At 48.4% G+C, this 57,671-nt stretch carries 55 protein-coding genes and 1 pseudogene (1 of these 56 running past the window's edge); 23 read left to right on the top strand and 33 right to left on the bottom strand.

The features are described 5' to 3' along the window. Both C6Y40_RS02725 and C6Y40_RS02720 read left to right on the top strand, forming a co-directional pair. Positions 1-166 carry the end of a glycosyltransferase family protein gene (locus tag C6Y40_RS02725; RefSeq protein WP_105933224.1) on the top strand. The gene continues 1,058 nt to the left of window position 1, outside the view, so 166 of the gene's 1,224 nt are visible here — the last part of the coding sequence; its start codon lies beyond the left edge, outside the window; it ends in the stop codon at positions 164-166. 3 nt (positions 167-169) lie between these two features. Next, entirely contained in the window at positions 170-1,948 is a 1,779-nt protein-coding gene (locus tag C6Y40_RS02720) for a sugar phosphorylase (protein ID WP_105933223.1), read from the top strand. 58 nt (positions 1,949-2,006) lie between these two features. Here C6Y40_RS02720 and C6Y40_RS02715 read toward each other — a convergent pair whose 3' ends face one another. The 12 genes from C6Y40_RS02715 to C6Y40_RS02665 form a co-directional block, all read right to left on the bottom strand. Next, complete coding sequence (locus C6Y40_RS02715) at positions 2,007-3,956, bottom strand: serine hydrolase (protein ID WP_105933222.1); 1,950 nt, start codon at positions 3,954-3,956, stop codon at positions 2,007-2,009. A 242-nt stretch (positions 3,957-4,198) separates the two neighbouring features. Continuing rightward, positions 4,199-4,603 carry a hypothetical protein gene (locus C6Y40_RS02710; RefSeq protein WP_105933221.1) on the bottom strand — a complete coding sequence of 135 codons (405 nt, stop codon included), beginning with the start codon at positions 4,601-4,603 and terminating at the stop codon, positions 4,199-4,201. Positions 4,604-4,651: 48 nt separating this feature from the next. Continuing rightward, positions 4,652-5,041, bottom strand: a complete 390-nt coding sequence (locus C6Y40_RS02705) for a hypothetical protein (RefSeq protein WP_105933220.1) — start codon at positions 5,039-5,041, stop codon at positions 4,652-4,654. Between the two features lie 151 nt (positions 5,042-5,192). Next, positions 5,193-5,483, bottom strand: a complete 291-nt coding sequence (locus C6Y40_RS02700; protein ID WP_105933219.1) for a hypothetical protein — start codon at positions 5,481-5,483, stop codon at positions 5,193-5,195. A 114-nt stretch (positions 5,484-5,597) separates the two neighbouring features. Further along, positions 5,598-5,906: a hypothetical protein gene (locus C6Y40_RS02695; RefSeq protein ID WP_105933218.1), complete on the bottom strand. Its 309-nt coding sequence runs from the start codon at positions 5,904-5,906 to the stop codon at positions 5,598-5,600. Between the two features lie 15 nt (positions 5,907-5,921). Then, the gene (locus C6Y40_RS02690; protein WP_105933217.1) at positions 5,922-6,179 is read right to left on the bottom strand and encodes a YcxB family protein; all 258 of its coding nucleotides are present in this window, start codon (positions 6,177-6,179) and stop codon (positions 5,922-5,924) included. A 146-nt stretch (positions 6,180-6,325) separates the two neighbouring features. Further along, positions 6,326-6,694 carry a DUF3703 domain-containing protein gene (locus C6Y40_RS02685; protein WP_105933216.1) on the bottom strand — a complete coding sequence of 123 codons (369 nt, stop codon included), beginning with the start codon at positions 6,692-6,694 and terminating at the stop codon, positions 6,326-6,328. A gap of 103 nt (positions 6,695-6,797) precedes the next feature. After that, a complete protein-coding gene (locus C6Y40_RS02680; protein WP_105933215.1) occupies positions 6,798-7,091 on the bottom strand; it encodes a HigA family addiction module antitoxin in 294 nt (97 codons plus the stop codon). Next, positions 7,091-7,369: a type II toxin-antitoxin system RelE/ParE family toxin gene (locus tag C6Y40_RS02675; RefSeq protein ID WP_012517116.1), complete on the bottom strand. Its 279-nt coding sequence runs from the start codon at positions 7,367-7,369 to the stop codon at positions 7,091-7,093. The genes C6Y40_RS02680 and C6Y40_RS02675 overlap by 1 nt, the downstream gene beginning before the upstream one ends. Before the next feature lie 150 nt (positions 7,370-7,519). After that, complete coding sequence (locus tag C6Y40_RS24545) at positions 7,520-7,954, bottom strand: hypothetical protein (RefSeq protein WP_146129477.1); 435 nt, start codon at positions 7,952-7,954, stop codon at positions 7,520-7,522. Positions 7,955-9,033: 1,079 nt separating this feature from the next. Further along, positions 9,034-9,741, bottom strand: a complete 708-nt coding sequence (locus C6Y40_RS02670) for a GGDEF domain-containing protein (protein WP_105933214.1) — start codon at positions 9,739-9,741, stop codon at positions 9,034-9,036. Continuing rightward, on the bottom strand, positions 9,738-10,277 hold the full coding sequence (locus tag C6Y40_RS02665) for a hypothetical protein (RefSeq protein WP_105933213.1): 540 nt from the start codon (positions 10,275-10,277) through the stop codon (positions 9,738-9,740). Before C6Y40_RS02665 ends, C6Y40_RS02670 begins: the two co-directional genes overlap by 4 nt. Positions 10,278-10,450: 173 nt before the next feature. Here C6Y40_RS02665 and C6Y40_RS02660 point away from each other — a divergent pair, with 173 nt between their 5' ends. The 7 genes from C6Y40_RS02660 to C6Y40_RS02630 all read left to right on the top strand — a co-directional run bounded on the left by C6Y40_RS02660 (position 10,451) and on the right by C6Y40_RS02630 (position 21,535). After that, positions 10,451-10,750: a hypothetical protein gene (locus tag C6Y40_RS02660; protein WP_105933212.1), complete on the top strand. Its 300-nt coding sequence runs from the start codon at positions 10,451-10,453 to the stop codon at positions 10,748-10,750. Between the two features lie 128 nt (positions 10,751-10,878). Then, positions 10,879-14,487: an FG-GAP repeat domain-containing protein gene (locus tag C6Y40_RS02655; RefSeq protein WP_105933211.1), complete on the top strand. Its 3,609-nt coding sequence runs from the start codon at positions 10,879-10,881 to the stop codon at positions 14,485-14,487. A gap of 186 nt (positions 14,488-14,673) precedes the next feature. Then, a complete protein-coding gene (locus C6Y40_RS02650) occupies positions 14,674-17,526 on the top strand; it encodes a response regulator (protein WP_105933210.1) in 2,853 nt (950 codons plus the stop codon). Positions 17,527-17,605: 79 nt separating this feature from the next. After that, entirely contained in the window at positions 17,606-18,844 is a 1,239-nt protein-coding gene (gene moeA / locus C6Y40_RS02645) for a molybdopterin molybdotransferase MoeA (RefSeq protein ID WP_105933209.1), read from the top strand. After that, positions 18,844-20,214: an MATE family efflux transporter gene (locus C6Y40_RS02640; protein WP_105933208.1), complete on the top strand. Its 1,371-nt coding sequence runs from the start codon at positions 18,844-18,846 to the stop codon at positions 20,212-20,214. The genes moeA and C6Y40_RS02640 overlap by 1 nt, the downstream gene beginning before the upstream one ends. 88 nt (positions 20,215-20,302) lie before the next feature. Beyond that, complete coding sequence (locus C6Y40_RS02635; RefSeq protein ID WP_105933207.1) at positions 20,303-20,905, top strand: methyltransferase family protein; 603 nt, start codon at positions 20,303-20,305, stop codon at positions 20,903-20,905. 3 nt (positions 20,906-20,908) lie between these two features. Next, positions 20,909-21,535: a MarC family protein gene (locus C6Y40_RS02630; RefSeq protein WP_105933206.1), complete on the top strand. Its 627-nt coding sequence runs from the start codon at positions 20,909-20,911 to the stop codon at positions 21,533-21,535. Here the strand turns inward: C6Y40_RS02630 and C6Y40_RS02625 are convergent. The 5 genes from C6Y40_RS02625 to C6Y40_RS02605 all read right to left on the bottom strand — a co-directional run bounded on the left by C6Y40_RS02625 (position 21,532) and on the right by C6Y40_RS02605 (position 26,200). Then, a complete protein-coding gene (locus C6Y40_RS02625) occupies positions 21,532-22,302 on the bottom strand; it encodes a rhomboid family intramembrane serine protease (RefSeq protein ID WP_105933205.1) in 771 nt (256 codons plus the stop codon). The genes C6Y40_RS02630 and C6Y40_RS02625 overlap by 4 nt on opposite strands. A gap of 30 nt (positions 22,303-22,332) precedes the next feature. Continuing rightward, positions 22,333-22,914 carry a nucleotidyltransferase family protein gene (locus C6Y40_RS02620; protein ID WP_105933204.1) on the bottom strand — a complete coding sequence of 194 codons (582 nt, stop codon included), beginning with the start codon at positions 22,912-22,914 and terminating at the stop codon, positions 22,333-22,335. After that, on the bottom strand, positions 22,911-24,119 hold the full coding sequence (locus tag C6Y40_RS02615) for an RDD family protein (protein ID WP_240621829.1): 1,209 nt from the start codon (positions 24,117-24,119) through the stop codon (positions 22,911-22,913). Before C6Y40_RS02615 ends, C6Y40_RS02620 begins: the two co-directional genes overlap by 4 nt. A gap of 66 nt (positions 24,120-24,185) precedes the next feature. Further along, complete coding sequence (locus C6Y40_RS02610) at positions 24,186-25,364, bottom strand: vWA domain-containing protein (protein WP_105933203.1); 1,179 nt, start codon at positions 25,362-25,364, stop codon at positions 24,186-24,188. Then, positions 25,364-26,200: an AAA family ATPase gene (locus tag C6Y40_RS02605; protein WP_105933202.1), complete on the bottom strand. Its 837-nt coding sequence runs from the start codon at positions 26,198-26,200 to the stop codon at positions 25,364-25,366. The genes C6Y40_RS02610 and C6Y40_RS02605 overlap by 1 nt, the downstream gene beginning before the upstream one ends. Positions 26,201-26,381: 181 nt before the next feature. Here C6Y40_RS02605 and cysK point away from each other — a divergent pair, with 181 nt between their 5' ends. Together cysK and C6Y40_RS02595 are read left to right on the top strand one after the other, a co-directional pair. After that, the gene (cysK, locus tag C6Y40_RS02600; protein ID WP_105933201.1) at positions 26,382-27,347 is read left to right on the top strand and encodes a cysteine synthase A; all 966 of its coding nucleotides are present in this window, start codon (positions 26,382-26,384) and stop codon (positions 27,345-27,347) included. 117 nt (positions 27,348-27,464) lie between these two features. Next, the gene (locus C6Y40_RS02595) at positions 27,465-27,920 is read left to right on the top strand and encodes a hypothetical protein (protein ID WP_105933200.1); all 456 of its coding nucleotides are present in this window, start codon (positions 27,465-27,467) and stop codon (positions 27,918-27,920) included. Positions 27,921-27,966: 46 nt separating this feature from the next. Here the strand turns inward: C6Y40_RS02595 and C6Y40_RS02590 are convergent, their stop codons facing one another. Further along, entirely contained in the window at positions 27,967-28,353 is a 387-nt protein-coding gene (locus tag C6Y40_RS02590; protein WP_105933199.1) for a c-type cytochrome, read from the bottom strand. A 249-nt stretch (positions 28,354-28,602) separates the two neighbouring features. Between C6Y40_RS02590 and C6Y40_RS02585 the strand changes: the two genes are divergently transcribed. Beyond that, positions 28,603-29,880, top strand: a complete 1,278-nt coding sequence (locus C6Y40_RS02585) for an O-acetylhomoserine aminocarboxypropyltransferase/cysteine synthase family protein (protein WP_105933198.1) — start codon at positions 28,603-28,605, stop codon at positions 29,878-29,880. A gap of 102 nt (positions 29,881-29,982) precedes the next feature. Here the strand turns inward: C6Y40_RS02585 and ggt are convergent, their stop codons facing one another. Both ggt and C6Y40_RS02575 read right to left on the bottom strand, forming a co-directional pair. Further along, positions 29,983-31,749 (bottom strand): gamma-glutamyltransferase, encoded by a 1,767-nt coding sequence (gene ggt / locus C6Y40_RS02580; RefSeq protein WP_420836921.1) that lies wholly within the window; start codon positions 31,747-31,749, stop codon positions 29,983-29,985. A 14-nt stretch (positions 31,750-31,763) separates the two neighbouring features. Beyond that, positions 31,764-32,528: an enoyl-CoA hydratase gene (locus tag C6Y40_RS02575; protein WP_105933197.1), complete on the bottom strand. Its 765-nt coding sequence runs from the start codon at positions 32,526-32,528 to the stop codon at positions 31,764-31,766. An 86-nt stretch (positions 32,529-32,614) separates the two neighbouring features. Here C6Y40_RS02575 and rrtA point away from each other — a divergent pair, with 86 nt between their 5' ends. Next, entirely contained in the window at positions 32,615-33,226 is a 612-nt protein-coding gene (rrtA, locus tag C6Y40_RS02570) for a rhombosortase (RefSeq protein WP_105933261.1), read from the top strand. An 8-nt stretch (positions 33,227-33,234) separates the two neighbouring features. Here rrtA and C6Y40_RS02565 read toward each other — a convergent pair whose 3' ends face one another. Beyond that, entirely contained in the window at positions 33,235-35,715 is a 2,481-nt protein-coding gene (locus tag C6Y40_RS02565; protein WP_105933196.1) for a S9 family peptidase, read from the bottom strand. A gap of 176 nt (positions 35,716-35,891) precedes the next feature. Between C6Y40_RS02565 and C6Y40_RS02560 the strand changes: the two genes are divergently transcribed. Further along, complete coding sequence (locus C6Y40_RS02560; RefSeq protein ID WP_105933195.1) at positions 35,892-36,434, top strand: glutathione peroxidase; 543 nt, start codon at positions 35,892-35,894, stop codon at positions 36,432-36,434. Between the two features lie 330 nt (positions 36,435-36,764). Here the strand turns inward: C6Y40_RS02560 and C6Y40_RS02555 are convergent, their stop codons facing one another. Together C6Y40_RS02555 and C6Y40_RS02550 are read right to left on the bottom strand one after the other, a co-directional pair. Next, positions 36,765-38,003: a cystathionine gamma-synthase family protein gene (locus C6Y40_RS02555; RefSeq protein WP_105933194.1), complete on the bottom strand. Its 1,239-nt coding sequence runs from the start codon at positions 38,001-38,003 to the stop codon at positions 36,765-36,767. Continuing rightward, complete coding sequence (locus C6Y40_RS02550) at positions 38,000-38,608, bottom strand: 1-acyl-sn-glycerol-3-phosphate acyltransferase (RefSeq protein WP_240621828.1); 609 nt, start codon at positions 38,606-38,608, stop codon at positions 38,000-38,002. Before C6Y40_RS02550 ends, C6Y40_RS02555 begins: the two co-directional genes overlap by 4 nt. Between C6Y40_RS02550 and C6Y40_RS02545 the strand changes: the two genes are divergently transcribed. The 3 genes from C6Y40_RS02545 to C6Y40_RS02535 all read left to right on the top strand — a co-directional run bounded on the left by C6Y40_RS02545 (position 38,595) and on the right by C6Y40_RS02535 (position 42,054). Then, positions 38,595-39,449 (top strand): NRDE family protein, encoded by an 855-nt coding sequence (locus C6Y40_RS02545; RefSeq protein WP_338065248.1) that lies wholly within the window; start codon positions 38,595-38,597, stop codon positions 39,447-39,449. The two genes, C6Y40_RS02550 and C6Y40_RS02545, sit on opposite strands and share 14 nt — an antisense overlap. A gap of 206 nt (positions 39,450-39,655) precedes the next feature. Continuing rightward, on the top strand, positions 39,656-40,852 hold the full coding sequence (locus C6Y40_RS02540; RefSeq protein WP_105933193.1) for an amino acid aminotransferase: 1,197 nt from the start codon (positions 39,656-39,658) through the stop codon (positions 40,850-40,852). Between the two features lie 251 nt (positions 40,853-41,103). After that, on the top strand, positions 41,104-42,054 hold the full coding sequence (locus C6Y40_RS02535; protein WP_105933192.1) for a transposase: 951 nt from the start codon (positions 41,104-41,106) through the stop codon (positions 42,052-42,054). Between the two features lie 464 nt (positions 42,055-42,518). Here the strand turns inward: C6Y40_RS02535 and C6Y40_RS02530 are convergent, their stop codons facing one another. The 5 genes from C6Y40_RS02530 to C6Y40_RS02510 all read right to left on the bottom strand — a co-directional run bounded on the left by C6Y40_RS02530 (position 42,519) and on the right by C6Y40_RS02510 (position 48,331). Next, positions 42,519-42,752, bottom strand: coding sequence for a hypothetical protein (locus tag C6Y40_RS02530; protein WP_105933191.1), 234 nt, complete (start codon positions 42,750-42,752; stop codon positions 42,519-42,521). Between the two features lie 37 nt (positions 42,753-42,789). Next, complete coding sequence (locus C6Y40_RS02525; protein ID WP_205664738.1) at positions 42,790-43,293, bottom strand: alpha/beta hydrolase; 504 nt, start codon at positions 43,291-43,293, stop codon at positions 42,790-42,792. A 106-nt stretch (positions 43,294-43,399) separates the two neighbouring features. After that, a complete protein-coding gene (locus C6Y40_RS02520; RefSeq protein WP_105933258.1) occupies positions 43,400-43,765 on the bottom strand; it encodes a hypothetical protein in 366 nt (121 codons plus the stop codon). A 201-nt stretch (positions 43,766-43,966) separates the two neighbouring features. After that, positions 43,967-47,122 carry an efflux RND transporter permease subunit gene (locus C6Y40_RS02515; RefSeq protein WP_105933189.1) on the bottom strand — a complete coding sequence of 1,052 codons (3,156 nt, stop codon included), beginning with the start codon at positions 47,120-47,122 and terminating at the stop codon, positions 43,967-43,969. Positions 47,123-47,125: 3 nt separating this feature from the next. Continuing rightward, on the bottom strand, positions 47,126-48,331 hold the full coding sequence (locus C6Y40_RS02510) for an efflux RND transporter periplasmic adaptor subunit (protein ID WP_105933188.1): 1,206 nt from the start codon (positions 48,329-48,331) through the stop codon (positions 47,126-47,128). Positions 48,332-48,608: 277 nt separating this feature from the next. On the opposite strand from C6Y40_RS02510, the gene C6Y40_RS02505 reads away from it, so the two are divergent. Further along, a complete protein-coding gene (locus tag C6Y40_RS02505; RefSeq protein WP_105933187.1) occupies positions 48,609-48,917 on the top strand; it encodes an isoamylase early set domain-containing protein in 309 nt (102 codons plus the stop codon). A gap of 55 nt (positions 48,918-48,972) precedes the next feature. Here the strand turns inward: C6Y40_RS02505 and C6Y40_RS02500 are convergent, their stop codons facing one another. Together C6Y40_RS02500 and C6Y40_RS02495 are read right to left on the bottom strand one after the other, a co-directional pair. Further along, on the bottom strand, positions 48,973-49,905 hold the full coding sequence (locus C6Y40_RS02500; RefSeq protein WP_105933186.1) for an electron transfer flavoprotein subunit alpha/FixB family protein: 933 nt from the start codon (positions 49,903-49,905) through the stop codon (positions 48,973-48,975). Beyond that, on the bottom strand, positions 49,902-50,657 hold the full coding sequence (locus C6Y40_RS02495) for an electron transfer flavoprotein subunit beta/FixA family protein (RefSeq protein ID WP_105933257.1): 756 nt from the start codon (positions 50,655-50,657) through the stop codon (positions 49,902-49,904). Before C6Y40_RS02495 ends, C6Y40_RS02500 begins: the two co-directional genes overlap by 4 nt. A 263-nt stretch (positions 50,658-50,920) precedes the next feature. On the opposite strand from C6Y40_RS02495, the gene C6Y40_RS02490 reads away from it, so the two are divergent. The 5 genes from C6Y40_RS02490 to fldA all read left to right on the top strand — a co-directional run bounded on the left by C6Y40_RS02490 (position 50,921) and on the right by fldA (position 54,869). Then, positions 50,921-52,567 carry an electron transfer flavoprotein-ubiquinone oxidoreductase gene (locus C6Y40_RS02490; protein ID WP_105933185.1) on the top strand — a complete coding sequence of 549 codons (1,647 nt, stop codon included), beginning with the start codon at positions 50,921-50,923 and terminating at the stop codon, positions 52,565-52,567. A gap of 85 nt (positions 52,568-52,652) precedes the next feature. After that, positions 52,653-53,048: an H-NS histone family protein gene (locus tag C6Y40_RS02485; RefSeq protein ID WP_105933184.1), complete on the top strand. Its 396-nt coding sequence runs from the start codon at positions 52,653-52,655 to the stop codon at positions 53,046-53,048. 38 nt (positions 53,049-53,086) lie between these two features. Next, the gene (locus C6Y40_RS02480) at positions 53,087-53,872 is read left to right on the top strand and encodes an alpha/beta fold hydrolase (RefSeq protein WP_105933183.1); all 786 of its coding nucleotides are present in this window, start codon (positions 53,087-53,089) and stop codon (positions 53,870-53,872) included. Positions 53,873-54,086: 214 nt separating this feature from the next. Beyond that, positions 54,087-54,311 carry a DUF2788 domain-containing protein gene (locus C6Y40_RS02475; protein WP_070175106.1) on the top strand — a complete coding sequence of 75 codons (225 nt, stop codon included), beginning with the start codon at positions 54,087-54,089 and terminating at the stop codon, positions 54,309-54,311. A 33-nt stretch (positions 54,312-54,344) separates the two neighbouring features. Further along, positions 54,345-54,869, top strand: a complete 525-nt coding sequence (fldA, locus tag C6Y40_RS02470; RefSeq protein WP_105933182.1) for a flavodoxin FldA — start codon at positions 54,345-54,347, stop codon at positions 54,867-54,869. Positions 54,870-54,942: 73 nt separating this feature from the next. On the opposite strand, the gene C6Y40_RS02465 is transcribed toward fldA, so the two are convergent. The 3 genes and pseudogenes from C6Y40_RS02465 to C6Y40_RS02455 all read right to left on the bottom strand — a co-directional run. Continuing rightward, a complete protein-coding gene (locus C6Y40_RS02465; protein ID WP_105933181.1) occupies positions 54,943-55,434 on the bottom strand; it encodes an energy transducer TonB in 492 nt (163 codons plus the stop codon). A gap of 33 nt (positions 55,435-55,467) precedes the next feature. Further along, entirely contained in the window at positions 55,468-57,417 is a 1,950-nt protein-coding gene (locus C6Y40_RS02460) for a methyl-accepting chemotaxis protein (protein ID WP_240621827.1), read from the bottom strand. Between the two features lie 43 nt (positions 57,418-57,460). Beyond that, positions 57,461-57,671, bottom strand: a pseudogene (locus tag C6Y40_RS02455) (IS1595 family transposase); the annotation flags it as partial.

Below are 57,671 nucleotides of genomic sequence, written 5' to 3'. Positions count from 1 at the left end.
GGAGATGTTTGCCAGTAATATTATGAAAGCCGGTCAGCATTTCCTGGAAAATCCAATGGAAACGCCATTTATTCCAAGCTGGAACCGAGTAACCAGTGCGGTACCCGACATTCTTGATCGCCTGCTCGAAGCGGTTGAAGCTGACACAGAAGAATTTAAAGGATAATCAATGACAAAACGCTGGGATTACTTACACGAAAAAATTAGTCATCATCTTCAGTTTATTTATGCAGATGTGGTCACCAACACGCCAATTGGCGTGCTGGCCACAGAGCTGATGAATACGATCGGTCTGAACCAGGAAGATGACATAGTGATCCCCGAGCCGCACCAAAACTACTGGGATGAGCAGGATATCGTGATGATCACCTACGGCGACAGCGTGATCAATGAACACGAGTCACCCTTGTTTACGCTGTTCAGGTTTTTACATACCTACTGCAAAAACACGGTTAACAAGGTCCATATCCTGCCCTTCTTCCCGTTTAGCTCTGATGACGGCTTTTCGGTAATAAACTACTCAAGTGTCAACGAGTCACTAGGCACCTGGTCAGATGTACACCGCATCGCGGCAGAATACGGCTTGATGTTTGACTTGGTGATTAACCACTGCTCCTCGCGCAGTATGTGGTTTGACAACTTTATTAAAGGCGAAGGCCCGGGCAGCGACTTCTTTTTAACAGCCGATCCCACGGCAGATTTAACCGATGTGACCCGCCCGCGCACCAGCCCGTTACTGCGTGAAACAGAAACGGCAAACGGCACCCAGCACGTATGGTGTACATTCAGCCACGACCAGGTGGATTTTGACTTTAAAAATCCCAAGGTACTGATCACCTTTATTCAAATCATCAAACATTACATTGATAATGGCGCCAAGTTATTCCGCCTGGATGCAGTGGCCTTCTTATGGAAGATCATCGGCACCAAGTGCATTAACCTGCCACAAACCCATGAAGTAATACGCCTGATGAGAACGCTGATTGAACATGTGGATCCCAGTATTATTATTATTACTGAGACCAACATTCCCAATCGCGAGAACCTGACCTATTTTGGTAACGCTAACGAAGCCCATGCGATTTATAACTTCTCGCTACCGCCGCTGTTGGTGAATACCATGGTCACCGGTGACTGTACTTATCTTAAAAGTTGGATGATGAGTATGCCGCCGGCACAAAACGGCACCACCTACTTTAACTTTATTGCCTCCCACGACGGCATTGGGTTACGCCCTGCAGAAGGCCTGCTGAGTGACGAGGAAATAGGGACACTGGTACAGTCGATGCAAAACTTTGGCGGCCGCATTTCGTGGCGTTCCAGTGAGCATGGCCAACAAAAGCCTTACGAAATCAACATTACGTTGTTTGATGCCATGCAAGGTACGGTAAAGGGCCCGGATAAATTCCAGGTCGACCGTTTCTTGTGTGCACATGCCATGATGCTTGGTATGGAAGGTATACCAGGGCTTTATATTCACAGCTTATTGGGTACGTCCAACGACTACGATAAAGTGGCCAATACCGGCCAGAATCGTTCAATTAATCGCAAACGCTGGGATTACTCAGAATTGGAATCACAGCTGGACTCACCTTATTCGCAACATCACAAGGTGCTGACGCGGTTATCGCAGTTGATCCGCATTCGTAAGGCTCAGGAAGCTTTTCACCCTAACGCTACGCAGTTTACCTTACAGTTGGGTCCGTCACTGTTTGGTTACTGGCGTCAAAGCCTGAATCGCAGACAAAGCATTTTCTGTATTTCTAACGTGACTGATGAAGAACAATCTATTTTGTTATCCGATCTGAATCTGATTGGCACCGACAACTGGATTGATTTGATCACTCGCGACCAGATAGAAGATGTACTGGGCTTTGTGCAATTAAAGCCATACCAAACGGTTTGGCTCAGCAACATGGATTACGAAGAATACCGTAAAAGCCAATAGATAACGTAAAGGCTCCTCAGGGAGCCTTTATAATGTCTGGGATCGGCACTCCAATATCCTATTCCGGCTGATGCGACTCCAGTGCATCGAAAGTGCGGCCAATAATTTTATATAAATCCTGCTGGTTGAACGTATACGCCTGCTCGGTTTGCACCCGGTGAACAAACACCAGATCAGAGGCTGGATAAACACCTAACATATGAATGCCTACCCCGGTATGAAAAAATGCTTTATCGGGTCTGTTGTCGTTTGCATTAATCACGTTCCATAACATGCCGTACCCGAAGTCCATAAACCGGTTGGTCACGGAATAGGACATGGTGCTGGCTTCTATCCATTCTCTGGACAAGATTTTATGCCCGTTCCACATACCGTAGTTTTCATAAAGCTGGCCAAATAACGCCATATCGTAAGCTGACATCCGAAAATGATAAGCCGGAAACTCAGACTTATCCGCTTCCAGTTGATAAAAGCCGTCTGCCTGTAGCGCTGAGAACTCTGTATCCGCAGTAGCTTGGACATAGTCGCCTTTAAACTGCTGCATGCCTAATGGCTTAGCGATTTCGCGGTAAAAGACAGTATACAGACTCTCACCGGCGAGCTTCTCAAAGATTGCTCCCGCTACGTTAAAGTCCCAGTTGTTATAGGCATATTTTTCACCGGGCTTAAACTGGCCGCGCTCTGGCAACATATCGAGCATAGCCTGATTGGTCGCCGCCGATGGCAGGTAGATACCAGAACGGGACTGCAACAATTGCCTTACCGTTGCCGACTTTTCAACATCAGACAGCGCTGTAAGGTCGGATATTCCAAGCTCACCCAGGGTTATATCCAAATCGATAATGCCTTTATCAACATATATGCCGTACAGCGCATTTAACATGGGCTTGCGGATAGAGTGAATGGTGTGCCTGTGATGAATATCTCCGTACTGAAATACCACTTCACCACCTCGCATCAACACTAATGACGATGTATTGGTCGTTTTCAGAAAGGCTTTAAGTCGGGCTAATTTTTGCGGGTTAAATCCGGCTGAGCTGCTGTAACAGATCGGCGACTTAAGCGTTGCGACGATTGTTTTGAGCGCTTCAGTCTGAGCTAACTGATTCGCTGTCGGCGTGCCGCCCAGTAATATGGTTTGTCCCTTTTGAATGTCGGTTTGAGTAAGATTATCCGGTAAGCCCGGACTTATCACATGACCTGCCCCCTCATAAAGCTGTTTGTTTACTCTGTGCTTAACTCCCTGGCTGGCGATAGAATTGCGTAATGTTTCTGCCATGATAGCTGATGGCCAGAGCTTATCGTCGGTGCCCGCCAGCAGCAGAACCTGGCCGCGAATGTTAGCCGCATCAATACGAGCCTTATTTGCGTCGGGGTGGTTTAAATCCTGTATAAAGTAATTACGCCCGGCAAACTCAGTTACCGTATAATCCGGGTTAGAATGTCTCGGTACAAAAGGAACTGGCTCACCCTGGTAGGTCCATGCCGCGCTATCTGAATCGCCCAGGGCACCCCAGGTATGAGAGCTGGGTGAAAGCGCCACAACCGGTCCGTAATCCTGATTATAGGAAGCTGCCAGCAACGCCAGTTCAGCCCCCCGCGAAGAACCAATCAGTGCTACTTGTTTACAATGATTACGAGTCAGTGCCGGGGACGCATCAATGTAGGCTACAGCAGCATCCACTACTTCTACTGGCACCTGTTTTAATGTGGCAGGGAGCCCCTCGACACCAAAATACCCAACAGCTAACGCAGCAATTCCGTTTTCTGCCAGAGCTACGGCGGTGGCAGATGCCCCCGCTAAACCGCCCTCAGAGCCGCCCAGAACAATGGCGGTAGTTAGTGGTGTTTGGGATACTTCATCAATGTGATTAGGCACAACCAACAATGCTTGCAAGCTGTCAGTGTTGATCCTTTTAACTTTAACATTATCAGGATAACCCGGTTCATTGCAGCCAAAGAGCAGTAAGGCCAGTGATATAACGGCAGTAGTTCTTATTAACGTCATGAAAAAACTCGTTTTATTTTATTAAACGGGTTATAACCGGATGACGCAAGGGCAAGTTGTAAACGAGTGTTTCAGCTGTGATTGAGCACAGTTAAAACAAGCTGCTCACCGAACAAAAATCAAATTATGTGGCTCTTGGAAACTAACCAGTGCAGATAGCAACTGGTAAATATGAATTACGACAGACACAACGCCAAACGTTTAATGTCAGCCATACACTCTCTGCCCACTTTTATAGATAATCACGGTTTTGAAAGCCACCGGGATTTGATTACAGCGTAGACAGGCATCACTACCAACAGAAGATCGACAGACAGCAAAAATAAAAACATCATTGGCGAGGACTCATAAGTGTATTCTCTGCCTCTTCGGCCACTTATAGAACCGGTCTGTATTGCACTGAATGCAAACCATGAAAAGAGAATAGCAACCAGCACCGCTACAATCTGTGATATCGGCCCTAAGGGCTTTTGTTCCTCCTCAGGCTGCTCTAACGCTTCATCAACAGGTTTTACAGGCTCGGAATAGCCCTTAAGTTTTAATTCGGCCTTTATCGATTCTACCCGCTCCGGATATGCCTGTTTATCAATAGAGTCAAGCGATTCACAGAGTTCATCTACACTATAATTTTTATAATCCGGTTCCATATGCTCTGTTTTTTATTGCTTCTGGCGGCTTAGGGTTTTTCACGAGATTTAACACCTGGCATTAGTGATCACCATATTGGTGATCATGCTTACCCGGCTTTGGCTGTCGCCATCCCGCAAGTCTATGTCGATTTTTCGCCCTTTTTGTAACTGCTTTCGCAGGTCATCATGAACACAAACCAGATTGAGAATAGTGGCTTTCCACCCGGCTTTGAGTGTTGCTTTATTCGGGCGCTGATAATTTGTGAGTGCGAGATCAGCACCCTCAGAATAAGTAAAAATCAGCTTGATCACCGGTTGCGAAGTGCTGATGCCATTAAAGGTAATATGTTGTAATTCCGGCTCAAAATACTGCTTTAAGGCATCGTGGTACGCCTCATCCTGCCATTGTGGGTAGTTACCAAAAAACAGCGTAAATAAAAAAGAAAAGACAAACACACCAACAACTATGTAGCCGTACTGGTTAACAAAAACAGCAACTCCCCCCCCCTGCTTTCTGTTTAAACTGGCGAGTTTTCACAACAACCTACTCTGCAAAATAAACCGACTTTTTTCCTCCTAGGCAGCGCCCGTTGGCAGCAAAGCATCATCAAGTGCTTTGCTCAGTATCACTCTGCTTTTGCAATGCTTTTTGATATTGCCGCTCCGTAACAAACCACAAAAAAGCACCAAAAAAACAGCCGCCAATGGCCCACACCACTGCCCCAATAAACACCTGGGCCCACTCGATTATGCCTTGCTCGTTAATCACGTCGTTTACCACAAAGGTCATAATGATAAACATTGGGATACCCCAGCATAGCAGCCCCTGAACAAAGGTGAATTTTAATGCACCCTGCTGTCTTTTTTGTTGCCAGTTTTTAAAATCCTTTTCTTTCATATTCTTACGTCCTTTTTAGACTTCAACCTGTGAGTATACTGCTTAAATCGGATGGTAGCTTCCAGCCCAATAAGCTCGCTGCAAGGCGATAAACCCGTGAAGTTAGCGATAATATCAGGCGTCCCGACGGCTACGCCCATAAAAGTAACCTGACAATGCAATCAATACCATTTGCATCGCAAAGGCCGGGATCACAATAAACAGATCCAGCCTTATATTTACTCTCTCAGGCAAAGAGAATTCCATTACCAGCCAGGCACAAAGCATCAGCATAAACAAGCCACCAGAAAAAACGAAAAGTGGTTTACGATGGCGGATAAAAGTGGGTTTTGTAAGCCTAACCACAAAGAGTGTGATCAATGTGATAACTGGCACCAGACAGACAACAAAAAACGCAATAAGGTAAATGGTTCTACATGGCATTAGATACTGCCTTTTTCAGATTCCCGAAAATCTCTTCGCCTGACTCCCTTTTGGGATCACAAAGGCTGTCGCTGGGGTGTTATAGATGAACAGATAACTTTCGTTATATTCAACTTTATCAATCGCATCCCAATTAAAGTGGCAGTTACTATTTTGTGTAGATTCGCTTACGCCTTTTTCAGAGACAGTCACTTTGTGTTCGCAGAATGCTTCTTTTTGAAGTGTGCCTGCGCATTTTTTTGCATATCTTCTATAAGAAATAAGTGCCCACATATATGAGACAAACGCACCTAATATGCCGCCTACGTAAAACCCCACAGAATCAGAGAGGTAGCCATAAATTGAGAAGTGGACACTATAATGCGAAGCAGCCCACGTGTTTGCGTCCCAGCGAACGAAGTGAGAGACTTAATTTTTTGTTATACGCTACCTTTGGCCTTGATAATAGCAGCCTGATGCTTCTGTGAAATAGGCAGTTTTTTAAAAGGACTAATATTAGAGCCACCAGTATTACCCTCAGGAACCAAACCGATAGCAGTTTTAGTCGCTGCACCGAAAACACGAATAATTTGACCAATGCATTCTTTAATATCTCTTTGACGAATTGCCCAAAGAAACATGAGGACATGAACTTTGACATGCCACCAAGTAGATTCTTGCCCTAATACGTGTGCATTCTCCAAACGACGAAAGGATTCTGAGAGTTTACCCTCTGCTTCCAGTTCACTTGCCAAAGCGATTTCCGACTGCACATCGGAGGCAATATTTTTAGAGAACTTGCTAATCATATTTTCATCCTTTCAACGGCGTATAACGTTTAGCTTTGGGCACAAACACGTGGGCTATACTGCGAAGCAGAGCCCGCGTGTTTATGTCCCCAACATTTGTTTGTTAGGCGGCATGCAGATCTATTGGCTGCACGTTATCCAAGTTAATCTTTTGCTTGGCCTGCCAAAGCTCGTAATTGTCTTGCATGCTAAGCCAACTTTCAGGGCTTCGGCCTAATACTTTAGATAGCCTCAATGCCATTTCTGGCGTTACTGCACTTTTGCCCTTCACTACACGATTTAATGTTGAAGCGGCAACACCAAGATGGGTAGCAAGAGTCCTGCAACTTATGCCGTGTGGTTCCATGTAAATGGACTCAATAAATTCACCAGGATGTGGTGGGTTGTGCATATTCATTAGTGATAATCCTCATAATTTAAGATGTAAGCATTACCATCCGTGAACTCGAAAGTTACTCTCCAATTACCGTTGACTGATATCGACCAAATATTAGACCTCTCTCCTTTGAGTTGGTGAAGAGAGAAGCCGGGTAAATTAATGTCATCGATATCTTGTGCAGTGTGGATAGCAGCTAACTGCATGCGAAGTTTTTTCGCATGCTTAGTCTGTATGCCTGAAGTTTTCCCTTTTTCGAAAAACAGCTTCAGACCCTTATGTTTAAATGACTTAATCATGGAAAGAGTGTAGCGTATTGCGCAACACGGTGCAACTTGACGCCTAACTTTTAAATATGGGGCGCAAACAGGCAGGCTATAATGGCGAAGCCGCCTGCCTGTCTGTGTCCCAGCCCGCCTGCGGGCGACATAATTTTTTTGTTAGGTTGCTTACTCATTTACAACCACCAATTCCTTTGCCTTGAAAGATCTTAATTTACCAGAAAATATTGTACGCCCTTGATAATAAAATTCACACTGAGGTAATTCTGGAGTATTAAACCCCCAACGTTCATCTCCCTTTCGTATATATGTTCCATGAGTTTGGAATCCATTATGAGAAATAATTAGAGTACCTAAACTATCAGAGGATGTTGCAGATTTATTTAAATCAGAAGCGACATATGAAGCTATAGTTCCTTCATCTCCTATGCATTTAAATGAGACGCCCTGGACGGGAGACTTGTTGCTATCTACAAATACGAATGAATATTGTCTCGCAGGGGAGCTGCCATGCCACATGACTTCAGTAGCCCTATCAGCAGGGGCGGAAGTGCAGGCCACTATTAAGAACATTAATACAACAGTTAGAAATCGGTTTAACATCGGCAACCTAACGTTAAGCTTTGGGCACAAACGCGTGGGCTATACTGCGAAGCAGCCCACGTGTTTGTGTCCACAACAGCGCCTTGTTAGCCCTAACGCTAAACGTTCGCAGCTTTGCTGCCCTGCTCCAAGATGTTTGCATTTAATAATTGCCCTTCTCTGATATGCATTTACCTTAAACAACCACCTGAAAAACAACAACTGATTTTTACATTAACCATTTACCGGAACTGAAAAAACTACGTTGCCAAGTAAGCTGAGAATTGCACGTTACGATTGCTAATAAAAGCTCTCCTTGCTTACAGCGAAAGATTGCCCGCGCCGCGCAAACCACGGGAAGAAATTACCACAGTTGGTTGATAGCCCAGGACACAAAAACAACCAATGGCGTTGGAACGCTAAAACAAGAAAAGATACCGGCAGTTAACACTGCCCCGATCTTTTATTTTTGAACGGATTAACGAATGGGGGCTAACACCCCACTTAGGGGCAAAAACATGGGGCTATAATCGGGAAGCGGCCCCATGTTTTTGTCCCAAGGAGCGCTAGCGACTGACTACAGTGGTTAGTTATGCGTGCGAGACACCTGCCCCACGCGGCTTTGCCGCCCTCACCTGTAACCACAAACCATTGATTTAATTGTTAAGCACAACATTAAAACAACCCTGTGCGAAAAGCCAGATGATAAAACCACCGCTTGATAAATGAACTGGCTGGCAAAACTGATATTGCCGTTTGGTGGTTTTGCCAGGCTAAAACGAAGAAACGTTAATAAAGCAGCTTTGAAAACTGAAAGCGGTAGGCACCGATACAACCTATTGAAACTGCCTTGCCCTAACCTACTACCGCCCCACTAAACACATGAGTAATGACAACGGCGCATAACAATTTAATAGATTAAAAAATGATGTAATTAAATACGCCATTTTGGTATTTATTCTGCTCTATCCATTACACCAAGCTCTCATATAATCAACATATTGCGTAATTACGCTGGTTGATTTTGCTTTCTTTATAAGCAGAAATACACCACTTTGGTTAATCAGTAAAACCTGACAAATTGTATTATCAAACCAGGGTTAATTGATCACCGACTGATTTTTTCCTAAACGCTTCGCTTTATAAAGGTTGCTGTCGGCTATTTTAAATGCGCTGCTTAAAACCCCTTTTCGGGATGTCACATCCGATACATTCGGTGAATCAAGTACACTGGCCACGCCAACACTTATGGTGACATTTAAGGGTTCATCTACTCCAGGTACCTGATACGAGTTTGCGCTGATACTGATTACCAGGCGGCGGGATAACTCTTCTGCCGATTGCTTATTTTTTAATGCGGCATAAATCACAAATTCTTCGCCGCCAAAGCGGGCAATCATGTCTTCTTCCCGCAATGCGTCTTTTAGTCGGGCTGCCACATATTGCAGGACCACATCGCCGGAGTGATGGCCATACTCGTCGTTTATACGCTTAAAGTCATCAATATCCACTATCAGGATGTAACCCTGTAATTGGCGTTTATCGGCTATTCGACGCTCAAATCCCCGCCGATTAAGTACCTGGGTTAAAAAGTCTATCTGGGCTTCCTGTGCCTGGGATTCGAGTAAAGCGCGATGACGCTTGCCCTTGATGATCGACAGCACGTACAAACCACCCAGAAAAACCAGGTTAATAAACATTACCATGGCCAGCATCGTAGCGTGGGTGGCGATGGGTCGCCATACAGAGTCGGCATAACTGGTACATGAGCACAGGCCTCCGCTTAAAAGTACCATCCACCGGCTCATAATGCCTTCCTGCGTAAACAAAGGTAAGAGTCAAAAATTAACGCTAACAGAGAAAAATAGAGCACTGACAGTGCCCCTACCGCCGCTACGGGCCCGGTAAGTTTAACCGGAATACTAAACAGCAGTATGCACTTGGCCAATAAAAAGTGGGCCCAGCCTGCGCAAATTAACAACATAAAAACCTGCCGGCGGCTCAGCGCTTCGATGTTTTTATGGTAAGTGTAAAGGCCGGTAGTAAAAATAAGCAGTGATATGGCACTGTAACCGCCCAGAAACATTGCGGTATTGCCAGCTTCAGCTGATAGGCTGATTTGCCAGAAGTCCGGCAACGCTAACATGCTAATCACGTCAAGTTGAGTGAGTATTTGTATCAGTTCATCAAAGTGGATTGAGGTCACATTGTTTTCGTCTGCCAGGGAGAGAAAACGCACAAAAACAATAATTATAAAAACCGACAAACCAGCACAAAGCCAGAGTATTAACTGGTAGAGATGTGGATAAGGAGATAAAGACAACAACTTTAGTTTGTTTAACAAACCCGCCTTCCTGGCTTCAAGTTACTTTCACTACAACTAAAGTACTATTTTTCATCAAAATGTCAATGAAGTATCAACCTATTTGTACATCCTCAACATGCCATAATGTCTAAATCTGTAGGCATTGGTACTATTTTGCTATAAGTTAATGACTGGTAATTCGGGAGACTATCATGAGCACATATACTTTAAGCCCTTCAACCCAGCTATCATTCAAATATGTCGCCGCGGCTACGCTGGGTTTATTGCTCATCCCGTTTATTGCCAGTCTGGTAACGCCCGAGGTTAACTGGTCGGTCATGGATTTCGTCATTATGGGCAGTCTGATCTTTATTACCGGCAGTACCTTACTGATTACTTTCAGATACATAAAACGCCCGGCACGATTTATTACAGCCGGTCTCGTGTTATGCGCATTTCTTTATCTGTGGGTTGAGTTGGCAGTTGGGGTTTTCTTCAACCTTGGTAGTTAGTTAACTGTTTCTCACGGCGGGTAAATATTTATTACACCGTAATTGCAACCGGTAGCAAAATCTTATAATTTCTTCTCTGCAGTGTTGCCGTACCCCCTTCGGCAATGATTTTTACTCAGGGACGTAAAATGTTCAATTATACCAAGCACCTTGCCGTTGCCGGCGCGTCAATGATTTTGGCTGCCTGCGGTGGTGGCGGAGGTTCTGATTCCGGTGGTTCGGGTACCAGCCAGCCACCAGCACCAACACCCACTCAAATTATTGCTAACGCAAAAGATTATTCAGCCACGCAGCTCAATAATGCCGGACGCTCACTGGCTAATAGTTATTACACCGGCCAAACCACCGATGCCGCGCTCACGCCTGAATTTATCCAGCGAGTCGTGCTGGATATGTTTGGTGAGATAGATCAAACGCCAGTCAATATTCCATCGATTGCCGATGAAGATTTTACGTCTGAAGTCGGCAGTGATGGCAATGTAAATGCTACTTTTATGTGTAATAACGGCGGAACGGTTACTTATGATGGTAAAGTCGATAATGACTTTTTGGGCAACTTAACACTTCGCTACAATAACTGTGAAAACGAATACAACTGGGTAATCTCCGGCTCTGTTGCCGTAACGGTTTCCGCTCTGAGCGATCAGGAAATTGCTTATACTGTTAACTTTGGCGGGTTAAACTGGAATTTTGCGGGTCAGTCAGTAGCAATTTATGGCACTCAAACTCACCGCGAAACAGAGACAAACACCAGTTATCTGGTTGAAACTACCCAGTATCTCACTTTTGATATGGGTGAAGTGTCAATGCGGATGGATTCCCAGTCTGATATTTCTTATTCCTTTAACACCGGTGAGATAAGTTTTGATCTATCAGGTGACCTGTTCTTCAGCGATGCCGGCAAGGTTAATCTGGTATTTGCATCCAACGATGGACTGCCACCAAATAGCTATGATGGGCTATTGACCCTCGTTGCCGACTCAACCGTTACTGTCCAGGCTCAGGACAGTGACTTGTTGATCAATAAAGACGCCGATAACGACGGCACCATGGATACGGGTACTTATTTAGCGTCCTGGTATGCGTTAATGTTCGATGACTTATCCGGCACAGAGCTTGTCAGCCTGGATATTCTGTCACGCCCGCCTCAGGTTTATGGGGTAGATTGGTATTTCTATGAAGTGCTTGCAACAACGCCCGTAGAGGTGTCACCGGGCTATTATTACGATCCGGACACACCGGAGGACGAGCTGGAAATTACCTACAACTGGTACATAAATGGCGTGCTGGTGGAAGATCAACACAGCACTGTCCTGCCGGCTGGTTTAGTAGTACACAACGACATACTGGAAGTTGCCATGGTGGTGTCTGATGGTGCTAACCGCATTCAGGGCTCCCTTACCTCTTTTGAGGTGGGCGACTCACCGGCCCAGGTTGAGCTACAAAATGTTCCCGAAACAGTGAGAGCCGGCTCACAGGTACAGTTCTCGGCGCTTATTGTCGACCCGGATGTGCGGGACTCCTCTTCTAATGCTTCGCTCGTTGCCGGCCCGGCAAACGCCAGTATTGACGAAGACGGATTAATCACCTGGGACGTGCCGGATAACTTCCTGTTTCCGCAACACCGTTATGAATTCACCTTTGGCTGGCCCGACAGTAGCAATACCGACACCCACAGTGTCAGTATTGAAGCCACATCAGATAACACCAATATGCTTGTTCGCAGTGGCATTGAAGTGCCTTACAGCAACGACTCCCTATGGGTGGCCGACTTCGATGGCGACGGCAACAATGAGCTGCTGACAACCGATTCGTCACGGGGTATTTCAATCATTAAGGTCAATGCCAACAGCTACGAACAGAGCTGGATGTATGGTGGCGAAATTGGCGTAGCCGGCGCTATCAAAAATGTTATGGCCGGCGACATTAATGATGATGGTAAAGCTGATATTGTGGTAGCTACCGCCCATGGCGTAAGCACTATCACCGATCTGAACGGTTCGGCCAGTCCGGTTTATAGTAACAACAACCGCTATGTTATAGCGGCGCGTCTGGCAGATATCGATGGCGATAGTATTCCGGAGTTGTTTATCCTTTCTGGTGACGACGATTACAGCGATGCGGGTCGCCAACTCGATATACTGTCTTTTGCATCCCCTGCTACACCGCTGTTTACCTTCGATCTTGATGGTGCCGATGATTTTGCGGTAGCCAACGTGGATAACGATGGCGCTATGGAGCTTATTGTCAATACCGGCCTGGTTTACGACCTCAATAGTGGTGAAAACCAGTGGTACAACGGCTCGGGCTTTGGTAGCGAGCACGTGGCTGCCGGCGACATCAATGGCGACGGCGTTGCCGAAATCTTTGGCGCAAGCAGATGGGGAGCAGTAACTGTCTACGATGCCAGAGACCGTTCGCAGTTAGCCGCCATCGACGATTTGAATATCTGCGATCTGATTAGCTACGACATCGACCAGGACAACCGGGACGAACTCCTTACCGCTGATTGTCAGTGGGGTAACATCTCCGCTTACTCATTGAATGGCGGTTCACTGGTCAACGACTGGAGTATCGATATGCTTGCCCATAGCGCGGTATCGCTCACTGCCGGTGATGCCGATAATGACGGCGCACTGGAATTGTTCTGGTCTTCCGGAACCACCTCCACGGGCGAAGACGTTTTGGCCTCTGCAGATGTCGCTAACGGCATTCCCACTACTAATGAGCTGCGCACAGCCGTCGAGCTCGATTACTTCACTGCTGCCGGTTGGGCCGATCTGTTGCCAGGCGATGAGCGGGCTGTCTTTTTCGTTCCCAGTTCGCAAAGTGGTTACGAAGGCGGCCGCATCCTAACCATGGACACCAACGGCGTTACGGCAGTGGGTGGCGAGTTATCCAGCAACTGGGATAACAGCACCAGCGCCGTTACCGCTGACTTCAATAACGATGGTGCCGGCGATATTTTTGTCCCTACTACAGAGACCTACGATGGTGCCATTTCGGTTATTCAACTACACGATGGTACGGTGCAATGGTCCAATGCCGGTGATTACGACAGCGACATTGGTGTGATCAGGGCTATCGATATGAACAACGATGGCTACGACGATCTGGTTTACGAAGACAGTAATCAGATAAAAGCGGTGGATATTCAAAATCAGCTGTTACTGGCCAGTTATACATTCAACAACTATATCTCTGATTTCACGGCTTATCACGATGGCACGCAAAACGTCGCAATTGTCAGTTATGGTGAGCGACTGTCGCTGTTAACCCGCACCAGTTCGTCGTTTGCTGAGCAGAGCTTTATTGACCAGCGCTGTGATCGATTAGAACTGATTAACTACGACACCGACAGCGCGCCTGAACTACTGTGCGTTTCTGATCTCAGACAGCTGTCTTATCAGGACGAAACCTCAATCATCGTATTCGAACTTAACGATAATACCCTCTCCGAAGTTCAGCGTACCACCGCTGGTGCCGTACTTGATGTTGTTGTGGATGTCTCCACCGAAAACGAGCAAGGCTGGTTCCTGGCCGTTCAGGAAGAAGGCGAAACTTACAACGCCAGTGATGTAAACCGGGTCGCTAAGTTTGACCACAACGGTTTTAAAATCTGGTCTGGCACTCAGCTTGTTGGTCAGCCAACCCCGCAGAGCATGCGCACCCGAATGGGCGATAATGGTCTTGAAATGCTGTTAGGTACCAGCGCTGCCATGTACTGGTTACGTTAACTTAGCGTTAGTTAAACAGGTGCCTGCCCAGGGCAGGCACCTGTTTCCTGTCGAAATCCCGCAAATGATTGGTTTCCCCAAAATAAATCTCTTCGCGCATAGCTAACCTACACATATCTGTTAGACTCTAAACCAAGCACTTTCCCGTTACCTTTGCTAATCAGCCACTATTAGCCAACGAGGCCTATGCAGACATCCACCAAAACCATCCGGCAACGCTGGCTTACTGTTGAAGTTATTTCAATTACCGCCGTTGGCTATTTTCTGCTGGGGTATATCGGTCAGTTAATGGCAGTGCCTCCAGGCTTTGCCACCATTATCTGGCCTCCCGCAGGCCTCGCCCTGGCCGCTGTCTTAGCCTTTGGCCAACGCGCATTAACGGGTATTTTTATTGGTGCGTTTAGTATCAGTGTTTACATTCGAATAAGTGGCGGCACCGAAATCAATGATTGGTTGATCCCAGTTCTCATGGCGCTTTATGCAACGCTACAGGCTCATGTTGGGTATTTTCTGGTGCGCCGTTTTGTGGGGTTACCCATGACCTACCGCAAGCCCGCGGTGATTTTCCGATTTCTGTTTATTACCGCAGTCCTGAGCACGCTGGTAGGCTGTACCTTAAGCGTCATGTTGCTGCTGCAACAAGGCATTATCAGCGAGGAAAACCTGTTATCTACCTGGTTAAGCTGGTGGACGGGCGATGCCATAGGAATTATTTTCACCCTGCCCTGGCTGTTATCCTTGTTTCCCCGCCTTGCGGTTACGCATTTTCCCCGCAGTCGCTTTACTTTCGCCTCTCTGGCCGGGTTTACACTGTCTGCTGCCGTATTATGTACACTGGCCATTAACGAAGAGCGCAACAAGCAAACCGCCGAGTTTAATAACGATGCCAGTACCCTGGCCAATAATCTGGAAGCCAGTGTCAGCAATGCCACTAACATTCTGTACTCAGTTGCTGGGCTGGTAAAGGCCGAACCCAATCTAACGCCTACGCAATTTCGCCGGTTTACTGCCAGAATTCTTGATGAAAACCCGGTTTTACAAGGGCTGTCATGGAACATTCGGGTAACCGGCGATAACGTGCACCAACTCCAATCCCAGCTTCAACGTAGCTATGCGGCAGAGCACGCCAGCCTCGAATTTACCATCACCGAGCGTGATGCTAACGGTGAGCTCATCCCCTTTACACCGCGCCCTTTGCACGTTGTGGTGGCCTTTATTGAGCCCTTTGCCGACAACATAAAAGCCCTTGGTTACGATGTGTATTCGCAAGCATCCCGCCAGGAAGCTTTAAAGGTTGCCTGGCAAACCGAACAAATATACCCCACTCCCCCTATCATGCTGGTACAAAACGACAGCCAGCAAGCCGGTGTATTGCTGTTTCTGCCGGTTAAATCTGATCAGAAACATACCTTTCAAAACGGTTATGCCACCGGCGTTATTCGCGTTCTGGATTTGGCCTCACTGGCTTTTAGCAACACAAAAAACAATAACGTTATTTTGCTGATGGATCCCATGGAAGGTGTTGAAACCGGCATCCTGTACAGCAAGAACCTGAGCACCGCTCAGCAACAGCTGTTATCTGCTGTGAGCCCGAATGAACAGCAGATCAACGACGAATTTCCTCTGCTCAACCGCTACGAAATATCACTGGGGGCCAGAAGCTGGGTGCTGTATATCGCCAACGAAAGTATCTTTATCAATCAGCCCTGGGGAGTACACTTGTTACTCGCCAGTGCCACCTTGTTTGCCGGTCTGCTTGGTTGGTTTATGATTATCGTCGCGGGCTATACCGATGAAATAGAATTTGAGGTAGACAAACGCACCAAGGAGCTCTCGCTCACTAACCAGCGCCTGGTTCTCTCAGAACAAAGACAAAACGAAGCCATGCAACAAGCAGAAGAATCTAACCGCGCCAAGAGTGAGTTTCTGGCCAATATGAGTCATGAGATCAGAACGCCCATGAACGCTATTCTGGGCCTTAGCCGCCTTGGCCTTAAGGATCACACGCCGGATCAGGCGAAAGACCGGTTTAACAAAATTCACCAGGCAGGTGAACTGCTGCTCAGTATCATTAACGATATTCTCGATTTTTCTAAAATTGAAGCCAATAAAATGCATCTCGAGTCGGTTACTTTTTCGTTGCGTGAAATTATCGGTCAGCTTGATGATTTATTCCGTGGTCAGGCTGAAAGCAAAGGGCTGAGTTTTTCCTGCCGCTTTGGCAAGATCTCCCAGCCATACTTTGTGGGCGACTCTCTGCGTATTAAACAGGTACTGGCCAATCTGCTAAGTAATGCCATTAAGTTTACCCACGAGGGAAGCGTTATCCTGATGGTCGAGCAACAACAAGATAGTAACGGTAAAAACCTGCTTTGCTGGCATGTTCAGGACTCCGGGATCGGGATGAGCCCGGCATTACAGGCGGTATTATTTGAGGCCTTTACTCAGGCCGACTCCTCTACTAGCCGGGTTTATGGTGGCTCAGGGCTGGGAATGACCATCAGCCATCGCCTGACCACCGCCATGGGCGGTGAGTTAAATGTCCGCAGCGAGTTAGGCAAAGGCTCTGAATTTACTTTTACCGTGCCTGTTACCGTAGCAACTACCGAACAACGGGCTCATTATCAGAACCTTGCCAGCAGCACTCCACAAGTGGAACTCCCCGGGCCTGCCAACATTCTGGTGGTGGAAGACAACCCGATTAATCAGGAAGTTATAACAGAACAGCTTAATGGCCTGGGCATGAAAATCACCCTGGCCAATAATGGTCAGGAGGCCGTCGAACAGGTACGCAAGACAACCTTTGATATGGTATTAATGGATGTCCAGATGCCGGTAATGGACGGCTACACAGCCACCCGTGAAATCCGCCAGTTGGGGATTGCGGTACCAATCATCGCTCTCACTGCTGCAGCCATGTTTGAAGACAAGCAAAAAGCTCTGGCCTCAGGCATGAACGACCACTTGAGCAAGCCCTTTAAAGAAGTCGAAATTCTGGCCATGATAAGCAAATGGTATAACCACTCTGCCAATGAGTGAAAGCTCGGGATAGCGGGCATGTAAAAGTCGCGCGGGATAGTGCTATACTCCGCAGCAAATTTTGTTGAGTCAGTGCCTTATGTCTAATTCTCCCTGGTTATCATTACCCGATGCAATCGCTACTATGCTCAGTCAAACGCAGCCGGTTAGCGTTAGCGAAAAAACAGATGTAAAAGCGGCCGTTGGCCGGGTACTGGCCACCCCGGTGGTCGCTTCACTTAATGTGCCGCCCTGCAATAACTCGGCAATGGACGGATATGCGCTTAAAAGTAGCGATGGTCAGGCGGGCAATACGCTCAAGGTAGTCGGCGCTGTTTTTGCTGGTGACAGTCAGTCGCCAACAGTATTACCCGGCCAGTGTGTGCGTATTATGACCGGTGCCCCTATTCCGGCCGACTGTGACGCGGTGATCATTCAGGAAAATGTTAGCCGGGAAGACGACACCATTACATTGCAAACCGATACCGCCGAACTGGCCAATATTCGTGAGACCGGCAGCGATATCGCCCGGGGTGACCAGTTGTTTGATACCGGGCATCGCTTAACGGCCACCGACACCATGTTATTGAGCTCACTGGGCCTCGCTTCAGTAGACGTTTATCGTCAGCTTACTATTGGCCTGCTTGCCACCGGCGATGAATTAGTCGAAGCCGGTAACCCACTTGCCACCGGCCAGATTTACGAGTCAAACCGCACCGGTGTAGCCGCTTTATTGCAAAACTGGCAGGTACAAATTAACAATTTTGGGATTGTGGCAGATGAACCGGAAACCCTGAAGCAGGTTTTGCAGGAGGCACAGCAAAGCTGTGATGTGATCATCTCTAGCGGCGGTGTATCAGTGGGCGATGCTGATTTTGTTAAACCCGTGCTCGATGAACTCGGCGAGATTGGCTTTTGGAAAGTCGCCATCAAACCGGGTAAACCCTTTGCATTTGGCCGCTTAGGCAACGCGGTATTCTGCGGCCTGCCGGGTAATCCGGTTTCGGCCTGCGTTACTACCGAACAATTAGTGGTACCGGTGATCCGCCATTTGCAGGGCGAAACCGGTTTGGGTAACGGCCATCGCCTCACCCTCAAAGCACAAATTACCCGCGATATTAAACGTCGCGCCGGACGGCTGGATTTCCAGCGCGCGATGTTCAGCCAGAATGCAGATGGCACGCTTATCGTTACGCCACTGGCCAAACAAAGTTCCGGGGTGATGACCAGCTTTAGCAAGGCAAACTGCTACATGCTGATCCCGGCCGAAGCTGATGGGCTGAAGACCGGCGACTGGGTAGAGATCCAGCCTTTTTCTATTGCCGGTAAACTGGGCTAATGATGGTAATATTGCCACGTACGGCGCTGGAAAGCCGCCGCCTTATTAAACTGGCCTGGCCGTTACTGATTGCGCAAATTACGCAAATGCTGATGGGCGTTAGCGATACGATTATCGCCGGGCGCTACAGCGCCGTAGACATGGCCGCAGTAGCGCTGGGATTCAGTATTTCTATCCCTATCATGAGCTTTATCCAGGGTATTGCACTGGCGATCCCGCCGCTTATCGCCCGCTTACACGGCGCTAAAAGCACCGATGATGTGGCTAATGCCACCCAGCAAGCCGGCTATTTGCTGTTACTTGTGAGTATTGTGCCGTTGTTTGGCGCGTTTTACGCCAGAAGTATTGTGAACTTGTTTCCCATGGAAGCCAATCTTGCCGGGATCACGGCCGAGTATGTGTACTACGTGTTTCTGGCATTTCCGGCCTTTGCGCTGTATCAATGGTCACGTAATTACTGTGAAGCGCTGGGCCACACTAAACCCAGTATGATCATTACGGTTATTGGTCTGGCGGTAAATATCGCTGGAAACTTCCTGTTTGTTTACGGCGGCTTTGGTATCGAAGCCATGGGCGGTGCGGGTTGTGGTGTCGCCACGGCGCTGGTGTTTGTAGCAATGGCCATCGCTACCTTAATTTATATTACGCTGGCGCCCCGGTTGCGCCGTTATCAGTTATTTGTTCACTGGCATAAACCGCACTGGCGCACCATTTCACAAACGTTTCGGCTTGGTCTGCCGATCGCCATGACGGTATTGTTTGAGGTGACGTTGTTTGCGGTGATAGCGCTGTTGCTGGCCCCGTTTGGCGCCAACATTGTGGCTGCCCATCAAATTGCCCTAAACTTTTCGGCGTTAATGTTTATGTTTCCGCTTAGTATGGGCATGGCTATTTCCATTCGTGTCAGTTACCGGCTGGGTCAGCACCGAATTCGCCAGGCTCGTGTGGCAGTAAAAAGTGCTATTGTCATTGGTCTGAGCGTGGCCTGTTTAACCGCTACCTTTACGCTATTGGCCAAAGGACTGATCATCAGCCTTTATACCAGTAACGAGGCGGTATTTGCTATCTCATCACAGCTGTTAATATACGCAGCTTTGTTCCAGTTTTCTGATGCCATACAGGTAATTTCTGCCAACGCTTTGCGGGGCTACAAAGACACAACAGCCATGTTCTATATTACCTTTTGTGCCTACTGGCTGATTGGGCTGCCCATTGGCGTCATTTTAGGTCGCACAGACTGGCTCAGCAGCGAACCCATGGCAGCCGATGGCTTCTGGATAGGTATTATTGCCGGCTTGACCAGCGCCGCTATTATGCTCGGGTACAGACTGTACATTGTGCAAAAAAGGCTCGAATCCGCCCCGGCTTGAGTTGAAACGAGGTGTCATTGGGCTAACCTGAATTGCACGCCGGACATTATTACGTAATCATATATGCAGTTTCACATGGGAGTGGTGTATGGAAGATTTTTTCCTGCTGCGGTATTTTCTGGCGGGCTTCTTTACCTTTGTAGCGGTATTTTACACCGCACTAATTCTGTATAAAAAACGCACGCACCAGCCCGTTGTTTCTATGGGGCCCACTTACAGTTGCCATTGGTGGAATCACCTGGCATTCAGAGTCTTTCGCGCCACCATCTGGCTGGTAACGGTTGTGGTTGCCTTCCAGCCAGTGGCATTTGAGTATCTGGTGCCTTTCGAATGGCTGCTCATAGTGCCATTGCAATGGTCTGGGGCTGGCTTTTTGCTGGTTGGTTTTGCACTTGCCGTGGGCGCCAATTTCTCACTGGGTAAGCAATGGCGCAGTGGCATTGTTAACCATCACGACCACGCCCTGATTGAGCAGGGTTTGTATAGCATCAGCCGTAATCCAGGCTACATCGGCGTTGCCATTGCTCAGGTTGGCTTTTTTCTGGCTTTACCGAGTCTGTTTAGTTTGGTGTGCATGCTAGTTGGACTGGCAGCACTTAGAAAGCAAACGCAATTAGAGGAAGTGTTTTTAAATGCCCGCTACAAAGACCGCTATCTGGCTTACCAAAACCTGGTGCCGCGCTGGTTATAACCTGTGATCGACTTTATTCCGGTACTTATTTACTTTTTCGCGGTTATCGACCCCATCGGCACCCTGCCGGTGTTTATTGCAGCCACCAAACAGCATACGCCGGTACAACGCCGCCTTATCGCACTAATCGCTTTTATGGCTTCCAGTGCAATACTGTTGTTTTTCATTGTTGCCGGTGAAATCATCTTAACCGCGATGCATATACCGTTAGCAGCTTTTCAGATAGCCGGTGGCATTGTGCTGTTTATTTTTGCGCTGACGATGATTTTTGGTGAAAGTAAGCCCGAACAGGAAATTAAGATGGCGGCCACCATTCGTGAAACTGCCGTTTTTCCTATTGCCGTGCCATCGATCGCCAGTCCCGGCGCCATGCTGGCGGCAGTGCTGCTTACCAAAAATAACGTGTATACGCTGTGGGAACAGGCGCAGACGGCCGCCATGATGATGATTGTGCTGTTGATTACGCTGGTACTTATGTTGGCATCGTCGGTTATTATCCGGCTTATTGGCAGTGCCGGTGCCAGTATCATCAGCCGTGTGATGGGATTTATTCTGGCCTCATTGGCTACCACCAATATTCTGGCCGGGATCAGTGATTATTTTGGTCTAAGTGTGACCGCTGTCAGTTAGTGATAGCGGTGATGGCCGTGGCGGTCGATGTTGTGATGCGCCCCATCGTGCCCTGTCCGGTCTCTGTACTCGGGGTCAGCGTCTGACTTAGCCGGCTCCGCAGGCCCTTCGGGATAACGAGCCTGCCGCCATAAATCGCCAATAACCGGATCATCCCGCTCCGGCACTTCATCCTGCCACTGATAGTGTTTTTCGGCCAGTTTAGGATCATGGCGCCAGAATATCAGGGCTGCCACTACGCCACCTAATGCACCAAAGAAATGGGCTTCGTAAGAAATGCCGGGATCGCGAGGGAAGATCGACATGATCATGCCGCCGTACATAAAAAAGGCGATCATCATCAGCGCTACCGAACGCTTGTCTTTGCGCAGCAAGCTCACCGTAAATAAAAAGAAGAACAAGCCGTGACTAACACCACTGGCGCCCAGATGCACCGATTCGCGGCCAAACAACCACACGCCCAGCCCCGAACCTACCCAGGCAAATATCAGTACTTTTAAACGGGAATTGGGGTAGCCATAGCGCAGCATGGCGCCCAGTACGATAAGCGGCAGCGTGTTATTAAACAAATGTTCATAAGAGCCATGTACCAGTGCTGAAGTGACTACCCCGTACAACCGGCTCCAGTCATGCGGAATAACACCCAGCACATTTAACGGCAGCTCAAACAATACCCCTGCCGACTGGATTACCCAGAGCAGCGCAACGGCTATTACCACCGGCAGGATGGCAGAGCTTAATGCATAATTTGATTTGGCTTGATTCATTCTCCAGATATAGGGCTGGGTTCTGATAAATCAATCGAGCTTTTGCCAATCAGCCGGATAATCGATGTCGGTCAACGAGTTAATACGCTTGGTCTGAATGCTGTCGGGAGACACTAACGCCAGCTTTCTGAGATACTTACCGGCACCGCTATCGCCTTGTAGTTGGTTTAGTACAGTTAGTGATTGGGGTGGAAATATGACTGGCGGGCCAATGATCCCCTGGCAGTTTGTAGCCGTGATAACCGGGTTGCTGGCATAGTCTGTCGTCAGTGAGCTGATTAATTCTGCACTGATACCGGCCTGATCGCCAAGCCCAATCATTAGTCCATCGTAACCTGTTAAATCAAGCGCTGCAGCCGTGCGCACACTGGCAGCCATTCCCTCCTGCCAGTCGTCTACATAGTGGTGGGTAACGCCGGTGGGCAGTGTTTCACAAATAGCGTTATGCCAATAGCCGGTAAGCACTACGATATCTGTGAACCCTGCTTTTATATATTCACTAATGACATGGTGAAGTAGCGGTTGCTGACTGGCCGGGTGCACTGCGAGTAACTTGTTGCCGCCATAACGGCTGGCACAGCCAGCAGCTAACAGTGCCAGTCGCAGGGTCATGCCTGCTCCGGCTCGTGATGTTCACTAATTAACTGAGGAATAGGCACGGCGCCGGGCGGACGATACAACACCAGGGTTTCAGCAATTTTATCCTGAATGGTCTGGCGGTTAGGATCCCAGAATATCTGTAAAAATCCCAGTAAACCGGTGGCGATGCCGGCGGTATAACCACCATAGCGGCCAAAACTTTCAAATAAATTCAGCGGGCTGCCATCAAGCTTGACAACTTTGATGCGCATGATGCGCTTGCCAATGGTATGGCCACGCCACCACGCTGTTAGCACACTGTAATACAGCGCAGCCCAACCAAAACCGAGGCCGAGATCTTTGATAATACCATCTACCCAGCTGATCAAACTGTTGGTTTTCGCAGTGTCGTTATCTTTTCCCAGGCCAAGTTTTAACACCGGTTCGTCTGCCGGTTCAGATACCTTCTCTGGCGTTGGCGAAGTTTCAGCCTGGTCGGGGTCTATTACTCCCATTGAACCTGCGTTCAGCCCTGCCCTGATGGCCTCCTGCACTTCGTCGTTTACCGCTTCGCTGCCTGCATTGGAAGCCTTACTCTGAGTAAACTCGGCCACAAACAGCTCGCGTAATTCGGTTTGCTGCGCTTCGGTCAGAGCCTTATCGGCTATAAACCCATCAAACACGGCGATAGCCTCCTGCTCGGTATCGCCGGTGGTACCGTATGCCTCACCAAAGCCTGCGGCAACTTCGCTGTAACAGCTAAACTCCCCCTTACAACTTTGCCAGGCATATTTTTGTGCCATATTCAGCACCGAAGATGCCAACGTTGAATCACGTGAAATTTCTTTAATTGGCGGTGCTGCGTTGTAGGATTCCACTACCACAAAAGTAACAAAGAACAGTAAACAAGCTGCACTGAAGCGCAACATTTTCCTGGCAAAGCTACGATTTTTCTCACCCTCAGCCAGGTGTTTACCGGCCCGGAAAAACGTAATTGCCACAAAAAAGGCCAGTACCAGCGCGTGAGCTGTACTTAGCAGCACGACAAGGGAGACATCTACACACTGGGCAATCAAACGCCGCATAGGCGATGCCAGGGGCTGCCCGAGCAGTTCATCGGCAACCCCAAACGCATATGGCGTTACAATTTCGCGGGTTTCCTTAGCGCTCAACGACTCCGGCGCTTCGGTTTGCTGCTTGGTGGTATCAGGTAATGGCTCTGATGCTTCGACTGTCATGTCACTGTTTCCCTTATTGTTATTCTATTTATACTCTTATTGCCGCGTTGAGCAAAATTCAAATTGTTACTTTTTTTGCAACGCTGAAATGCCGTCGGATAAGCCCTGTAAAGTTAACGGGAACATCTTGTCTGCCATTAATTGTTTGATCAGCGCCACCGACTGATAATATTCCCAGTATTGCTGCGGCTGCGGGTTGAGCCAGATGCAGTGACTAAAATGACTGGTAATCCGGTTTAACCAGGTCGCGCCCGGCTCTTCATTCCAGTGTTCAACGCTACCGCCGGGATAAGCAATCTCGTAAGGTCCCATGGTGGCATCACCCACAAAAATCACCTTGCAGTCGGGGCCGTATTTATGAATGACATCCCACACTTCCATGCGCTCATTATCGCGCCGGGCATTATCTTTCCACACCGATTCATACACACAGTTGTGAAAATAATAGTAATCAAGGTATTTAAACTCGGCGTGAACGGCCGAGAACAATTCCTCAACGCCTTTGATATAACTGTCCATGGAACCGCCAATATCAAAGAACATTAATACCTTAACGGCGTTGTGCCGCTCCGGGCGCATATGGATATCGAGCAGGCCACCCTGTTTTGCCGTGTTGGAAATGGTGGAGGAGATGTCTAATTCCTCGCTGGCTGCACCGCGGGCGAACTGGCGTAACTTGCGAAGGGCCATTTTAAGGTTACGCGTACCCAGCTCTGCATTACCATCGAGATTCTTAAATTCCCTTTTGTCCCAGACCTTTACGGCTGAAAAACGGCGATTTCCGTCCTGCCCTATACGCACGCCTTCCGGGTTATCACCATAGGCACCAAACGGGCTGGTACCACCGGTGCCAACCCATTTATTCCCACCGGCGTGGCGTTTTTTCTGTTCGTCGAGCCGTTCACGAAGCTTTTTCATCAGCTCATCGAGGCCGCCTTCCTGGCGTAACTTTTCGCGTTCTTCGGCCGATAAACGTTTTTCAAATTCCTTGCGCAGCCAGTCTTCATCGATGCTTGCACCAAACAAATCGATGGCTTCCACCCCTTCAAAATAACTGGCAAACGCCCGGTCATATTTATCAAACTGGGACTCGTCCTTTACCAACGTAATGCGGGCTAAATGATAAAACGCCGCCACATCAGCAAAAATTACCTTCTGCTCCAGTGCCCGGATTAAATCCAGCAGCTCGCGCAGGCTGGTTTTTACCCCATAGCGTCTGAGCGTAAAAAAGAAATCGACCAGCATTAGCGACGTGCCATAAAGACCAGTTTTTCGAACAAGTGGATATCCTGCTCGTTTTTAAGCAAAGCGCCATATAACGGCGGAATACTGGTTTTACCCTCTTTGTCTTGCAGCGCCTCGGGCGGAATATCTTCGGCCACCAGCAATTTCAGCCAGTCAATCAGTTCAGAGGTAGAGGGCTTTTTCTTAAGGCCCGGAATATCCCGCAGTTTAAAGAACGACGTTAACGCTTCCTCTAACAAGCGTGATTTAATCTTGGGAAAATGCACTTCCACAATCTGGCGCATTTCGTCTGGCGTTGGAAATTTAATGTAATGGAAGAAACAACGCCGCAGAAACGCGTCAGGCAGTTCTTTTTCATTATTGGAGGTAATCACCACAATGGGCCGGATAGCCGCTTTAATGCGCTGCTGGGTCTCATATACGTAGAATTCCATCTTATCCAGCTCAAGCAGCAGATCGTTAGGAAATTCAATATCAGCTTTGTCTATTTCGTCAATCAGCAACACCGGGCGTTTTTCGGCCTCAAAGGCCTCCCATAATTTACCTTTTACAATGTAATTGCCGATGTCGTGCACCCGATCATCGCCTAACTGCGAGTCACGCAGGCGCGACACCGCGTCATATTCGTACAGGCCCTGCTGTGCTTTGGTGGTGGATTTGATGTGCCACTGAATTAAATCCGTGCCTAAGCTGGCCGCCAGTTCCTCGGCCAGCAAGGTTTTGCCCGTGCCCGGCTCGCCTTTAATTAACAGGGGTCGTTCCAGGGTAATTGCCGCATTTACTGCCAGTTGCAGGTCATTGCTGGCGATATAACTGTCGGTGCCTTGAAATGCCATTAGGATCCTTATTTCGTTTAACCATTAAAATAACCATATCATATAGCAAAAATCACTTTGCATTTTATGACTTAATAACAATGATATAAGGGTAACCAAATAAGCTCCACCAATAATCTCTGTGAGATTTGTCAGCCTGAACAAAAGCGCGCTGGAGCCAAGACAAACAAAAGGAATAACCATGCAAGTATTTGAAGATAATTCACTGGCCATTGGTAATACGCCACTCGTGAAGCTAAAGCGCGTGACTGGCGGTAACGTATACGCAAAAATTGAATCCCGTAACCCAAGTTTCTCGGTTAAGTGCCGTATTGGCGCTAACATGATTTGGGATGCCGAAAAACGCGGTGTTCTCACCGAAGGCAAAGAAATTGTTGAGCCAACCAGTGGTAACACCGGTATTGCGCTGGCATTCGTCGCCGCGGCCCGTGGTTATAAAATCACCCTGACCATGCCTTCAAGCATGAGCCTTGAACGCCGTAAGCTGCTTAAAGCCCTGGGTGCTAACCTGGTACTTACCGAAGCGCCTAAAGGCATGAAAGGTGCCGTTGCCGCCGCGCAGGAAATTGTTGATTCCAACCCGGATAAGTACGTATTACTGCAACAATTTGAAAACCCGGCCAACCCGGAAATTCACGAAAAAACCACCGGTCCGGAGATCTGGGAAGCCACCGACGGTAAAGTTGACGCGTTTGTAGCAGGCGTGGGTACCGGCGGTACCATTACCGGTGTTAGCCGTTACATCAAGAACACACAGGGTAAAGCAATTACCTCTGTAGCGGTAGAACCGACTGATTCGCCGGTTATCACGCAAGCGAAAGCTGGTGAAGAACTGACGCCGGGACCACACAAGATTCAGGGTATCGGTGCCGGCTTTATTCCGGGTAACCTCGACCTTGATCTGGTAGACGAAGTAGAACAGGTCAGCAACGATGAGTGTATGGAAATGGCTCACCGCCTGATGAAAGAAGAAGGTATCCTGGCGGGTATTTCTTCTGGTGCAGCTGTGGTTGCCGCCAAGCGCTTTGCTGAGCGTCCTGAGAACAAAGACAAGATCGTGGTAGTGCTGCTTGCCAGTGGTACCGAGCGTTATCTGTCCAGCCCACTATTCGCTGGCGCCTTTGGCGATCAGGAAGAAGTACAGTAATTGATTACTCTATAATCAATCAGAAACGGGGCTTCATGGCCCCGTTTTTTTATCCGTTTGCCAAATAAATAGACTAAAGTTACAGTAAGGCACTGATTAATACCGGTGGTTATCTTTATGCCGTTACGCTTTCGTTTATTTATTATCTCTTTTATTGCTATTTTCCTGCTCAGCGCCTGCGAGAAAGAAGAGCGCATTGGCCGTTACGGTATGCTCGATGAAAACACCCCGGAATATACCGCGGTAATGTTTATTCGTGGCGTGTACCTGGATGAAAACCTTGACCGTGCGGTAGAGTTAAGTACCGATCGAATGGCCCGGATCCTGAAACGCTATCACACCCAGAACAATGTTCAGCGCCATGTATTTAACCTTAAATATGATACAGTAGAAGTGACTCCACAAACCAGTCAGTCGGTTGGCCGAACCGAATATGCCGACAACGCTAATGTTACGCTGTTTTTTTCTGGTCAGTATAACGGCGATAAAGTCGAGGATTTACGTACGCTGGAGCTTAAGAAAGTGAGCGGTCAGTGGAAGGTCGATAAAATTCAGGCTGATCCCTTTTTATAACCACGATCCCGGGCTGGCCGGGACCGTAATTGTCTATCGATAGTGATTAATCGGCTAAGTGCAGGATCCAGCCCACCAGCTCATTAGCCTGTTCTTTGTTGATGACCACTGAATTGGGTGGCATCGCAAAACCACTTACCTCACCTTTCCAGTGGCTGGCATAGGGGCTTGAACCATTCAGAACAGTAGTGACCAGCGCTTCCTGAGCATTCTCTACGTCACTGTATTTTTTCGCCACGTCCTGCCACGCCGGGCCAATCGGCTTTAAGCCTGCCGGGCCACTGCCGCCACTGGCGATTGAGTGGCAGGTAACGCAACCACTCTGATGAGCCAGATTGATCATTTTAACGTCCTGTGACTCAGTTTCTTTTGCTGCCAGACCGTTTGCCATCAGCGCTGCACCAATTGCCATCAAAACTACTGATTTTTTCATGGGTATTTCCTCATTTTAGTCTCGTTCTGTGAACGAAAAAGCGTGTCTGGTATCAAGCATAGGTACAGTGGATTTCTGCAACAATCCTCCCAAAGTACTGGTTTGAACACCGCCTGATTTAGATCAATGAATTCAGCAGAGTAAGCGGTTAATCAGCCGGTAAATGTAAAATACTTGTTGCAGGCATAGGTGACATAAACCATGATATTGACCGAGTTTTAATCAGGACACCTCAGGATATTTATCACTATGAAATTAGAATCCATTGCACTGCACCACGGCTATGAGTCTGAAGCCACTACCAAAGCAGCGGCTGTACCGATTTATCAAACCACTTCCTACACCTTTGACGATACGCAGCATGGCGCTGACTTATTTGATCTTAAGGTGGCGGGCAACATTTATACCCGCATCATGAACCCCACCACGGCGGTACTGGAAGAACGCGTGGCGGCAATGGAAGGTGGTATTGGTGCGCTGGCACTGGCCTCGGGTATGGCAGCCATCACCTACGCACTGCAGGCAATCTGTGAAGTAGGTAGCAATATCGTGAGTACCAGTCAGCTTTACGGTGGTACCTATAACCTGTTTGCCCATACGTTGCCCCGCCAGGGCGTGCAGGTAAAAATGGTCTCTCACGACGATTACGATGGCTTTGACAAAGCCATTGATGAAAACACCAAAGCCGTTTTTTGTGAGTCTATCGGTAACCCCGCCGGTAACGTGGTGGATATTCAGAAACTGGCCGAAATTGCTCATAAACATGGTGTGCCGGTGATCGTTGATAACACCGTTGCTACGCCTGTTTTGTGTCGCCCCTTTGAACTGGGCGCAGATATAGTGGTGCACAGTCTCACCAAGTACATTGGCGGCCACGGTACCAGCGTGGGCGGCATCATTGTGGATAGCGGTAAGTTTGACTGGGCTGCCAATAAAGAACGTTTTGCCGTGCTGAATGAGCCTGATCCGTCCTATCATGGTGTGGTGTATACCGAGGCCCTTGGTCCTGCGGCCTACATTGGCCGTTGCCGGGTAGTACCACTGCGTAACACCGGCGCAGCTATCAGCCCGATGAATGCCTTTCAGATCCTGCAGGGACTTGAAACCCTGTGCCTGCGTATGGAGCGCCACTGCGAGAACGCCGAAAAACTGGCCGCCTACCTGAGTAACCACGAAAAAGTCAGCTGGGTAAACTATGCCGGCCTGGCCGATAGCCCCTATCGCGCCACCTGCGAGAAAATCACCGGCGGTAAGGCATCAGGCATCTTAAGTTTTGGTATTGAGGGCGGCCGTGAAGCCGGCGCACAGTTTATTGATGCGCTGCAGATGATTTTGCGCCTGGTAAACATCGGCGACGCCAAGTCACTGGCCTGTCACCCGGCCACTACCACACACCGTCAGTTAAACGAAGAAGAGTTAGCCAGTGCCGGGGTAAGCGCCGATCTGGTTCGAATTTCAGTGGGCATTGAAAACATCGACGACATCATTGCCGATGTTGAACAAGCACTGAACGCCGTTAGCGCCTAGTAAAGGAGCCGCCTGCTGAATAAGGCGATTCAGAGTTAAAAAAGGCCGGTAAGTGATGCTTACCGGCCTTTGTTATATCTGACGTACCTTAAAAACGAAGTATCATTTGCCTACTGCAACGCCTTCACGTCGCGGATCGGCGCCGCCCACATAGCCTTTTTTGGTTACCTGTATACCGTGCAGACCACTGTTCAGGTCGACTACTTTGACTTTATGGCCAAGCGCTTCCAATGGGCCCTGCAGGGCTTCTATTGGCGTGCCTTTTTCCAGCGCAGTGTAATCGTTACGATTGGTGATCTTCGGCAGGTTAATGGCCTGCTGAATATCCAGGTTGTAGTCAATCACACCAATCAGGGTTTGTGCCACATAGCTCACAATACGGCTACCGCCTGGTGAACCCACCAGAATTTCAAGCTCGCCCTGATCGTTAAATACCATGGTAGGACTCATGGCACTGCGCGGACGTTTGTGTGGCTCTACCCGGTTAGGTACCGGGAAGCGGTTCATCGATGGCGAGAATGAGAAGTCGGTTAACTGGTTATTTAGCAAAAAGCCGTCAACCATAATGCCCGAACCAAACATAAACTCGATACTGGTAGTCATGGATACCGCGTTCCCCTCTTTATCAACGATAACAAAGTGGCTGGTATTCGGCTGTTCCAGAGAGCTACCCTGGCTGACCTGGGTAGAAAACGGTTCACCGGGGCGAGCAAAGCGCCACGGCTTATCAACCTTAATGCTCTCGGCGCGGCGATGCAGGTAACCTTCGTTAATCAACGCCCCGTAAGGCAGATTGGTAAAGTCACTGTCGGCAATGTATTTTTCCCGATCGGCATAGGCTAAGGCGCTCGCCTGCGTATACAGATTGGCAAATTCTACGCTGTCGATGGGGTATTCAGATAAATCAAAGCCTTCCAACAGTTTAAGTACCTGAAAAACGTTGATGCCTCCTGAACTGGGTGGCGCCATGCCGCAGATTTGCTTACTACGGTACTCACCGCACACACCGTTGCGCTCAATCGCTTTGTAATTGGCCATATCCTCGGCGGTTAACGCACCAGGGTTAATTTCTACGCCTTGCACAGCTTTCGCAATTTTTGCTGCCAGCTCGCCGGTGTACATATAATCTGCGCCCTGCTCTGCAATATTGCGCAAGGTTTTGCCTAACGCCTGATTCTTTTTCGTAGTACCAGCCTTTAGTGGCTTGCCTGCCGGGTAAAAGTAGGTTGCCGTGCTGGGAAAGGTTTTCATGCCCTTGTGGTACTGTTCGGCCATGGTGACCAGTTTTTCCAGCCGCTTGGATACCTTAAATCCCTCTTCTGAGGTATTAATAGCGTCGCGGAACAATACCGGCCAGTCGAGTTTACCAAACTGGCCGTGAGCCGTTTCTAACGCCTTGAGTGCGCCCGGTACGCCAACTGACTTACCGCCAACCACCGCATCCAGCCATTTCATGGGCTTACCGTGTTCCATAAACCAGTAGGCATTCACTCCTGCCGGGGCCATTTCGCGGCCGTCGAAAGTGTGCAGCTTTTTGGCTTTGTTATCCCAGTACAACATAAAAGCGCCACCGCCAATACCAGACGATTGTGGCTCTACCAGGGTTAACATGGCCTGCACGGCTACTGCCGCATCGATGGCACTACCGCCCTGTTCGATAATGTTCTTACCCGCCCAGGAGGCATAAGGATTGGCAGCAACCACCATGTAGTCCTGACTGATATGGGCTTTTTTCTCGATATAACCGGTAGCGGCCTCCGGCTCGCCCGCTTCACGGGGTGCCGGGGTTTGCTGAGCCAGAGCATGAAAACTGGAAGACAGGGTTAAGCACCCTGCCAGAAAAAGAATGCGCGTGCGACTACGACTCAAGGTGAATCTTCCTCTTATTTAAATTTTTCCGGGTTAATTGGTCGCTTGTGCAGGAATGCATCAAAAGCTTCCTGCGCAGCTTCTGTGCCCATGGCTTCAATAAATACATCCAGCTCAACATCCATATGCTGGTGAATGGCTTCTGCCTCGTTATTAATTAGTGCTTTTGACTGCAGCAAAGCGTAAGCAGGTTTGGCGGCCAGCTTACCGGCAACTTTGCTAACAGTGTCCCGCAAGGCTTCGGGTTCGACAATTTTGGTCACCATGCCAAACTGATAGGCTTCCTGAGCACCAAAGGGTTCACCCAGTAATAACCATTCGCTGGCACGACGCCGGCCTGCCATTCGCGGCAGGATATAACTCGATGCATATTCAGGCACCAAACCCAGATTAATAAAAGGCATTACGAACTGGGCTTCGCCGTGGGTATACACGAAATCACAATGTAACAGCATGGTGGTACCAATGCCAACAGCCTTGCCGGAAACTTCGGCGACTACCGTTTTTTTACAGTTGAGCAGCGCATTCATAAAGCTGACGGTTTCTGCGAGATGGGGCTCAGCGCCGTGATTGGCAAATCCGGCGATTTCGTTGCCGGCACAGAACACGTCACCTTCAGCACGAATAATCACCACTTTACAGCTCTCGGTTTGGTTAACCTCAACCAGGGCGTCTGCAATGGTCTGATACATTTCACGGGTCAGGGCATTTTTCTTTTCCGGACGGTTTAAGGTGATGGTGGTAATGGCATCCTGGGTTTCGATAAGAATATTGCTCATTATGGTCTCCGACTCTTTATTGGGCTTCGTAGGGCATTTTCGTTATGATAGCGCCCCAGCCTTTTGATCAACAATAAATTCCAATGATAGTTGCGCTACCAGTAAAACCACAGTTTAGTCTCGGCCCGTTAATTCTGGCCATTGTTTGCATTGCCTTCTTTTTTGCCGGTCAGTCGATGACCGATCTGCTGGCCTATGACCGTTATGCGTTGCAAAGCATGGAAACCTGGCGCCTGATCAGTGGCAACCTCATCCACACCAACGGCTACCATCTGTTATTAAACCTGGTTGGCCTGGCCTTACTGTGGGCGCTGCATGGCGAGCATTATCGCCCGGTCACCTTTTTAAAGTTGTTTATCTGGTGTGGGTTGGGTACCAGCCTGGGCATTTACTTTCTGTCGCCGCAATTAATCTGGTATGTTGGTCTTTCTGGTGCCTTACACGGCATTTTTGTGTGGGGAGCCTTTATGGATATTTTAAATAAAGTCCGCTCCGGCTGGTTATTACTGGCCGGTGTTGCTGCGAAGCTGCTGTTTGAACAGTTGCAGGGAAGTAGCGAGGATGTGGCCAGTTTAATTGATGCCAGCGTGGCTGTTGATGCCCATTTATACGGCGCGGTGTGTGGCGTATTGCTGTTTGTCTTAATGTGGGGAAGCAGCCTTGCAGCAGGCTTTATAGCCAGCCGCCGCAAGGCATAACTTAATAGTTAGAGGTTTTCTTCGAATAGCCCGTAAATTCGACGGTATTCATCCAGCCACGAACTGGGCTGCACAAAACCGTGCGGCTCTACCGGGTAGATAGCCGTTTCAAAGTCGGTTTTCTCCAGCTCGATCAGGCGTTGCACCAGGCGCACCACATCCACAAAGAATACGTTGTTATCCACCATAGGCGCGTTTATCAGCAGCGGTTTTTGCAACCCTTCGGCAAAGTAAATTGGCGAGCTTTTGCGATAAGCAATGGGATCAACATCCGGTGTATTGAGGATATTAGAGGTGTAGCCGTGGTTATAATGCGCCCAGTCAGACACCGGGCGTAGCGCCGCACCGGCCTGGAACAGATCCGGAGCATTAAACATCGCCATAAAGGTAAGGAAGCCACCATAAGAGCCACCATAGGTGCCAATACGATTGCGATCCACGTTGGCATTCTCTACCAGCCAGTTTACGCCATCACGCAGGTCTTCCAGCTCCGGCGTGCCCATTTGACGATAGATAGCAGTCCGCCAGTCGCGACCGTAGCCACGGGAGGCGCGGTAGTCCATATCCAGTACTACGTAGCCTTGTTTAACCAGGAAGCTGTGGAACATAAATTCGCGGAAATAACCAGACCAACCCAAGTGGGAGTTCTGCAGATAGCCTGCCCCGTGGTTAAACACTACAGCCCGGCGTGGCTCACCTTCGGTATAACCTTCCGGTAAATACACCCGTGCATAAATCGGCTGATCCGTATGGCTGGAATCAATCGCCACCACCTGCGGTGCTACCCAGGGCTTGGCAAGAAAAGCTTCGCTAATGGTGTGAGTCAGTCGCTGCGGGGCCTGATCACCGTTTACGGTCACTGAATATAACTCCGGTGGACGGGTTACCGTAGAATGGGTAAGCAGCAGGGTTTGTTCATCCGGGCTCAGCACATAATCGGTCAGACCGTTAAGGTCAGTCAATGCCTGATGCTCGCCGGTTTGAGTATTGACCCGATAAATTTCATAAATGCCAGGGTGCTTTTTATTGGCTTTAAAATACACATACTGGTCGTCTTCGGTCACAGTTAAGCTATCTACCACATACTGACCACTGGTAAGTGCCTTGGGGGCCTCCCCTGGTTGTTGCAGATACAGGTGGCTGTATCCGGACTTCTCTGACTGATAGAACAGCGTATGGGAATGATTCAGCCAGCCAAACTGGTTGTGGTGGTAGTTGATCCACGCATCATCGTGTTGGCGCAGCTGGGTTACCAGCTTCCTGGCCGCCAGATCAACGGTAACAATCCAGCTGTCTTTGTTGTCCCAGGCTTCCAGGATCATAGCTACCTGAGAACCATCCTGATGCCAGCGGATCGACGGGCCGCTTCGCGACCAGCTGTTAAGCAGGCCGATTGCACGAGGCAACCGGTTATCCGTGTACTCCTCGCCACGGGCGGCGGCATTCTCGCGCTTTACATCGGCCAGTACATCTTCGTTGTAGCCGGGTAAACCCACATACGAGAGTTCGTGTTTGGCTCCTGTGGCCACATCAACCAGCCAGGTGGTTTGCGTTACCGGCTTGGCATCAGCAACCCGCTGACGCACACTGATTGCGGCAATGCGACCATCTTCCTGAATATAATGCGGCATAATGTCCGAGTCATCACGGCTACTGCCTTTTTTGGTGGTCACAATGATCGCATGTTTACCACTGGGCGATAACTCCGCGGCGACCAAACGCTCACTGTCATCAAAATACACCGGCGCCGGTGCAACTGCCGGGCTATGCGCGCGCATCACCTGCTCCTGAGCGAACTTATCGCTGCGATTTTTGCGTTGTACCTGAATGTACTGGATCAGCGACTGCTGTTCAGCAGCAACAAAATCTTTAGGTGGTTTGTTGGCGCTAGGCACATCAGCAAACTCCCAGCTCAGCAGTTTTTCCTGCTGACCGCTGGTTAGATCAATAGCGATGTAGGTATTGTATAACCGCGCAAATAACCGGTTATCGGTTAAAAAGCCGATATTGCTCAGCGGCTGACCATAGGTTACCCGGACAATCTCACCATCAGGCATTTGCACAAACACGCTGTCTTCGTATTTCCAGGCGGTGTATTGACCGTCACGGCTGGTGGCCTTTTCATCAGACTTGTATTTGTGTAGCACCTCAGGCGCAACTTTTACCGACTCGCCCTGCTCGTTAATTCGAAACACATCATAGAGCTGGGTATCTTCCTGCTTGCGGGAATAAACCACGCTGCCATCCAGGCCAAACCCCGGACTCTGCGGCTGGCGACCAAGCCACTTTGGGTCGGCCATAATCTGCTCGAGGGTAATACTGTCATTTACCAGCGTTGCCTGTGGAGCCTCGGGTTTAATCACCCTGGCAAACTGACTAACATTGGTGATGGGTTCTGTCGTAACGGCTTCCGGCGCGGTACTGTCGCAGGCTGCAACTACAACACTCAAGCCCAGTAAAACACTGCTTTTAATTAGAGTATGTCGCATATTATTATTTACTTCGTTATAAATTCGTGCCCATTATAGCCAGCTATCTATGCGGGAAGTAGACATTTGTCCTTGTTTTTCACACGCTGGTCTCGTTAAGCGTACTACGGATAAATTGATCCAACCTACCCGCCCGGACAGTATTGGTGTTAACCCCTAACAACAGGAATAAAGCAATGAAAAAACTAGTTGGCGCATTGTTATTCAGTACGCTTCCTTTATTCGCGCAGGCAAACAGCTGCCCTGACGTATTAAAGTTCATGAAACGTAAACTCAATTCTCAGGAAACCGTAAATTTGTGCAGCGAATACCAGGGCAAAACCCTGTTGATTGTTAACACTGCCAGTTACTGTGGCTTTACTCCACAGTTTGAAGGCCTTGAAGCTATGTATGATGAGCTGAAGGACGACGATTTTGTGGTACTGGGCTTTCCATCCCACGATTTTAATCAGGAAGACGACGACGAAGGTAAAACCGCCGAACTTTGCGAGTTAACCTACGGTGTGGAATTCCCGATGTTTGAGCCGACCCATGTGAAGGGTGATGATGCCGATCCGCTGTATCGCATCCTGGCCAAAGCCACCGGTGAGGAGCCAAGCTGGAACTTCAATAAGTATCTGGTAGATAAGAACGGTAAAATCGTTAAGCACTACAAGAGCTCAGTAAAACCTTCTGATAAAGAACTACGCGGTGACGTTGAAAAAGCATTAGCCATGTAATTTTCTACGCGCATAAAAAAAGCCCCGCAAACTGCGGGGCTAATATGCACACTCAACTTGGAACACACTTAAACAATCGGGGGTTCACACATTAAAACCCGTAATTGCTAGTTGCATAGAGTTAGTCCCTCGCATTGATCTAAAGTTCAAACTTTTTCACAAATTGTTGCAAATATTTTTGTCTTCTTTGTTTGAATAATCAGCCCTACTTTCCTCACTCATTGTAAAAACGAATTATTACAAGGTATTAAAGCCGCCAACGATTAATTGCAGAGACAAAAAAGCCTGCGAAATGCAGGCTTTTTAATGCGTAATACGTGGTACTTGCGCTTAAAACTTTGCCAGCGCCTGGTCAAAGTCAGCCACCAGGTCGTCGGTATCTTCAATCCCCACCGACATTCTAATCATTGTTTCGGTAATGCCCATGCGCGCTCGCTCCCGCTGCCCATTCTCAAAGAATATGGTAGAGGCCACTGGCAGTGCCAGAGTGCGCGTATCACCAAGGTGAGTGGCTGATAGCACTAACTTAAGCTCATCCAGGAATTCGCAAGGATCGATACCAGGCACCAAATCAAAGCTCAGGATCGCACCATAACTACCCAATTGTTCACGAGCTACATAGTGTTGCGGATGATTAGAAAGGCCAGGGTAATACACTCGCTCAATCTTATCCTGACTTTCCAGATAGGTGGCCAGTTTCATGGCATTTTCAGTACTACGCGCCATACGCAGCGACAGGGTTTCAATGCCTACCGAGATAAGGTGCGCCGATTGCGCTGCCAGCGTAGCGCCGAGATCGCGCAGCCCTTTTTTGCGAATTTGGGTGATCCCCCACATCCGCTCATCGGCAACCTGATAGGCCGGTTTAATATTGCTAAATGACGTCCAGTCATAATTGCCCATATCCGTCACCGCACCGCCGAGCACGTGGCCATGGCCACCGTGATATTTGGTGAGCGAGCTCAGCACCAGAGAAACTTTCATGGCTTTGGCATCGAACGCTGGTGGCGGTGTCATGGTGTTATCTACCATAAACAGCAGCTTTTGTTCTTCACACCACTTACCAATAGCCCGTAAATCGGCTACCTGAGTAACCGGATTAGCGATGGTCTCGGTAAATACCGCGCGGGTGTTGTTTTGTTTCGCCGCAATCACATCCTGAATAGAGGTTACATCAACAAAGGTGAGTTCAACGCCTAAATCCATCAGCGTGTCTAAGAAACTGCGGGTATTGCCAAACAAATACTGACTCACAATTAAGTGATCGCCTGCTTTAAACAGCGACAGCATGGTACTGGTGATTGCAGCCATGCCGGTGGCAAAACAGGCTGTTGCAATGCCGCCTTCCATATCAGCAATAATGGTTTGCAGCGCAGCCATTGAGCCTGATGAGGAGCGTCCGTAAACGTGGCCCATTTTTTTGCCCTGAAAAACATCTACCAGATCTTGCGTTTTTTCAAATTCGAATAAGACAGCGTTGGTGGTACTGGTATGTACGGCACCATCGGCCGGATGATTTAGCTGTCTGTCGGCATGTACTTGACGAGTGGTCACTCCCGGTTTGGTCACGCGTTGGGCTCCGTAATTGTTTGCTGCGGGTATTTAGCGGTGACGGTGCGGTAAAAACTGTATACCGACTCCATCGACACCGTTACATCTTTGGATACTGTAAGGACGGGCCCGAAAACCAGCGTTTTCTGTTGATAATCAAGGCCGACACACTGAATGGGAATTCTAGCGGTTTGTGCAATGTAAAGAAAGCCGCTTTTCCACGGATACACGGCTTTTCGCGTTCCTTCCGGTGCCAGCGCCAGCAGTAACTGTTCTGAACGGCTAATTCGCCCGGCCACTTCCCCCACTACGCCATGGGCTTTACTTCTGTCCACGGCGATACCACCTAAGCGGCGCATCAGGCCGCCTAAGGGTCCTTCAAACAAGGTATGTTTGCCTAAAAACGCCACATCCAGACCGAGCGCAAGTTTACACATCACACCAATAATGAAATCCCAGTTAGATGTATGCGGACCAACGGCCAGCACCATTTTAGGGTGATTAGCCAGGCTGCCTTGCACTGTCCAGCCCAGCTTATCCAGCCACCACCGGCAACATTTACCCCACATGCCAACCGGGTATTGTGGGACTGTTTCTGGTAATGGCGCTTTGAATGACTGCATATTCCGCCACCAATCGGTTATTCTGTTATCGGTAATTGTAACTGCTACGGAGTGCGCCACCAAAGCTATGTGTATTATTTTTGTTGCCGTTGAACAGCACAAAGACTATCCGCTGATTATTGCTGCTAATCGCGATGAGTTTTATCAGCGCCCTACCCAGCCAAGCCATTGGTGGGATGCGCCAGAAACAATACTGGCCGGCAAGGATTTACAGGCCGGTGGAAGTTGGATGGGAGTCCACCGTAATGGCGATATTGCTGCATTGACCAATATTCGCAATCCTGCCCGTGAGCAAACTCAAGCTCGCAGCCGAGGTGAGCTGGTGGTCAACTATCTCTCTCGCACCATCAGCGAAGCGCAATTTGAACAGCAGCTTAGCGACAGTCGCGAAGCCTATAACGGCTATAATTTACTGTACGGCAATGTTACCCGCCTGCAGGTGTATAACAATCACACCAACCATTTTACGCCGCTGGCTACGGGCTTTCACGGCCTTTCCAACAGTGCACTCAATACGCCCTGGCCAAAAGTAAGGCGCGGCGTAACCAGGTTGCAGGAATACATCAGTTCGGCGACCACCCTTAACAAGGACGCCCTGTTTAACTTACTTCAGGATAATACCCCGGCTGCGCAACACGAACTGCCGGATACCGGCGTACCGCTTGAATGGGAGCAGCGCCTGTCGTCTATCTTTATTGCCTCACCAGAATACGGCACGCGCAGTTCTACCCTGCTACTAATTAATCATCGCCGTGAAGTCACCTGGATTGAGCAGGAATATGAACACGGCAAAAAGGTAGCCCAGCCCCGTGAGTTTCAGTGGAAAATTGTGCAGGAATAAGCGCTTTTCTATTCGAATTTGCAGCAGTTGATGGCATAATGCGCAGCCCGACTGGTTAACTCCCGAGCCAGCGGAAGATGATGAAGTGGTCTGACTGATAACAGTGTTGAGCAACAACACACGACCACCGTTGTTTGAGTTTGTGAAAGCCCAGGACTGTTCATAAACTTAGTAAACCGATTCCTGTACATTTTAGAGGACATAACGTGTTTGAAGTGCTACCCCAACTTGCCCCGGATCCGATTCTTGGTTTGTCTGCTGCGTTTAAGCAAGATACCAACCCTAATAAAATAGACTTAGGTGTTGGCGTTTATAAAGACGAGCAAGGCAACACCCCTATTTTATCTGCGGTAGCCAAAGCGCAAACCATTTTACTTGAGCGCGAAAAGTCAAAAACCTATATAACCCCACAGGGTGTACAGGGTTTTATCGACGGCATGCTGGGCCTAATCCTGGGTGAAAAAAGCCCGGTATTAATGGCTGATCGCGTAGCTGCGGTGCAAGCGCCTGGTGGTTGCGGCTCATTACGCATTCTTGCCGAGTTGCTGACTCGCGTAAATAAAGACACTAAAGTCTGGATAAGCGATCCGACCTGGGCTAACCATATCCCGTTAATGGGCAATGCCGGTTTAAGCCTGGAAACTTACCCCTACTTCGACAAAGCCACTGCTTCAATTCGCTTTGACGCGATGATGGACACGCTGCGCAAAGTTGAAAAAGGCGACGTGGTATTACTGCACGGTTGCTGCCACAACCCAACCGGTGCCGACCTCACCAAAGAGCAATGGCAACAAGTGGTTGAAGTAGCTAAAGAACGTGAATTCCTGCCGTTCGTAGACCTGGCTTATCAGGGCTTTGGTGATGGCCTGGAAGAAGATGCCTACGGTGTTCGTCTGCTGTGTGAAAACCTGCCGGAAGTGATCATCGCCGCCTCGTGCAGCAAAAACTTCGGTCTGTACCGTGAACGTGTCGGCTTAGCGGCAATTGTTACCGCAGACAGCGCGACTAAGAAAATCGCCCAGGCGCAAATTCAGTCGGTTGCCCGTGGTATGTACTCTATGCCACCAAGCTACGGCGGTGCTCTGGTAGACATCATCTTATCCGACGTTGCCCTTAAGCAAGAGTGGGAAACCGAAGTTAACGAGATGCGTAACCGCATGTCTACCCTGCGTAGCCTGTTAGTTGAAAAACTGACCGCTAATGGCGCACAAAAAGATTTCAGCTTTGTAAACAATCAGAAAGGTATGTTTTCGTTCCTGTGTATCACCCCGGAACAAGTACAGAAAATGCGTAATGAACACAGCGTTTACTTTGTTGATTCCAGCCGCGTTAACGTAGCAGGCATCAGCCAGGCAAACATCGACGATCTGGCCAAAGCTATGGTAGCTGTGATTAACAGCTAATCAAGCTGCTAAACGGTATTACAAAAAAGCCCTGGCTTCTCAGTCAGGGCTTTTTTATGTGACCGGTCGCGAAGCGACAGAACATTAAATCTCGAGAATAAATCTCGGACAGTCACTCACCATCCAAGTACAGAAAGCTAGCAGAAAGCTAGCAGAAAGCTAGGACAGTCGTTTTCCATCCCTATATACAGTTGGTATTTATCTCAACTACAGCACAATAGATATACCCGTTGCTTCGCTTGGATAAATGGATGCCCAGACCTCGTAAATGCCTGATTAGTCTCTCTGATACGCCCTACTACCACTGCGTTTCTCGATGTGTACGTCGTGCTTATCTCTGTGGCGAAGATAAAGTTTCAGGAAGAAGCTACGAGCATCGTCGTCAATGGCTCGAAGACCGCTTGATGTTGTTGGCTGAAGTATTTTGTGTGGATGTCTGCGCATTTGCGATAATGAGCAATCATACACATGTGGTCTTGCGTATAAACAAGCAGAAAGCCGATGCCTTATCGACTACAGAAATAATCCAGCGATGGCATAAAATGTTTAAAGGGATGTTGTTATCTCAACGATTTCTTGATCCTGAGCAAGGTAAAAGTTTAACAGAGGCTGAAACCGCTACCGTAATTGCAGTTGCAGAAGTCTATCGACGTCGCCTTTATGATATTAGCTGGTTCATGCGTTTACTCAATGAATATATTGCAAGGCAGGCCAATAAAGAAGATGACTGCACCGGGCATTTCTGGGAAGGGCGTTTCAAATCACAAGCTTTGTTAGACGACGCTGCATTAGCGGCTTGTATGGTCTATGTTGATTTGAATCCGATTCGAGCGGGTATTTCGAAAACGCCTGAGACTTCAAACCATACCAGCATTCAACAACGTATCAATGCGGCTAAATTCAACAAACAACCTAAACTACTTTTCCCCTTTACAGGTAATATCAGAGCCAATATGCCCGATGGTTTACCCTTTCAACTTCAGGATTACCTGGCACTAGTGGAATTCTCAGGTCGGCATTATCATCCGCAAAAGCGAGGGAAAATTGAAGATACCGCTTCCCCTATCCTTACCAGGACAGGATTAGAACTGGCTGACTGGCAAACCATGATATCGGGCATAGAAACAGAATTTCATACTTCTATTAGCATCGAAAAGTTAAATCGAATTCTCGGTAGAAAGAACAAGTACAATTCGGCTTAGACTGAAAGCTTTTCTTACACTAAATCAAATCTCTACTTTTCAAGACTACCTGGCCTATCAGAAGCCATAAATAGACCCGTATCATCCATCTCATATGAAGTTGTTGGAATAGCTATCGATAAGCCTATCCCATTTGCAAACCCAATAGCATTTTTTAAGGACCGATAAGAAAACACCCCCGAATAATCGAATCATTACGCGTTTTTATTTTAAATGCCTGTCCAAGTTTTGAGTTAGTGCCTGTCCAAGTTTTGAATCAAGGATTTCCCACGCATCATCTGTTAACATCGTTCTTGGCATAGCAACATTACGGTTAATTATTTTTGGCGAAACAATTATACCTCGTTGCTATGCCGGCTGCTTTTCATACAAAGATCAACAACCTCTAGCGATAAATCGAATGAGTCAATACTTTTATTTTTCAGTTAAAGTGCCTGTCCAGTATTTTTGTACAAAGAATCGAATTATTGCGCATTCATATTTTTAAATGAGTGCCTAAGTGAGTGCCTGTCCACTATTCTCACTCTCAGCCTGGTACTCGCGTCCGGGATACCGAATACCGTATCGTTAAACAGTGCGTTTACGCTTTCAGCCTGTGCTTTGTCGCGATAGTAATAATAAACACTGCTAATCACAAAGATAACAAAGGCGATGCCAAGCCTGGTCAACTGTTGTTGCTTTGAGACTTCCCTGCGCATTCTAACTCACTATTCATAACCTGTAAGGAAGCTGAAATCACGACTGATCGGTCAGACGCTCAAATAAAAACTGTTTAAAGAGTACCCCAACCGCTTTCAGGGAGTCATTTAAACGATGATCGCCAGGTATCAGATGTAGCGTGATATTAAGCTGTTTAGCGAAGTTTAAAATATTCTCCGCAGGAATGATTTCGTCCTGCCAGCCGTGAACGCAGGTTACCGGACAAGAGACCGGATAGGATTGTACCTTGTAGCCAGGCATTGCTACGGCCGGCGCCAGCAAAAACACTCCGCGTACTTTATGCTGTAAAGCCGTAACCAAAGACACATAACCGCCCATGCTGGAACCCACCAGTAACACTTCGGGATCGTCCTTGGGGATAGATTGCATCAGCCTTTCTACCCTTTTTTCCGGATCCAGGGTGTCGCTGTAGTCAATACTTTGGATCTGACAGCCCATTTCTTCAGCGATGTTTGCCAGAAACCGTATTTTGGTTCCCCACGGGCCACTTTCTTTACCGTGTGAAAAGATAACTTTCACGCACAACTCCTTATCTAGAAGCGTGATTATCCGATATTACGGATAAATAACAATGGTATTTATCTTACATTATACGGTTTTAGTAACAAATTTATGAAACCCAGCCTCAGGCAGCGGTAGCCCAACCTTTTAAGTAGTGACATTGCACCAGTGACTGTAATTTCTTGCAGGCCTTCACGTACTTGCTATCCCGCTGGTAGTAAACCTGCTCAATAATCTGGCCGTTTTCGTCAATCAAAAAGCTGGCTAAGCGGGCCTTACGGTGAGGCAGGTAAAACTGGTGCAGCGATAACCGGCGGCTCACCGGCAAATTGGCAATGATCTGATAAAAACAAAACGGCAGCTTCATAGTGGTGGCGCGGCTGTCACCGCCGTAAAGATCCAGTACCTGCTGAAAAGCGTCATGCCCCTCGCCCACTGAAATACCAAAGCGTTCAATTAAGTTATCAATTGTTTTTAAACCTGTGTTCATCACAATACCCTCAAATACTGTATAGCTAAACAGTACTGTATAATTTATCAGCATTCAAGCTTTTTGTGATTTATTTTAAACCGGTTTATTTTAAACAGAGTGATTTTGCAGACTACAGCCTGAATTAAAAACGCCGGTCAGGTTTCCCTGCCGGCGTTTGTTTAACTACCAATTGCGGCACACCTGGTGCGCCCGTAGCGACTATTTGGAAATCATCCCTTCAGATGGCTCAGTAGCCAGTGCCGAGCGCTTATTTCTGGTCAGGCCATTTTTAATGTCATCCAGAATAACGTACAACGCAGGCACCAATAGTAAGGTGATCACCGTGGCAAACAAGATCCCAAACGCCAGGGATATGGCCATGGGGATAACCACCTGCGCCTGCAAACTGCGTTCAAACATTATCGGTACCAGGCCCATGAAGGTGGTCAGAGAGGTAAGAATAATCGCTCTGAACCGCTGCGTACCTGCACTAATTGCCGCATCCATCAGGCGGTGGCCCTCCTGACGTGCGCGGTTAACAAAATCAACCATGATCAGGCTGTCGTTAACCACCACGCCCGAGAGCGCGATAATGCCGCAAATCGACAATACACTGACTGCATGGCCCAGCATCAGGTGGCCCAGTATTGCCCCTACGATACCAAAAGGGATCACCGACATAATGATCAACGGTTGCGTATAAGAGCGTAACGGAATCGCTAACAATGCATAAATTGCAAAAAGAGCAAACAATAACCCCTGGGCGAGCGATGTCATGGCTTCCATTTGTTCACGGGAGTTACCTTGCAGCTTAAACTCTACCCGCGGGTACTTTTTCATGATTTCCGGAATTACCCGGGTGATCATTTCCATGGTGACTTCGTTAGGCTCAGCAATGTCTTTATCAACCGCTGCCGAAACTGTTACCGAACGCTGACCGTCAACCCGGATGATTGAATCGTACCCTTTACCCAGTTCGATATCAGCCACCTGTTCAAACGGCACATCCTGGCCCGCCGGCGAACGCACCCGCATGGTTTCCAGATGGCCAATGGAGTTACGTTCTTCCTTGGGATAACGCACCATCACCTTAACTTCTTCGTCGTCACGCTGTACGCGCTGAACTTCGGCACCATAAAAACCGTAACGTACCTGCTGCCCTAATTGCTGTAGGGTAATACCAAGGGCTTCTGCCTGCGGTTTTAACTGTAACTGAATTTCATCGGCGCCACCGGCGAAGGTATCGTTAATATCAGACACCCCGTTATACTCGGCCAGTGCAGCTTTAACGTCCTTACTGATGAGTTCGAGTTGAGTAGTATCACTGGAACTGAATTCAAAGCTTAAGTCAGAGCCGCCACCAGGGCCACCCGGAGCATTAAAGTTCAAGGTTTTCACGCCGGGAATTTCCGGCATAAACTCACGCCAGCGACGCTGAATTTCGGTATCGGTAACCTCCCGTGATTCACCTTTACTCAATTCGGCGAACACCTGGCCACCCAGCGAACCCTGATCGAAGGCTACCGCGTGGCTGATCACTCCTGAACCGGTCTCCCGAGTGAGCTGTTCATCCATCCGATACATTGCATCGAGTAAGGTGTCCAGCGCTTTATCACGTTGCGACAGTGATGAACCCGGTTCCAGCTCCACCGAAGCCATAACAAAGTCACTTGGAATGGTGGGGAAGAAAACGAACCGCACCCAGTCGCCCTTAAACATGCCGTAGGTTAAGATCAGCATGCTGACAAACGCGGCTAGTGTCACATAGCGGGCTTTTACCGCTTTAACCAAAAACGGCGCGTAAATGTTTTTAATAAACGATTTAATGCCTTCACTAAAGAAATCACGGAAGCGTTGAAAACGGTTAGCTTTAGCCGGATCGTAAGGTTTGAGGCGCATATGCGCCAAGTGAGCCGGCAGAATAAGCTTCGACTCGATAAGTGAAAAAGTCAGGCACACAATGACTACCAGTCCAATGGTTTTCCATATCACCCCAAACGGACCAGACACCATCAGCATCGGCGAAAAAGCGGCAATGGTGGTAAGTACCCCGAAGGTGGCTGGCATGGCAACCTTTTTTACACCGGCAATCACATTATCTGTGCTGTGCCCTTTGGCATCGATTTCTGAATAAGCCGACTCCCCCATAATAATGGCATCATCCACCACTATCCCCAGCACCAGAATAAAGGCAAACAAGCTGAGCATATTAATAGATACACCCAGGCCTTCCATGGGCAATACCAGCAACGTGCCTAAAAAGCACACTGGCAGCCCGACCATTACCCAGAACGCCAGTTTAATTTTAAGAAACAGTGACAGTACCAAAAATACCAGCACCCCACCCCAGAACATGTTTTCCAGCATCATGTTAAGGCGGTCGGCCAGGTAGAACGACGAATCGCCCCAGGCATCAGCTTTAATATGCGCCGGAAAGTCCTTTTTATTTTTCTCCAGGTACTGATTCACTTCTTTAGATATTTCCAGCGCATTTTGGTCGCCCACGGCTTTTACCCGCACGTTAACCGCCGGCTGGTTATCAAACATGGCATACTGGGGATCTTCTACAAAGCCGTCATCAATGGTGGCAATGTCCCCCAGCGTCAGGCGCGAACCGTCAGCGCGGGTTAACAGCACAATCTGCGCAAACTCCCAGCCAGTGTATGCCTGGCCTTTAGTCCGCAGCAGAATATTGCCGTTATCCGACTTGATTGCGCCACCGGGTAAATCCACCGACGATTGACGTATGGCATTCACCACTTCAGAAAAGGTTAAATCGTATTTCTGCAGCGTGTATTCGGACATTTCGATAGAAATTTCATAGTCGCGATCGCCCACCACCTGAACACTGGAAATGCCCGGCAAGTTGGCTACGTCGTCACGCAGGTTTTTAGCGAACTCCTTTAATTCCCGTTCGCTGGCATCGCCGTACACGGCAATCCACAGTACATCCTGCTGGAACTTGGTGCGATAAACTATAGGCTTCTCGGTGTTACCGGGGAAACTGGGAATGGCGTCGACCTGAGACTTTACCTCATCGAGGACCACCTGAACGTCGTAGTCTTCTTCTACTTCGATAGTAACCGAGCCCATCCCTTCGGTGGCAGTCGAGGTGATCTGTTTAATGCCGTCGAGATCTTTAATCGCATCTTCAACTTTTAACAGAACACCTTCTTCTACTTCCTGTGGCGCAGCGCCGAGATAAGGCACCCGCACCGAAATGATGTTCACCTCAAAATTAGGAAACACCTGCTTTTGAATACCGAAAGCCCCAAATACACCGCCGATGAGCAAAATCCACATCAGCAGGTTGGCCGCCACGCTGTTGCGGGCAAACCAGGCTATCAGGCCTTTATGCGTGTTATATGCTTGCATGACTTATGCTCCGGTATCTAACGCAGCATCTTCATCGGCTACGTCCTGTTCTGCAGGATCCTGCTCAGGCAAACGCACCGGCATGCCATTATACGGATTAGGAACAGCGCTACGTACCACCTTGTCACCATCGCTCAGACCGGCCGAGATATAAACCGATTCAGGGCTGGAACGGGCAATGTCTACCTGTTTTATTTGCAGTTCGTTATTCTCGTCGGCTACCAGAACGGTGCCATCAAGGCGCAGTAAGCTGCGTGGGATCACAATTAATGAGCGTGCGTCTGTCCCGCTAATTACGGCCTGTACAAACTGGCCAAAGCGCAGTGGAACATTAAACTCGCTGTTATCCCGCAGGTACGGATCGCGTACTTCTACTACTGCGTAAATCAACCGATTAGTGGTATCCAACACGCCTTCACTACGCACCAGCGTGCCCTGCCACTGCTGAAACTTACCGCCTACCATGGCGCTCAGCGTAACCGGATTGCGGTGGGAAATACCGCTTTCAAGATCAATAAAGGCCAAATCCGCATCAGTAAGCGGTAAGCGCACTTCGGCCACCTCGGTAGAATAAAGCTCGCCCACCAGGGCGCCGGTACCTACAAACTGGCCCAGATCGGCGTTACGCTCAATCACAATGCCATCATAGGGGGCAATGACCTGAGTCCGGTCGAGATTGCGCTGTGCTCTGGCAAGCTTGGCTTTAGCGGCTTTTACATTGGCCTGTTCTTTGGCCAGTTGTGGTTTACGCAGGCCAAGTTCAGGCGGTACTACGCCATTTACCGAACGCCATTCTTCTGCGGCCACTTTGCCGCGGGCTATTTCTTCCTGCAGGGCTGCTTCGGCCTGAGCCAGCTCGGCCTCGGCCAGGCTCAGATCAGTTTGATAATCGTCTTGTTCCAGGGTAAGCAGCACGTCGCCTTTGTTAAAAAAACCACCCACCACAAAATTGTCGGCTATCTCCACAACCCGGCCACTCACCTGGGTGGCAATGCTGGTTTTGTGCTTGGGCTGGACATTGCCCTGGCTGGTGACTGTAAACTCCACATGCTCGGTGTACACCGGCTGTGCATCAACTAAAAACGCCAGCTCTTCTACTACTTTTTTCTCCGGCGGTTTTTTCGACAGGATCATAATACCGGCTGCGATAAGCGCCAGGCCCAGTAATAAAATCGGCAGCGCCGACCTGATTAAAGACGATAACTTCATTAATGTGCCACTCTGGTTGTCTGCTGATCTACGCCAGCCTGCTAAACATAAACTTGTCTAACGGTAATATTACGAAGTAAGCCACGTAAACGCTTTATATCTTTTGTTAATAAATGTGTCGATTTATCAAGATGTTTATTGCAAAGGTAAATTTTGATTTTATTAATCAGTATCACCGTTAATTTGTGACCACATTTCGAACAAAACCGCTTGAAACGGTGATTATTTGAGCGTAACTTGTAATTTAATTACAGATTGTTGAGCTGGAGAGAAAACAATGAGTCTGAAGAAACAATATTTAAAATCTAAACCAATCTGCAAAGTAACTTTCAAGTTAAAGGCCAGTGAAGCCAATAATGCCGACACTGCCAAGCTGCTAGGCGATTTTAATGCGTGGGATATCCAGGCTGAACCAATGAAAAAGCTTAAGAACGGCGATTTTACCCAAACGGTAAACCTGCCTGCGGAAGCGGAATACCAGTTCCGTTATTTGCTCGATGACGAAAATTGGGAAAACGACTGGGAAGCCGATGCTTACTCGCCTTCACCGGTGAGTTTTGACGATAATTCAGTGGTTCGGGTATAGCGAAAAGCGCCCGGCAGACAACCTGCCTGCCGGGCGTATTTAACTGGCTCAGCCCTTAGCTGCCCAGCGCGCTTTCGATTTCCGGTAAGGCATCAAACAGGTCTGCTACCAAACCGTAGTCCGCTACCTGAAAAATAGGCGCTTCCGGATCCTTGTTGATGGCGACAATCACTTTTGAGTCCTTCATACCCGCTAAGTGCTGGATAGCGCCGGATATGCCTACCGCTATATAAAGCTGTGGCGCAACAATCTTACCGGTTTGCCCTACCTGCATATCGTTAGGTACAAACCCGGCATCGACGGCCGCCCGGCTTGCCCCTACGGCAGCTCCAAGCTGGTCGGCTATCCGCTCCAGCATGGCAAAGTGCTCACCATCCTTCATACCGCGTCCACCGGAGATAACAATGTCTGCCGCCGTCAGTTCAGGGCGATCTGACTTGGTCATTTCGTCACTTTCAAAGGTTACCTGAGTGTTTTCGATTACCGTTGCTAGAGTCTCAACTGAAACACTGTCCCCCTCTTGTGCTGCATCAAAGGCCGAGGCCCGAACCGTAACTACCTTAACGGCATCGCTACTTTGCACTGTTGCGATAGCGTTACCGGCATATATAGGTCGCACAAAGGTATCTTGGCTTTCGATGCCAATGATATCAGATAGCTGCACCACATCGAGTAACGCCGCCACCCGTGGCATAAAGTTCTTACCGGTAGTGGTAGCCGCCGCCAGAATATGAGTATAACCCTCTGCGATATCGAGTACTAAATCGGCGGTGTTCTCAGCAAGCTGATGTGCGTAGGCCGGATTGTCTGCCAGCATGACACGTTTTACGCCGGCAATAGTAGCTGCCTGCTCGGCTACTGCCGCGCAATCTAATCCGGCTACCAGAATATGGATATCGTCACCAAGCTGTGTGGCAGCTGTTACCAGTTTGTGCGTTTCCGATTTAAGGTGTTTATTATCATGCTCTGCGTAAATCAGTATGCTCATGAGATCACCTTTGCTTCTTCGCGAAGTTTTGCCATCAGTTCAGCCACTGTCTCAACTTTAACACCTGCACTTCTGGCCGGTGGAGGCGTTACTTTCAAGGTTGTTACCCGTGGGGTAATGTCCACGCCCAGTTCGTCGGTACTCATTACCGCCAGCGGTTTACGTTTAGCTTTCATGATATCCGGCAATTTGGCATAGCGTGGTTCATTTAAGCGTAAATCGGTAGACACCACTGCAGGCATGCTGAGTTTCAGGGTTTGCAATCCACCGTCGATTTCGCGGGTCACTTTCAGGCTGTCGTCACCCTCTACTTCCACCGCCGAGGCAAAGGTCGCCTGGGGCATTTTGGTTAATGCTGCCAGCATCTGACCGGTCTGATTATTATCAGAATCGATGGCTTGTTTACCAATAATCACCAGGCCCGGTGATTCCTGCTCCACCAGGCGAGCCAGAATCTTGGCAACCTGTAACGACTCAGGAAACGTTTCGCACTCCACATGAATACCGCGGTCTGCACCGAGCGCCATGGCATTTCGGATCTGCTCCTGACATGCCTTAGGGCCAATGCTAACGGCAACAATTTCCGTCGCGATACCTTTTTCCTTTAATCTGACCGCCTCTTCCACTGCTATTTCACAAAAAGGATTCATGGCCATTTTAGCGTTGGTTAAATCCACATCGGATTGATCGGATTTAACCCGCACTTTTACGTTGTAATCGATTACCCGTTTTACCGGCACCAGTATTTTCATATAAGCCTCTTTCATCCTTTACGGTTTAGTCTGCTTAGATCGTGCTCCAATAACTATGGCACTTTAATGACAGCAACTGTCAATTTGACGTAACAACACTTTTGCAACATCTTTAGCATAAAATTTACTTGCAGTTGACGTTAACGTCAACCTGGTTTAGTTTGACGCAACGCAATAAAAGCCATGAAAGTGGCAAATAAGGTTGCCAGTTAACGCCCCTACAGAGAACAATAAAATCAAATCAGAATATGAGGAGAAAGGCCGTGAAAAGAGAATCAATGGAGTTTGACGTTGTGATTGTTGGCGCAGGTCCATCGGGCCTCGCTACCGCTATCCGACTGGCTCAACAGGCTGAGCAGTCGGGCTCTGAGTTATCCATCTGTATCGTCGAGAAAGGTTCGGAAGTCGGTGCTCATATTCTATCCGGTGGCGTGATGGAAAGCGCGGCCCTCAGCGAACTCATTCCCGACTGGCAGGAGAAAGGCGCGCCGCTTAATCAACCGGTAACCGAGGATGCCACGTATCTGTTACGCAGCGAGAGCGCCAGTATTAAGCTGCCGGATCTGATTACGCCTAAAACCATGCATAATAAAGGCAACTATATTGTTTCACTCGGGAATCTGTGTCGCTGGCTTGCCGAGCAGGCCGAAGGCATGGGTATTGAAATATTTCCCGGCTTTGCTGCTGCGGATGTTTTTTATAACGATGATGGCAGCGTGGGCGGCATTATTACCGGCGATATGGGCGTGGCTGCTGATGGCTCTGAAAAAGATAGCTACATGCCGGGTATGTTACTTAAAGCAAAATATACCGTTTTTGCCGAAGGGTGTCGTGGTCATCTGGGTAAAACCCTGATTGAAAAGTTTACCTTGGATAAGAACGCCACAGCGCAACATTATGCCATCGGTTTTAAAGAAATCTGGCAGGTCGATCCGGCAGTACATCAGCCGGGCCTGGTTGTTCACACTGCTGGCTGGCCATTAACGGAAGCCTCCGGAGGCAGTTATTTATATCATGCCGAAAATAATCAAATTTATGTTGGTTTAATTGTTGATTTGAATTACGACAACCCGTATTTAAGTCCCTTCGATGAATTTCAACGCATGAAACATCATCCGCTGTTTGCTCAATATTTAAACGGCGGTGAACGGGTAGCTTATGGTGCGCGAGCCATTACCAAAGGCGGATTTAATTCTTTACCACAAATGGCTTTTCCGGGGGGATGTCTGGTAGGTTGTAATGCCGGAACGTTAAATTTTTCTAAAATTAAAGGCATTCATACGGCAATTAAGTCGGGCAAAATGGCCGCAGAAGTTATTTTTAATCAAATTAATCAGGCGACCAACACAGACTTTTGTACAGAATTTAATCAGGCCTATCAGCAAAGTGATTTAAGAAATGAACTTTTTAAAGGACGGAACTTTGGCCCGGCCCTGCATAAATTTGGCAATTTACTGGGAGGTGCGTTTAATACGCTGGAACAAAATATTTTTAACGGCAATCTTTTTGTGACATTAAAAGATACTGATGCTGACTTTAAAAAATTAAAATCTGCCGCCCAGTGCCAGCCAATAAACTATGAAAAGCCGGATAATAAACTCAGTTTTGATAAATTATCATCGGTGTATTTAGCCAATACCAGTCACGACGAGGACCAACCCTGTCACCTGCAGTTAAAAGACCCGGAAATACCGGTAAAGGTTAATCTGCCAAGTTACGCGGAACCAGCACAACGCTACTGCCCTGCTGGTGTATACGAGATAGTTGAGGGTGACGACAAGCAACCGCAGTTTCAGATTAATGCGGCCAATTGCGTACATTGTAAAACCTGTGACATTAAAGATCCGGCGCAAAATATCCGCTGGGTGGTACCCGAAGGCGCCAGCGGTCCTAATTATCCGAATATGTAATTCGTTTATTGTTTTAAATATAATTTTGAAAAACCACGAGATTAAATTAGAATTGTCATAGTTTTTAAACATAGGCAGATAATTAATGAGTGAGTTTTTAGAAATTTTAACTCATGGACGACGTTTACAAGGTGCCGTAAAGGATTTATCGGTAGAAGAGTTAACGAGTGTTCAGGAAAAGCTGAATAACATTATCGAAAAAAGAAAAGAGCAGGAAGCTGAATTAATTAAAGCCCAGCAGGAGAAACTTGCCAAGCTTGAAGAAATTAAAAAACAAATGGAAGAAGCCGGCATTGATGTAGCCGATTTACAGGATGTGGCAGAAACCAAGCCAAAACGTAAATCCGGTAAAAAACGTCCGGTTAAATATAAAATTACCGTTGATGGTGAAACTGTCGCCTGGACCGGCGTTGGCAGAATGCCGGTAGTATTTAAAGATGCCCTTGCAAAAGGTCAGTCTTTAGAAGATTTCGCAATTTAATCTTTAATAGCGGGGACTCTCCCCGCTTTTTTATTTACATGTCTATATCACTTAATTTTGCGCAGTATCACTGCGAAAAACAAAATGCCCCCTGGGTTGTTTTGATTCATGGTTTGTTTGGTAATCTGGATAATTTAGCCGCACTCAGACGCCACCTTACAGATGCCTTTAATGTCATTGCTATCGACTTACCGGACCACGGTGAATCGCCGTGGGTAGACACCTTTACCCTGGCAGACTGCGTTAGCGCGCTCGTCCGGGTGCTTGATGATCAGCACATTGATAAGTGTCATGTTGTGGGCCATTCGCTGGGTGGCAAAGTAGCCATGCTCACCGCGCTCACCCATCCGGACCGCGTTGATAAACTGGTGCCCATGGATATTGCTCCGGTCACCTACCCGCCTCATCACCAATCGGTATTTGCCGGTCTCAAAAAGGTTGATCTCAGCAGTATAAGCGGACGTAAAGAGGCAGACAGTGTGATGCAATCTGAGATTAAAATCCCCGGGGTCAGACAGTTTTTGTTAAAGAGCCTCTATCAGAGTGATGATGGTCAGTGGCAATGGCGGTTTAACGTGGCAGGCCTGGAAAAAGACTACGCTAACGTGGGCGGCTTCTCCGCGCCGGACAATGCACGCTTTGAAGGCGGTGTGACATTTATAAAAGGTGGCGAATCAGACTACATCACCCGGCAACATCAGGCAGTTATCGGCAAGTACTTCCCTAACGCTAAAGCCAAATTTGTTGAGGGCGTTGGTCACTGGTTACATGCCGAGAAACCGCAGGTAGTCAACGGGTTGGTCGAACGGGCGTTAACACCCTGACCATTAATTTTGTAAATGATAAACATTTGCATTTACAAAGACCGGTTGTGATATACTCCGCGCCAATCAGATTCTAAGAGCTGGCAGGCTGCGGAAGTTGTCATTCTGAGTTGCCGCAACGTCGGCCGCATTGACACAAAAGTCAGTAACAATGCCTGCGATAGCCACATTACTGTGGTATAGTTTGCGCGCGAAAATACAGTAAAGGTTTTTTATGCTTGCGAAGTATTACGAACAAATAGAATCTATCATGCTCGATTTAGGGCTGGTGATATTGTTTGTTCTGATGATTTTTGCCGTCCATGACGTATTGAAAAAGAACGATGTTCCCATGATTGGCCGGGTTGTCGCCTATGGTGTTCTGGGTCTGGGAGCCATGGGTTTTATTGCAAAAGGGATTATCCAGCTGTTCTGGCAGAGCAGCGGCGTATCCGGATAACCATTTTCAAAAGTAAGTAGATAGAGGTTAGATATGGCAAGTGTTGGCCTGTTTTTTGGTAGCGACACTGGCAATACAGAGCATGTTGCCAAGTTAATTCAAAAAGAATTGGGTAAAAACCTGATTGACGTTCACGATATTGCAAAGAGCTCTAAAGAGCAGATTGCAGAGTTTGATTTGCTGATTTTCGGTATTCCTACCTGGTATTACGGCGAAGCGCAGTGTGACTGGGACGATTTCTTCCCTGAGCTGGAGCAAATAGATTTTACCGACAAGCTGGTAGCCATCTTTGGTTGTGGTGATCAGGAAGACTACGCAGAGTATTTCCTTGATGCCATGGGCATGGTTCGTGACATCGTTGAAGCCCGTGGTGCTATCCTGGTAGGTCAGTGGTCTACCGACGGTTACGATTTTGAAGCCTCTAAAGGCATGGCCGATGACACTCACTTCGTGGGTCTGGGTATCGACGAAGACCGTCAGCCAGAACTCACCGACGAACGTGTTCGCGCCTGGTGTCAGCAGTTAAACGAAGAGCTTTGTCTGGCCGAACTGGCTTAAATTCGGCTTAAGTTCAAAAAACGCAGGTTTAGCCCTGCGTTTTTTTTGCCTGTAAACGGTTGGCTTATAAGATTTACCCCCGGCTTACCCTCATTCCTACCGAAGCAATTATATCACTGCCGGAACACCCGGTTTTACTGGCCAGCTTTTCCAGTCGACATTGCCCCGAACCATCTTCAAGACAAAACTCAAAGCGGGTCTGGGTTTTAACCGGCTTGTCTAAAATGCCGGCTGGCATTGCCGCCCATTTCCACTTAGCGACCACCTGCTGGGCTTCTTTTGCAAAATGTCGGCTGCTCGATTCCACTACACGAATACCGGTGACAGTGTTATCAGGCTTTATCACGTACTCAACAGTAGCGCATCCTGTATTAGCCGCCATGGCTTCTTTCTTTGGATAGCGGGCAGGAAAACGTTCGAGCGCCTGCCATTCAGGCATAGCCAGAACATCGGTGCTTAGTGGTAGTTGGGCATATTCACTTGTGGCGGGAGTGGTAGCGGGCTCAGTGGCGCCGCAGGCCACTATAAAGCCGGCGGCAAACACCGTTAAGATCGCATATTTCATTGTTCTTCCCTGAAAACTCTCGATTAATTTAAACTAAAGTCTAAACTTCGATACCGCCCTTTTCAAGTCAGCAATTTCTACGTCAATTTTCGAAGTAGACGCATTCGCCCGCTCAGTACTGTGGGCACTGAGTTCAGCGAGTTCCACAATTCGCTGTAAACTCCCAGCAACGTCCGCAAGCAGTGTATCCTGCCTTTCCGTATCGGTTACGATCTCGCGGTTAATCCGGCTCAGCTCCTGAATAATCACTGAAATTGAGGCAACTTGCTCAGTTACCTGTTCGGTGGCTTTAGCCCCCTGTTGCGCTTGTTCACGGCCCGTATTGATGGTTTGTACCGCCTGATGGGCATCTTTTTGTAAGCTGCCGATCATAGCTTCTATTTCTTCGGTGGAATTATGAGTACGGTTTGCCAGGGTTCTCACTTCGTCAGCCACCACCGCGAACCCCCTTCCCTGCTCGCCCGCTCGGGCCGCTTCGATAGCGGCATTCAACGCCAGCAAATTGGTTTGCTCAGCAATGGTTTTAATCACATCCAGAATACTGCCGATATTACGACTGTTCTCATCGAGGCGATGCACAACCTGCGCTGAAGCTTCGGCCTGACGGGCTTGCTCAAGCACCTGCTGACGGTTATTTTCAGCCAGTGCGGCAATGCTCTGACTCTGCTGTTCCACCTGACTCAGTTTTTCCATGGCGGTAGTGATCTGGTTGAGGTTATGATGGCTGGTTTCTCGCACATGATCGGTATTGGTAGCCGTGGTCTGAACCTGCTTGCGTTGTTCGCCAACCTGTTGCAGGCTTTCCTCGCCTAGCGCAATGCTCGATTTAGTCACCTCTTCAAGGCGGTGTTCCTGCGACAGGATATTGCCTACCAGACTCCGCAGACTCTCAGTCAGCGCATTAATTTTAGATGCCAGAGCGGCAAATTCATCACTGCCATTATCGTCCAGTTTACGAGTGAGATCGCCCTGACTCAGTTGAGTCAGACCGCGATTTATTTTTACCAACGGACGGGCTATGCTGCGGGTAGTAATAACAGCCAGCACCACCGCTGCAATTAAACCGATTACAAAGACCGCACCGGTTTTAACTAACGCGCCCATAACGGTGTCCAGAATTTTCTGTTGCGCATTCAGGGTACTGGCATTAATTTGTCCGTATAGCGAGCTAATGGTGGTTTGGGCCGAGTTCAGCGCTTTATTCGCTGCCCCCTGACGAGCGGCACTTTCGCTGGTAAACGCCAGCTTTTGCTTTTGCATCCACACCAGCCCGTTATTGCCGATGAGCTCAACAATAAACGCCTCATACTGCTCATTAAACATGTCTACTATGCCCTGGGTATCTACCGTTTCAGCCAGTCGGTTGAGGTAATCCTTATCAACTTCCAGGTTACTGATTTGATAAGCCAAATCTTCTTCAATAACGGCTGTTGCATCGGCTTCGCGGCTATTAACCAGATCTTCAATGGCCGTATTCATGGTGAGCAATTTGTTGTCGATATTATTGCCGGTACCAATTACTGTTTCGATGCCCGGATCGCTAGTGTCGAGATAGCTCAGGTCGAGCATTAAAGCACTCGCTTCATCGGCAATCATCAGTACTTTTTCGGACTGCTCAGCAATCTGCTCCTCAAAGATAAGCTGTTGCTCCAACGCTTCGTACATGCCAAGGCTTTGCTCTACATACTCCTGACTGGCTGCTATGGCCTGAGTGGCCTGTTTGTCATTACCCAGCAGTTTAGCCAGTTCGTCGAGGCCACGCACAAACGTTTCCGAGCGGGCGGCAAACTGCGACTTGCTGTTTTGCAATGCAGGCAACGAACTCACGTGATAACCATTGGCGGTAATCGTGGCCAGCGTGAGTATTTGTGTATTGACCTCGTTCATCAACGTTTGCACCGGCATTTTTTCTTCGATGACGTCTTCGGCGGAGGTTTGGATACCGGATAATCCCCAATAGGAAAGAATACTCGTAATTAACAATAAACAACCAAAGGATGCGAATCCCAGAATGATTTTATTAAGGCTATGTTCGGATTAACTGTTGTTGAATCGAAAAGAGCCTGTTTTCGTTAAGGTTTTCTGGATTATCCATAAACCTGAACCAACCCAGGTAGTGTTCCAAGTATTTTGTGGCTACTCCGTGAAACCGTTTCATCCACGCTTTCAGACGGCTGTGATAGGCGTTAACATTCTGAATATGAAAGACTTTATCTATCACCTTAACACCTCCCGCC

It is taken from the genome of Marisediminitalea alba, from assembly GCF_002993365.1.
GTDB classification, from domain to species: domain Bacteria; phylum Pseudomonadota; class Gammaproteobacteria; order Enterobacterales; family Alteromonadaceae; genus Alteromonas; species Alteromonas alba.
This window is presented reverse-complemented; position numbering and strand designations above follow the sequence as displayed.

Excerpts from the sequence above, each read along its gene's own strand:
- C6Y40_RS02720 (WP_105933223.1), top strand. The coding sequence starts at position 170 with ATGACAAAACGCTGGGATTACTTACACGAAAAAATTAGTCATCATCTT.
- C6Y40_RS02715 (WP_105933222.1), bottom strand. The coding sequence starts at position 3,956 with ATGACGTTAATAAGAACTACTGCCGTTATATCACTGGCCTTACTGCTC.
- C6Y40_RS02710 (WP_105933221.1), bottom strand. The coding sequence starts at position 4,603 with ATGGAACCGGATTATAAAAATTATAGTGTAGATGAACTCTGTGAATCG.
- C6Y40_RS02700 (WP_105933219.1), bottom strand. The coding sequence starts at position 5,483 with ATGAAAGAAAAGGATTTTAAAAACTGGCAACAAAAAAGACAGCAGGGT.
- C6Y40_RS02695 (WP_105933218.1), bottom strand. The coding sequence starts at position 5,906 with ATGCCATGTAGAACCATTTACCTTATTGCGTTTTTTGTTGTCTGTCTG.
- C6Y40_RS02690 (WP_105933217.1), bottom strand. The coding sequence starts at position 6,179 with ATGTGGGCACTTATTTCTTATAGAAGATATGCAAAAAAATGCGCAGGC.
- C6Y40_RS02685 (WP_105933216.1), bottom strand. The coding sequence starts at position 6,694 with ATGATTAGCAAGTTCTCTAAAAATATTGCCTCCGATGTGCAGTCGGAA.
- C6Y40_RS02680 (WP_105933215.1), bottom strand. The coding sequence starts at position 7,091 with ATGAATATGCACAACCCACCACATCCTGGTGAATTTATTGAGTCCATT.
- C6Y40_RS02675 (WP_012517116.1), bottom strand. The coding sequence starts at position 7,369 with ATGATTAAGTCATTTAAACATAAGGGTCTGAAGCTGTTTTTCGAAAAA.
- C6Y40_RS24545 (WP_146129477.1), bottom strand. The coding sequence starts at position 7,954 with ATGTTAAACCGATTTCTAACTGTTGTATTAATGTTCTTAATAGTGGCC.
- C6Y40_RS02670 (WP_105933214.1), bottom strand. The coding sequence starts at position 9,741 with ATGAGCCGGTGGATGGTACTTTTAAGCGGAGGCCTGTGCTCATGTACC.
- C6Y40_RS02660 (WP_105933212.1), top strand. The coding sequence starts at position 10,451 with ATGAGCACATATACTTTAAGCCCTTCAACCCAGCTATCATTCAAATAT.
- C6Y40_RS02655 (WP_105933211.1), top strand. The coding sequence starts at position 10,879 with ATGTTCAATTATACCAAGCACCTTGCCGTTGCCGGCGCGTCAATGATT.
- C6Y40_RS02650 (WP_105933210.1), top strand. The coding sequence starts at position 14,674 with ATGCAGACATCCACCAAAACCATCCGGCAACGCTGGCTTACTGTTGAA.
- moeA (WP_105933209.1), top strand. The coding sequence starts at position 17,606 with ATGTCTAATTCTCCCTGGTTATCATTACCCGATGCAATCGCTACTATG.
- C6Y40_RS02640 (WP_105933208.1), top strand. The coding sequence starts at position 18,844 with ATGATGGTAATATTGCCACGTACGGCGCTGGAAAGCCGCCGCCTTATT.
- C6Y40_RS02635 (WP_105933207.1), top strand. The coding sequence starts at position 20,303 with ATGGAAGATTTTTTCCTGCTGCGGTATTTTCTGGCGGGCTTCTTTACC.
- C6Y40_RS02625 (WP_105933205.1), bottom strand. The coding sequence starts at position 22,302 with ATGAATCAAGCCAAATCAAATTATGCATTAAGCTCTGCCATCCTGCCG.
- C6Y40_RS02620 (WP_105933204.1), bottom strand. The coding sequence starts at position 22,914 with ATGACCCTGCGACTGGCACTGTTAGCTGCTGGCTGTGCCAGCCGTTAT.
- C6Y40_RS02615 (WP_240621829.1), bottom strand. The coding sequence starts at position 24,119 with ATGACAGTCGAAGCATCAGAGCCATTACCTGATACCACCAAGCAGCAA.
- C6Y40_RS02610 (WP_105933203.1), bottom strand. The coding sequence starts at position 25,364 with ATGCTGGTCGATTTCTTTTTTACGCTCAGACGCTATGGGGTAAAAACC.
- C6Y40_RS02605 (WP_105933202.1), bottom strand. The coding sequence starts at position 26,200 with ATGGCATTTCAAGGCACCGACAGTTATATCGCCAGCAATGACCTGCAA.
- cysK (WP_105933201.1), top strand. The coding sequence starts at position 26,382 with ATGCAAGTATTTGAAGATAATTCACTGGCCATTGGTAATACGCCACTC.
- C6Y40_RS02595 (WP_105933200.1), top strand. The coding sequence starts at position 27,465 with ATGCCGTTACGCTTTCGTTTATTTATTATCTCTTTTATTGCTATTTTC.
- C6Y40_RS02590 (WP_105933199.1), bottom strand. The coding sequence starts at position 28,353 with ATGAAAAAATCAGTAGTTTTGATGGCAATTGGTGCAGCGCTGATGGCA.
- C6Y40_RS02585 (WP_105933198.1), top strand. The coding sequence starts at position 28,603 with ATGAAATTAGAATCCATTGCACTGCACCACGGCTATGAGTCTGAAGCC.
- C6Y40_RS02575 (WP_105933197.1), bottom strand. The coding sequence starts at position 32,528 with ATGAGCAATATTCTTATCGAAACCCAGGATGCCATTACCACCATCACC.
- C6Y40_RS02565 (WP_105933196.1), bottom strand. The coding sequence starts at position 35,715 with ATGCGACATACTCTAATTAAAAGCAGTGTTTTACTGGGCTTGAGTGTT.
- C6Y40_RS02560 (WP_105933195.1), top strand. The coding sequence starts at position 35,892 with ATGAAAAAACTAGTTGGCGCATTGTTATTCAGTACGCTTCCTTTATTC.
- C6Y40_RS02550 (WP_240621828.1), bottom strand. The coding sequence starts at position 38,608 with ATGCAGTCATTCAAAGCGCCATTACCAGAAACAGTCCCACAATACCCG.
- C6Y40_RS02535 (WP_105933192.1), top strand. The coding sequence starts at position 41,104 with ATGCCCAGACCTCGTAAATGCCTGATTAGTCTCTCTGATACGCCCTAC.
- C6Y40_RS02530 (WP_105933191.1), bottom strand. The coding sequence starts at position 42,752 with ATGCGCAGGGAAGTCTCAAAGCAACAACAGTTGACCAGGCTTGGCATC.
- C6Y40_RS02520 (WP_105933258.1), bottom strand. The coding sequence starts at position 43,765 with ATGAACACAGGTTTAAAAACAATTGATAACTTAATTGAACGCTTTGGT.
- C6Y40_RS02515 (WP_105933189.1), bottom strand. The coding sequence starts at position 47,122 with ATGCAAGCATATAACACGCATAAAGGCCTGATAGCCTGGTTTGCCCGC.
- C6Y40_RS02510 (WP_105933188.1), bottom strand. The coding sequence starts at position 48,331 with ATGAAGTTATCGTCTTTAATCAGGTCGGCGCTGCCGATTTTATTACTG.
- C6Y40_RS02505 (WP_105933187.1), top strand. The coding sequence starts at position 48,609 with ATGAGTCTGAAGAAACAATATTTAAAATCTAAACCAATCTGCAAAGTA.
- C6Y40_RS02500 (WP_105933186.1), bottom strand. The coding sequence starts at position 49,905 with ATGAGCATACTGATTTACGCAGAGCATGATAATAAACACCTTAAATCG.
- C6Y40_RS02495 (WP_105933257.1), bottom strand. The coding sequence starts at position 50,657 with ATGAAAATACTGGTGCCGGTAAAACGGGTAATCGATTACAACGTAAAA.
- C6Y40_RS02485 (WP_105933184.1), top strand. The coding sequence starts at position 52,653 with ATGAGTGAGTTTTTAGAAATTTTAACTCATGGACGACGTTTACAAGGT.
- C6Y40_RS02480 (WP_105933183.1), top strand. The coding sequence starts at position 53,087 with ATGTCTATATCACTTAATTTTGCGCAGTATCACTGCGAAAAACAAAAT.
- C6Y40_RS02475 (WP_070175106.1), top strand. The coding sequence starts at position 54,087 with ATGCTTGCGAAGTATTACGAACAAATAGAATCTATCATGCTCGATTTA.
- fldA (WP_105933182.1), top strand. The coding sequence starts at position 54,345 with ATGGCAAGTGTTGGCCTGTTTTTTGGTAGCGACACTGGCAATACAGAG.
- C6Y40_RS02465 (WP_105933181.1), bottom strand. The coding sequence starts at position 55,434 with ATGAAATATGCGATCTTAACGGTGTTTGCCGCCGGCTTTATAGTGGCC.